General features: G+C 57.6%; 56 protein-coding genes (2 of these 56 only partly in view). 22 read left to right on the top strand and 34 right to left on the bottom strand.

Annotated elements, in window-relative coordinates; all coding sequences use genetic code 11:
- On the top strand, positions 1-178 hold the final stretch of the coding sequence (locus C0U40_RS03200) for a YifB family Mg chelatase-like AAA ATPase (protein WP_101654287.1). 1334 nt of this gene lie to the left of the window's left edge; 178 of the gene's 1512 nt are visible here — the last part of the coding sequence; the start codon falls outside the window, past its left edge; it ends in the stop codon at positions 176-178.
- Here C0U40_RS03200 and C0U40_RS03195 read toward each other — a convergent pair.
- The 4 genes from C0U40_RS03195 to rsmI form a co-directional block, all read right to left on the bottom strand.
- Positions 147-1061 (bottom strand): alpha/beta hydrolase, encoded by a 915-nt coding sequence (locus tag C0U40_RS03195; RefSeq protein ID WP_101654286.1) that lies wholly within the window; start codon positions 1059-1061, stop codon positions 147-149. The genes C0U40_RS03200 and C0U40_RS03195 overlap by 32 nt on opposite strands.
- Positions 1058-2002, bottom strand: coding sequence for a glutathione synthase (gshB, locus tag C0U40_RS03190; RefSeq protein ID WP_101654285.1), 945 nt, complete (start codon positions 2000-2002; stop codon positions 1058-1060). The genes C0U40_RS03195 and gshB overlap by 4 nt, the downstream gene beginning before the upstream one ends.
- Positions 2003-2153: 151 nt before the next feature.
- Positions 2154-2522 (bottom strand): YraN family protein, encoded by a 369-nt coding sequence (locus tag C0U40_RS03185; protein ID WP_101654284.1) that lies wholly within the window; start codon positions 2520-2522, stop codon positions 2154-2156.
- Between the two features lie 52 nt (positions 2523-2574).
- Positions 2575-3432 carry a 16S rRNA (cytidine(1402)-2'-O)-methyltransferase gene (rsmI, locus tag C0U40_RS03180; protein WP_101654283.1) on the bottom strand — a complete coding sequence of 286 codons (858 nt, stop codon included), beginning with the start codon at positions 3430-3432 and terminating at the stop codon, positions 2575-2577.
- A gap of 112 nt (positions 3433-3544) precedes the next feature.
- Between rsmI and C0U40_RS03175 the strand changes: the two genes are divergently transcribed.
- Genes C0U40_RS03175 through murJ form a run of 3 tightly spaced genes read left to right on the top strand, consistent with a single transcriptional unit; the run spans position 3545 to position 9067 of the window.
- Entirely contained in the window at positions 3545-4717 is a 1173-nt protein-coding gene (locus C0U40_RS03175) for a penicillin-binding protein activator (RefSeq protein ID WP_286134749.1), read from the top strand.
- Positions 4701-7514, top strand: coding sequence for a [protein-PII] uridylyltransferase (locus C0U40_RS03170; RefSeq protein ID WP_101654281.1), 2814 nt, complete (start codon positions 4701-4703; stop codon positions 7512-7514). Before C0U40_RS03175 ends, C0U40_RS03170 begins: the two co-directional genes overlap by 17 nt.
- Entirely contained in the window at positions 7511-9067 is a 1557-nt protein-coding gene (murJ, locus tag C0U40_RS03165; protein WP_286134748.1) for a murein biosynthesis integral membrane protein MurJ, read from the top strand. The genes C0U40_RS03170 and murJ overlap by 4 nt, the downstream gene beginning before the upstream one ends.
- Positions 9068-9095: 28 nt before the next feature.
- Here murJ and C0U40_RS03160 read toward each other — a convergent pair whose 3' ends face one another.
- A complete protein-coding gene (locus C0U40_RS03160) occupies positions 9096-9806 on the bottom strand; it encodes a rhomboid family intramembrane serine protease (RefSeq protein WP_101654280.1) in 711 nt (236 codons plus the stop codon).
- Between the two features lie 76 nt (positions 9807-9882).
- Here C0U40_RS03160 and trpS point away from each other — a divergent pair, with 76 nt between their 5' ends.
- The 3 genes from trpS to C0U40_RS03145 all read left to right on the top strand — a co-directional run bounded on the left by trpS (position 9883) and on the right by C0U40_RS03145 (position 12808).
- On the top strand, positions 9883-10905 hold the full coding sequence (trpS, locus tag C0U40_RS03155; protein WP_101654279.1) for a tryptophan--tRNA ligase: 1023 nt from the start codon (positions 9883-9885) through the stop codon (positions 10903-10905).
- A 71-nt stretch (positions 10906-10976) separates the two neighbouring features.
- Positions 10977-12260, top strand: coding sequence for a DUF2157 domain-containing protein (locus C0U40_RS03150; RefSeq protein WP_101654278.1), 1284 nt, complete (start codon positions 10977-10979; stop codon positions 12258-12260).
- Positions 12257-12808 (top strand): GDYXXLXY domain-containing protein, encoded by a 552-nt coding sequence (locus C0U40_RS03145; RefSeq protein WP_101654277.1) that lies wholly within the window; start codon positions 12257-12259, stop codon positions 12806-12808. The genes C0U40_RS03150 and C0U40_RS03145 overlap by 4 nt, the downstream gene beginning before the upstream one ends.
- 28 nt (positions 12809-12836) lie before the next feature.
- On the opposite strand, the gene C0U40_RS03140 is transcribed toward C0U40_RS03145, so the two are convergent.
- Positions 12837-13190, bottom strand: a complete 354-nt coding sequence (locus C0U40_RS03140; RefSeq protein WP_101654276.1) for a hypothetical protein — start codon at positions 13188-13190, stop codon at positions 12837-12839.
- Between the two features lie 209 nt (positions 13191-13399).
- Here C0U40_RS03140 and C0U40_RS03135 point away from each other — a divergent pair, with 209 nt between their 5' ends.
- Positions 13400-15259: a DEAD/DEAH box helicase gene (locus C0U40_RS03135; protein WP_101654275.1), complete on the top strand. Its 1860-nt coding sequence runs from the start codon at positions 13400-13402 to the stop codon at positions 15257-15259.
- A gap of 86 nt (positions 15260-15345) precedes the next feature.
- On the opposite strand, the gene cobM is transcribed toward C0U40_RS03135, so the two are convergent.
- The 8 genes from cobM to C0U40_RS03095 form a co-directional block, all read right to left on the bottom strand.
- Entirely contained in the window at positions 15346-16137 is a 792-nt protein-coding gene (cobM, locus tag C0U40_RS03130) for a precorrin-4 C(11)-methyltransferase (protein ID WP_101654274.1), read from the bottom strand.
- A 22-nt stretch (positions 16138-16159) separates the two neighbouring features.
- A complete protein-coding gene (cobJ, locus tag C0U40_RS03125) occupies positions 16160-17962 on the bottom strand; it encodes a precorrin-3B C(17)-methyltransferase (RefSeq protein WP_101654273.1) in 1803 nt (600 codons plus the stop codon).
- A 44-nt stretch (positions 17963-18006) separates the two neighbouring features.
- Entirely contained in the window at positions 18007-18708 is a 702-nt protein-coding gene (gene cobI / locus C0U40_RS03120) for a precorrin-2 C(20)-methyltransferase (protein WP_101654794.1), read from the bottom strand.
- Positions 18705-19916: a precorrin-6y C5,15-methyltransferase (decarboxylating) subunit CbiE gene (gene cbiE, locus C0U40_RS03115; RefSeq protein WP_101654272.1), complete on the bottom strand. Its 1212-nt coding sequence runs from the start codon at positions 19914-19916 to the stop codon at positions 18705-18707. Before cbiE ends, cobI begins: the two co-directional genes overlap by 4 nt.
- Positions 19913-20578 (bottom strand): precorrin-8X methylmutase, encoded by a 666-nt coding sequence (locus C0U40_RS03110; RefSeq protein WP_101654271.1) that lies wholly within the window; start codon positions 20576-20578, stop codon positions 19913-19915. Before C0U40_RS03110 ends, cbiE begins: the two co-directional genes overlap by 4 nt.
- The gene (locus tag C0U40_RS03105; protein ID WP_101654270.1) at positions 20575-21852 is read right to left on the bottom strand and encodes a sirohydrochlorin chelatase; all 1278 of its coding nucleotides are present in this window, start codon (positions 21850-21852) and stop codon (positions 20575-20577) included. Before C0U40_RS03105 ends, C0U40_RS03110 begins: the two co-directional genes overlap by 4 nt.
- Positions 21853-21856: 4 nt before the next feature.
- Positions 21857-22078, bottom strand: a complete 222-nt coding sequence (locus C0U40_RS03100) for a DUF6732 family protein (protein WP_101654269.1) — start codon at positions 22076-22078, stop codon at positions 21857-21859.
- Between the two features lie 285 nt (positions 22079-22363).
- Positions 22364-23134, bottom strand: a complete 771-nt coding sequence (locus C0U40_RS03095) for an MBL fold metallo-hydrolase (RefSeq protein ID WP_101654268.1) — start codon at positions 23132-23134, stop codon at positions 22364-22366.
- A gap of 167 nt (positions 23135-23301) precedes the next feature.
- Here C0U40_RS03095 and C0U40_RS03090 point away from each other — a divergent pair, with 167 nt between their 5' ends.
- Entirely contained in the window at positions 23302-24279 is a 978-nt protein-coding gene (locus C0U40_RS03090) for a glutathione S-transferase family protein (RefSeq protein WP_101654267.1), read from the top strand.
- Positions 24280-24329: 50 nt separating this feature from the next.
- Positions 24330-25166 (top strand): trypsin-like serine peptidase, encoded by an 837-nt coding sequence (locus C0U40_RS03085; protein ID WP_101654266.1) that lies wholly within the window; start codon positions 24330-24332, stop codon positions 25164-25166.
- A gap of 25 nt (positions 25167-25191) precedes the next feature.
- Here the strand turns inward: C0U40_RS03085 and C0U40_RS03080 are convergent, their stop codons facing one another.
- Positions 25192-25560: a response regulator gene (locus tag C0U40_RS03080; protein ID WP_101654265.1), complete on the bottom strand. Its 369-nt coding sequence runs from the start codon at positions 25558-25560 to the stop codon at positions 25192-25194.
- A 138-nt stretch (positions 25561-25698) separates the two neighbouring features.
- On the opposite strand from C0U40_RS03080, the gene C0U40_RS03075 reads away from it, so the two are divergent.
- From C0U40_RS03075 to gap, 4 genes are all read left to right on the top strand, one after another.
- Positions 25699-26073: a DUF1636 family protein gene (locus tag C0U40_RS03075; RefSeq protein ID WP_101654264.1), complete on the top strand. Its 375-nt coding sequence runs from the start codon at positions 25699-25701 to the stop codon at positions 26071-26073.
- Positions 26070-27029, top strand: a complete 960-nt coding sequence (locus C0U40_RS03070; RefSeq protein WP_101654263.1) for a threonine-phosphate decarboxylase — start codon at positions 26070-26072, stop codon at positions 27027-27029. Before C0U40_RS03075 ends, C0U40_RS03070 begins: the two co-directional genes overlap by 4 nt.
- 3 nt (positions 27030-27032) lie before the next feature.
- Entirely contained in the window at positions 27033-27980 is a 948-nt protein-coding gene (gene cbiB, locus C0U40_RS03065; protein ID WP_101654262.1) for an adenosylcobinamide-phosphate synthase CbiB, read from the top strand.
- A 108-nt stretch (positions 27981-28088) separates the two neighbouring features.
- Entirely contained in the window at positions 28089-29087 is a 999-nt protein-coding gene (gene gap / locus C0U40_RS03060) for a type I glyceraldehyde-3-phosphate dehydrogenase (RefSeq protein WP_101654261.1), read from the top strand.
- 123 nt (positions 29088-29210) lie between these two features.
- Here gap and C0U40_RS03055 read toward each other — a convergent pair whose 3' ends face one another.
- From C0U40_RS03055 to C0U40_RS03045, 3 genes are read right to left on the bottom strand one after another with little or no spacing between them, the layout of a single operon-like run.
- Positions 29211-29984, bottom strand: coding sequence for a lysophospholipid acyltransferase family protein (locus C0U40_RS03055; RefSeq protein WP_101654793.1), 774 nt, complete (start codon positions 29982-29984; stop codon positions 29211-29213).
- A complete protein-coding gene (locus tag C0U40_RS03050) occupies positions 29981-30883 on the bottom strand; it encodes a cell division protein FtsX (RefSeq protein ID WP_101654260.1) in 903 nt (300 codons plus the stop codon). Before C0U40_RS03050 ends, C0U40_RS03055 begins: the two co-directional genes overlap by 4 nt.
- Positions 30883-31560: a cell division ATP-binding protein FtsE gene (locus C0U40_RS03045; RefSeq protein ID WP_101654259.1), complete on the bottom strand. Its 678-nt coding sequence runs from the start codon at positions 31558-31560 to the stop codon at positions 30883-30885. The genes C0U40_RS03050 and C0U40_RS03045 overlap by 1 nt, the downstream gene beginning before the upstream one ends.
- A 177-nt stretch (positions 31561-31737) precedes the next feature.
- Between C0U40_RS03045 and C0U40_RS03040 the strand changes: the two genes are divergently transcribed.
- A complete protein-coding gene (locus tag C0U40_RS03040; RefSeq protein WP_101654258.1) occupies positions 31738-33567 on the top strand; it encodes a zinc-ribbon domain-containing protein in 1830 nt (609 codons plus the stop codon).
- Between the two features lie 59 nt (positions 33568-33626).
- Here C0U40_RS03040 and C0U40_RS03035 read toward each other — a convergent pair whose 3' ends face one another.
- The 4 genes from C0U40_RS03035 to argH form a co-directional block, all read right to left on the bottom strand.
- A complete protein-coding gene (locus C0U40_RS03035) occupies positions 33627-36266 on the bottom strand; it encodes a TIGR02302 family protein (RefSeq protein ID WP_101654257.1) in 2640 nt (879 codons plus the stop codon).
- 41 nt (positions 36267-36307) lie between these two features.
- Positions 36308-37579 carry a diaminopimelate decarboxylase gene (gene lysA / locus C0U40_RS03030; RefSeq protein WP_101654256.1) on the bottom strand — a complete coding sequence of 424 codons (1272 nt, stop codon included), beginning with the start codon at positions 37577-37579 and terminating at the stop codon, positions 36308-36310.
- An 84-nt stretch (positions 37580-37663) separates the two neighbouring features.
- Complete coding sequence (locus C0U40_RS03025) at positions 37664-37984, bottom strand: DUF2834 domain-containing protein (protein WP_101654255.1); 321 nt, start codon at positions 37982-37984, stop codon at positions 37664-37666.
- A 111-nt stretch (positions 37985-38095) separates the two neighbouring features.
- On the bottom strand, positions 38096-39505 hold the full coding sequence (gene argH, locus C0U40_RS03020) for an argininosuccinate lyase (protein WP_101654254.1): 1410 nt from the start codon (positions 39503-39505) through the stop codon (positions 38096-38098).
- Positions 39506-39547: 42 nt separating this feature from the next.
- Between argH and C0U40_RS03015 the strand changes: the two genes are divergently transcribed.
- On the top strand, positions 39548-40129 hold the full coding sequence (locus C0U40_RS03015; protein WP_101654253.1) for a TlpA disulfide reductase family protein: 582 nt from the start codon (positions 39548-39550) through the stop codon (positions 40127-40129).
- A gap of 26 nt (positions 40130-40155) precedes the next feature.
- Here C0U40_RS03015 and C0U40_RS03010 read toward each other — a convergent pair whose 3' ends face one another.
- From C0U40_RS03010 to C0U40_RS03000, 3 genes are all read right to left on the bottom strand, one after another.
- Positions 40156-40626, bottom strand: a complete 471-nt coding sequence (locus C0U40_RS03010) for a response regulator (RefSeq protein WP_286134746.1) — start codon at positions 40624-40626, stop codon at positions 40156-40158.
- 72 nt (positions 40627-40698) lie between these two features.
- On the bottom strand, positions 40699-41790 hold the full coding sequence (locus C0U40_RS03005) for a PAS domain-containing sensor histidine kinase (protein ID WP_180957600.1): 1092 nt from the start codon (positions 41788-41790) through the stop codon (positions 40699-40701).
- Between the two features lie 176 nt (positions 41791-41966).
- Positions 41967-42542 carry a DNA-3-methyladenine glycosylase I gene (locus C0U40_RS03000; RefSeq protein ID WP_101654251.1) on the bottom strand — a complete coding sequence of 192 codons (576 nt, stop codon included), beginning with the start codon at positions 42540-42542 and terminating at the stop codon, positions 41967-41969.
- Positions 42543-42681: 139 nt separating this feature from the next.
- Between C0U40_RS03000 and C0U40_RS02995 the strand changes: the two genes are divergently transcribed.
- The 3 genes from C0U40_RS02995 (at position 42682) to C0U40_RS02985 (ending at position 45715) form a co-directional block, all read left to right on the top strand.
- Positions 42682-43518 carry an EAL domain-containing protein gene (locus tag C0U40_RS02995; RefSeq protein WP_435673777.1) on the top strand — a complete coding sequence of 279 codons (837 nt, stop codon included), beginning with the start codon at positions 42682-42684 and terminating at the stop codon, positions 43516-43518.
- Between the two features lie 243 nt (positions 43519-43761).
- Positions 43762-44937 (top strand): acetyl-CoA C-acetyltransferase, encoded by a 1176-nt coding sequence (locus C0U40_RS02990; protein ID WP_069298765.1) that lies wholly within the window; start codon positions 43762-43764, stop codon positions 44935-44937.
- Between the two features lie 55 nt (positions 44938-44992).
- On the top strand, positions 44993-45715 hold the full coding sequence (locus tag C0U40_RS02985) for a beta-ketoacyl-ACP reductase (protein ID WP_101654250.1): 723 nt from the start codon (positions 44993-44995) through the stop codon (positions 45713-45715).
- Between the two features lie 70 nt (positions 45716-45785).
- Here the strand turns inward: C0U40_RS02985 and C0U40_RS02980 are convergent, their stop codons facing one another.
- From C0U40_RS02980 to C0U40_RS02970, 3 genes are all read right to left on the bottom strand, one after another.
- Positions 45786-45950, bottom strand: coding sequence for a YdcH family protein (locus C0U40_RS02980; protein WP_101654249.1), 165 nt, complete (start codon positions 45948-45950; stop codon positions 45786-45788).
- Positions 45951-46209: 259 nt separating this feature from the next.
- Complete coding sequence (locus C0U40_RS02975; RefSeq protein WP_101654248.1) at positions 46210-46971, bottom strand: tRNA1(Val) (adenine(37)-N6)-methyltransferase; 762 nt, start codon at positions 46969-46971, stop codon at positions 46210-46212.
- Positions 46968-47189 carry a DUF2007 domain-containing protein gene (locus C0U40_RS02970; RefSeq protein ID WP_101654247.1) on the bottom strand — a complete coding sequence of 74 codons (222 nt, stop codon included), beginning with the start codon at positions 47187-47189 and terminating at the stop codon, positions 46968-46970. Before C0U40_RS02970 ends, C0U40_RS02975 begins: the two co-directional genes overlap by 4 nt.
- A gap of 117 nt (positions 47190-47306) precedes the next feature.
- Between C0U40_RS02970 and C0U40_RS02965 the strand changes: the two genes are divergently transcribed.
- Entirely contained in the window at positions 47307-48245 is a 939-nt protein-coding gene (locus tag C0U40_RS02965) for a polyprenyl synthetase family protein (RefSeq protein WP_101654790.1), read from the top strand.
- Here the strand turns inward: C0U40_RS02965 and C0U40_RS02960 are convergent.
- The 3 genes from C0U40_RS02960 to C0U40_RS02950 all read right to left on the bottom strand — a co-directional run bounded on the left by C0U40_RS02960 (position 48221) and on the right by C0U40_RS02950 (position 52571).
- Complete coding sequence (locus C0U40_RS02960; RefSeq protein WP_101654246.1) at positions 48221-49048, bottom strand: 4-(cytidine 5'-diphospho)-2-C-methyl-D-erythritol kinase; 828 nt, start codon at positions 49046-49048, stop codon at positions 48221-48223. The two genes, C0U40_RS02965 and C0U40_RS02960, sit on opposite strands and share 25 nt — an antisense overlap.
- A complete protein-coding gene (locus C0U40_RS02955) occupies positions 49038-50732 on the bottom strand; it encodes a tetratricopeptide repeat protein (RefSeq protein WP_101654245.1) in 1695 nt (564 codons plus the stop codon). Before C0U40_RS02955 ends, C0U40_RS02960 begins: the two co-directional genes overlap by 11 nt.
- A 183-nt stretch (positions 50733-50915) precedes the next feature.
- Entirely contained in the window at positions 50916-52571 is a 1656-nt protein-coding gene (locus tag C0U40_RS02950) for an electron transfer flavoprotein-ubiquinone oxidoreductase (protein WP_101654244.1), read from the bottom strand.
- A gap of 241 nt (positions 52572-52812) precedes the next feature.
- Between C0U40_RS02950 and greA the strand changes: the two genes are divergently transcribed.
- Both greA and C0U40_RS02940 read left to right on the top strand, forming a co-directional pair.
- Entirely contained in the window at positions 52813-53283 is a 471-nt protein-coding gene (greA, locus tag C0U40_RS02945) for a transcription elongation factor GreA (protein ID WP_069298756.1), read from the top strand.
- A gap of 18 nt (positions 53284-53301) precedes the next feature.
- A complete protein-coding gene (locus tag C0U40_RS02940) occupies positions 53302-54318 on the top strand; it encodes a hypothetical protein (protein ID WP_101654243.1) in 1017 nt (338 codons plus the stop codon).
- Positions 54319-54332: 14 nt separating this feature from the next.
- Here the strand turns inward: C0U40_RS02940 and C0U40_RS02935 are convergent, their stop codons facing one another.
- The 3 genes in view from C0U40_RS02935 to mobA are tightly spaced (each overlapping or abutting the next) and all read right to left on the bottom strand, a layout consistent with a single transcriptional unit that may run on beyond the window.
- Positions 54333-55592, bottom strand: coding sequence for a molybdopterin-binding protein (locus tag C0U40_RS02935; protein ID WP_101654242.1), 1260 nt, complete (start codon positions 55590-55592; stop codon positions 54333-54335).
- A complete protein-coding gene (gene mobB, locus C0U40_RS02930) occupies positions 55592-56083 on the bottom strand; it encodes a molybdopterin-guanine dinucleotide biosynthesis protein B (protein ID WP_101654241.1) in 492 nt (163 codons plus the stop codon). Before mobB ends, C0U40_RS02935 begins: the two co-directional genes overlap by 1 nt.
- Positions 56080-56321: the final stretch of a molybdenum cofactor guanylyltransferase MobA gene (mobA, locus tag C0U40_RS02925; RefSeq protein ID WP_101654240.1), read on the bottom strand. It continues 370 nt past the right edge of the window; only the last 242 of its 612 coding nucleotides appear in the window; the start codon falls outside the window, past its right edge; its stop codon occupies positions 56080-56082. The genes mobB and mobA overlap by 4 nt, the downstream gene beginning before the upstream one ends.

Genomic DNA, 56321 nt, shown 5'->3' with positions numbered 1-56321 from the left:
TCGCGAGGGACACGCGATACTTGAAAAGGCAGCCGAGCGTTTCAATCTGTCAGCCCGCGGCTATCACCGCGTTCTGCGGGTCGCCCGAACCATTGCCGATCTGGATCAATCGGATACAGTCCGACAGCCACATGTGGCGGAGGCTATCAGCTATCGTTTGATGTCAGCCGTGCCTTGAGAAAAGCGCTCACATCATCAAGTGCAGCGCGGGCCTCTGGGAAATGCCCCCGCATGATATGGAAAACATGGAATGCGTTGGGCCAGCTGCGCACGAGAACCTCATGTCCTTTTGACACAAGTTTGCGTTGCATCTCCAACGTATCATCCCGCAGGATTTCACCGCTGCTGTGATGTAACAGAATTGGCGGACAGCTTTCGAAAGCTGCATGGACAGGAGAAGCGCAGTCCTGTCCACAGTCCTGATGCCCCAGGTACATCGCGCCAAGCTCGTCAAACCGCTCGGCACAGAGAAGAACCTCGCTTTTTGCGTTTTCCTTCAAGCTGTCATATCCGCCTTTTAAATTCACAACAGGGCTGATTGCAAAAGCACAAAGCGGCATTTCTCTCTTTTTGTCGGAGAGATGCGCGAGCAGGGACAAAACGAGATTGCCCCCGGCGCTGTCCCCCCCCAGCATGATCTGGTCAGGCCGCAGTCCCCGTGCCAGCAGGCCGTCGTATACCGCCACCACATCATCGAAGCCGGCAGGAAACGGGTTCTCCGGCGCCAACCGATAACGCGGGATAACCGCCTCGACACCGACAGCACCCGCTATATCCGCGACCATGTGTTTGTGGGTATCCGGACTGCCCACGATAAAGCCGCCGCCGTGGAGGTACAACAAAACCTCGGGCCGTCTGACAGGTCCGGCAGAGGCCCACAATACCGGAATTTTACCAATCTTACCGTTACGGTAATCCGCACCAGCAGGGTGGAGATGCATGCGGCGGGCATGTTTTTCAAATGCCTCGCGTGCCTCTACCGGGTTGGTAACACGCTGCACCCAAGGCTTTATCACCAGTCTTGTAAAGAAACTGTAAAGACGCAGGCGCAGAGAGGTCATTTTCGGGTTTTCTCCTCGATCGCTTCCCAGATCATTTCCGCAACATTGATATTATCAAAGCGTTCCAGCTCTTGGATTCCGGTGGGCGACGTCAGGTTGATTTCGGTCAGATTACCACCGATCACGTCAATGCCCACGAAAATCTGGCCTTTTTCCCGTAACAGGGGGCCGATGGCGGCGCAAATTTCCCTGTCGCGCGGGCTCAGACCGATTTTTTCGGGGCGCCCGCCCACATGCATGTTCGAACGGGTCTCTCCTTTGGCCGGAACGCGGTTGATCGCCCCTACAGGTTCACCGTTCACAAGGATGACGCGCTTGTCACCCGCAGCGACGTCGGGCAGGAACTTTTGGGCGATCAGTGGCTCCTGGTTAATGGTCGTGAACAGTTCATGGAGCGAATTCAGATTGCGATCGCCGGGCTCAAGGCGGAAAACTCCGGCCCCACCATTGCCGTAAAGCGGCTTGAGGATAATGTCACCGTGCCGTTCCTTGAATGCTTTCAAAGTATTCAGATCGCGGGCAATCGTTGTCGGCGGTGTAAGCTCGGGGAATTGCAGAACCAGCAGCTTTTCCGGATAATTGCGAACCCAGCGCGGATCATTCACCACCAGTGTTTCGGGATGCAGCATATCCAGAATATGAGTGGTGGTAATATACCCCATATCAAACGGCGGGTCCTGTCGCAGCCAGACCACATCCCAATCGGCAAGATCGACGGTTTCTTCGGGTTGCAGCGTCACGTGATTGCCCACTTCGCGGCGCAGCTCCATCCGGTGCCCCCGTGCTGTTACACGTCCTTCGTCAAAAGCCAGCTTGTCCGGAGTATAGAAAAACAGCTCGTGCCCGCGGGCTTGTGCCTCTTCGGCGATCCGGAAGCTGCTGTCTGCATTAATATCGACGTCCCCGATGGGGTCCATTTGGAAGGCGACCTTCAAACTCATAATTTTGTTCTTTCCAGAGAGCAGCACCGCTGCACAAATTGCGTTCATAAATACATGACGCAGTGCGGCACGGGTTTCAATAACCCGCGCCCATCTATTGAAAAGAAGAATTGAAAAGGCTGCGGTGCAAAAGATCCTGACGGATTAAATTTCAGGCAGCCAGAAGGGCACCAGGCAAAACTTTAATCCGGCCTGCGCTGTCCACCAATGCCGCATCAAAGCGGCAGTCCACATCAAGGTGTCCGGCTTTTTCCGCCAGATAGTGCAAGGCACAATTGCGAATGCGTTTTTGCTGGCGCGCGGTTATCCTGTGAACGGCTGTATCGAAAGTTTCACTTGCTTTCACTTCGATGAAATACAGCTTTTCTTTATGGCGTGCGACCAGATCGATTTCGCCTTCTTTTGATTTCCAGCGGCGGTCTACAATTTCAAAGCCGTTGCGTTCGTAGGCTTGCGCGACTTGACCTTCTGCCGCCTGCCCTTTCAAAAAGGATAATCTGCCGTTTGCTTCGCGATCCATGTGGCCCCCGTAACTGTTACAGGGCCTGTTTTATTCGTAAGACGTTAAAAGGTTATGAATCTTCCTTCAGTTCCAAAGCTCTTTGGTAAATTTCCTTTCGGGGCAAACCGAAAGTTTCAGCCACTTCGCTGGCAGCGTCCTTGACGCGCAAATGTGTCAACGCAGCTTTTATTGCGGTATCGACATCATCCTGAACCACTTCCTTTTCCAGTGGTGGGCCCAAGACGATAACGACCTCTCCCTTAACCGACTCGCGGCTTGAGACCTCTTCCGCCAGTTCCCCCAGCGTGCCACGGCAGGTTTCTTCAAATTTTTTGGTCAGTTCCCGGCAAAACGCCGCCGGACGGTCATTGCCGAAAACCGAACACATATCCCGCAGGCTTGCGGCAGCGCGTTTCGGCGATTCGTAAAACACCAGCGTGGCGCTGATTTGCGAAAACTCCGTAAAAAATTTCTTGCGTGCCGAAGTTTTATTGGGGGCGAAACCGGCAAAAAAGAACCGGTCCGTCGGTTGTCCTGCAACGCAAAGTGCCGCCAGAAGGGCCGAGGCACCGGGCGCGGCATAGACCGGCAGGTCCTGTGCGATCACCGCACGGGCAAGATCGAATCCGGGATCAGCCACCATCGGTGTTCCGGCATCCGACACATATGCGACAGACGCCCCGTCCTTCAGCGCTTTGAGCAACTGGGGGCGCATTTGCGCGCCGTTATGATCGTGATAGGCCAGCAGCCGCCGGTCCCCGAGCTTGACGCCATGGATATCCAGAAGCCGGCGGGTATTGCGCGTATCTTCCGCCGCCAGTACATCCGCATTTGCCAGAATATCGAGCGCCCGCAGCGTTATATCCCGCGCCGCGCCAATCGGTGTTGCTACCAGATGGAGCCCTGCCGCAATTTTCCCAGCATGCATCTGCCTAATTCCACTTCTTTGTTGAACAGGCGTTGCTTTCCCACCGCCCAGCACTTAGTTTTTCCCGTATATTACGCTGCTTAGACCAGCCATGTCACGAAGGGGGACTGTTGTGTTTCATAAGATCCGGAAAATCGGCCTTAAGACGGCCGGACTTGTAACAGCCGCCGCTGTTCTCTGGGGGTGTACCGAGGTTGGAGGCGGTTCGCAAGGACCCCGCGTAAACACCAATAAACCCGTTGTGGTCGGCATTCTGGTCCCCTCCGGTTCGGGGAACCAGCAGCAGGAAGCTCTCGCCGGAAGTCTGGTTGCTGCCGCGAAAATGGCTGTTGCCGAAATGGGTGATGTGCAGATCGATTTGCGGGTTTATCCGACTGCCGGTGATTCAAACAGGGCTGCAGCCGCTGCCCAGCGCGCGGCCAGTGAAGGCGCAAAGATCCTTGTTGGCCCCCTGTTTGCACAGGCCGCAAACGCAGCCGGCACAGCGGTGGCGTCACAAGGCATCAACGTTCTGAGCTTTTCCAACAACCCCGATATCGCAGGCGGAAATGTCTTCATTCTTGGCGACACATTTGCAAACACGGCTGACCGTGTTGTCGGCTATGCCGCACGCAAGGGCCAGCGCAGCGTAGCCGCACTGGTTCGGGCCGATGCAGCCGGTGACGTGGCCGCCGCGGCGGTTCAAACCGCTGCAAGAAACAACGGCGCGAGTTTCGTCGGTGTGGCAAAATACGAATTGACCAGCGAAAGTGCAATTGCAGCAGTTTCGGCCACCAAATCCCTGATCGAGCGGACGGGGGCAACAGCGCTCGTACTTGATGCCGATGCAGCAGGTGCCCTGCCCGTGTTCGCCCAAATGCTGCCGGAAAAAGGTGTCACCTCGGCATCGACGCAGTTTATCGGCCTGACCCGCTGGGACCAGACCGCACCGGCGGTGCGCAGCAGCGCAGGGCTGCAAGGATCGCTTTTCGCGCTGAACGATACCAGCGCCACAAGTTCGTTTAACCAGCGCTATGCAGCCGCAAATGGCTCCAACCCGCATCTTCTGGCGGGCAAGGCTTATGACGCCATGCGCGCTGTCGGCACCCTGCTGCAAACCGGATCGTCCGATGCACTGACCCGCAAAAAACTAACCCGCAATACCGGTTTCCAGGGCGCCAACGGCATTTTCCGCCTGCGTCCGGACGGAACCAACCAGCGTGCGCTGGCGGTTGCTACATTCCAGGAAGGTAACGTTGTCGTTCTTGATCCAGCACCAAGGAGCTTTGGTGGCTCAGGCTCCTGATATTAATACCAGTCAAACCAATACAAGTGGTCCCGGTGCGTTGATATGCGAACCGGGACTGCTTTTTGACGGTCCCGCCATACGTGCAGAAATCGCGGAGGCGCTGTCTGCCTGCGCCGACAATTACGCAAAACGCACTGCAATCAGCACGGTTCTCGACCGGGTGAACACCCAAGCCCGGGAACAGATCAAAACCGCCTATCTGAAGACCCCCTTCAAAACCAGCCGCACGATCCGGTCGTATACTTACGTGACGGACCAGTTGATCAGGACGGCCGTGGATATGGTGCAGATGTATTTGCACCCCCTGCCCAATCCCACACGCTCCGAACGCATTTCCATTGTCGCGGTAGGCGGTTACGGGCGGGGTGAAATGGCGCCGTTCTCAGATGTGGACCTGCTGTTCCTGACCCCCTACAAACTGACCCCTTGGGGCGAAAGTGTCGTGGAAAGCACGCTTTATATCCTCTGGGATCTCAAGTTGAAGATCGGCCATGCAACCCGCACGGTGGATGAGTGTATCCGGCTGGCCGCCAGTGACCTGACAATCCGCACCGCCCTGCTGGAATCCCGTTTCCTGTACGGCGATGAAACTCTGGCCGAAAAGCTGGACAACCTGCTTTGGAAAAACCTGTTTAAATCGACAGGCCCCGAATTTGTGGCTCTCAAACTGGAAGAACGGGAAGCCCGCCACAAAAAGCAGGGTGCGACGCGTTTCCTGCTGGAGCCTAATGTTAAAGAGGGCAAAGGCGGATTGCGGGATCTCCAGACACTGTACTGGATAACCAAATACCTCAGCGGGGCGAAACTGCCTTCCGAAATGATCTACGCGGGCTATTTCACCACCACAGAATACGCCAGTTTCGATCAAGCCGAGAACTTCCTGTGGACCGTGCGCTGCCATCTTCATCTGGTGGTCGGGCGCGCGGCCGAGCTGCTGACTTTTGACAGTCAGGTCGCAATAGCAGCGGCGCTAGGCTACAAGGACACCGAAGGACTACGCGGGGTGGAAGCCTTCATGCAGGAGTATTTCACCCATGCCACCCATGTGGGGGATCTGACCCGCATCTTCCTGACGGCGCTGGAAGCCCAACATGTGAAACAACAGCCCTCGTTCGGGGCGCGGTTGCTCAGGGCGATGCCTTGGCGCAGCGACTCCCTTGAAGCGCCCGAAGGCTACAAGATTGTCCACGGCAGATTGTCCATTGCAGACGAGGAATCCTTTCTGGCGGATCCGATCAACTTTTTGCGGATATTCGAACACGGTCTGGATACGGACATTCTGATTCATCCGGATGCCATGCGCCTGATCGTAGCCAATCTGGAACTGATCACCAACAAGCTGCGCACCAACCCCGAAGCACAAAAACTCTTCCTGTCGCTGTTGCTGGACTACGGCAATCCGGAGCGGGCTTTGCGGCGGATGAACGAACTTGGTGTGCTGGGCGCATTCATCCCAGAATTCCAGCGCATCGTCTGCCTGATGCAGTTCAACATGTATCACCATTACACGGTGGACGAACACACCATTCAGTGTATTTCCCATCTCGCGCAGATTGAAAAAGGCGAATTGAAAGAAAGCCTTCCGGTCGCCTCTAGCATTCTGGAAGACGGGGTCGATCGCAAGGTCCTTTATGTGGCCCTGTTGTTGCACGACATTGGCAAGGGCCTGCCCGAAGACCATTCGATCGCGGGTGCGCGTCTGGCGCGTACTATCTGCCCGCAGCTTGGTTTGTCAGAGGGGGAAACCGATACAGTGGTATGGTTGGTTCGCCACCACCTGCTGCTATCGGATGTGGCCCAGAAACGGGATCTTTCGGACCCTAAAACTGTGCGCGATTTTGCCAAGGAAGTGAAAACCACCGCACGGTTGAACCTTTTGACGGTTCTGACGGTCTGTGACATCCGTGGCGTTGGACCGGGCACATGGAACAACTGGAAGGCGCAGTTGATCCGTGACCTGCACCGCTACACCAAGCTTGCGCTGCAAGAGGGCTTCAACAAGGTTCTGGAACTACAATCCTCGACCGAGGCCAAGGACGCTCTGCGCGCCGCGCTTCCCAAGATGGGGCGTAAGGCGCTCGAGGCCGAATTGGCACGTCACTATCCCGCTTACTGGCAGGGACTGGATACAGAGACCCACAAAATTTTCGCCAAACTTATGCAAAAGGCGAGCACCACCGAAGTCATGACCGACATCAAGGCGGATAAGGATCATGACGCGACCCGCGCCTGCTTTGTCCTGCAGGACCATCCGGGCATCTTCTCGCGGCTTGCAGGGGCGCTGGCACTGGTCGGGGCGAATGTGGTCGACGCGCGGACCTATACGTCCTCTGACGGCTATGCCACTGCAGTATTCTGGATTCAGGATTCCAGAGGAAAACCTTATGAAAAATCCCGCCTGACGCGCCTGCGCTCCATGATCAACAAAACGCTCAAAGGTGAAGTGATTGCTAAGGATGCGTTGAAGTCCCATGACAAGATTAAAAAGCGGGAACGGGATTTTGTTGTACCGACGGTAATCTCGTTCGATAACAAAGGGTCGGAACTCTACACCATCATCGAGGTAGACACCCGCGACAGACCCGGATTGTTGTACGATCTGACCCGCACCCTGTCTGACAACAACATCTACATTGCCAGCGCCGTGATCGCCACTTATGGGGAACAGGCAGTGGATGTATTTTACGTGAAAGACATGTTCGGATTGAAATTACACAGCGCGGCCAAGCGCAAAAAGATCGAAGATGCGCTCTGCGCTGCCATCAAAACCGGCGCCGTGGGGGCGCTCGCGTGACACTGGCAGCAAAGCCGCGGAGCATCCGCCTGCTGGCCGGTTTCTTTACCGTCAGCAGCTGGACACTTGCCAGCCGCATTATGGGATTCATCCGTGACATCCTGATCGCCGCTTTTTTCGGTGCCGGCCCCGTAGCCGAAGCCTTTCAGGTGGCATTTGCCCTGCCCAATATGTTCCGCCGGTTCTTTGCGGAGGGCGCCTTTAACATGGCCTTTGTGCCGATGTTCTCCAAGAAGCTGGAATCCGGTGAAGACGCGCGCCAGTTTGCCCAGAACGCAATGGCGGGCCTTGCAACTGTCCTGATCGGCCTTACCCTGATCGCCCAACTGTTCATGCCGTGGTTCGTTCTGGCCATGGCCAGCGGCTTTGCTGGCGATGAACGTTTCGATCTGGCCACGGATTTTGCCCGCATCTGCTTTCCCTACATCCTGTTCATCTCTCTTGCGGCCCTGCTGTCCGGCGTTCTAAATTCCATGGGGCGCTTTGCGGCGGCGGCGGCGGCACCTGTGGTGCTGAATATCATCCTGATCAGCGCGATGGCCGCCACTTGGGCGCTGGGTGGCAATGTCGCCCTTGCGCTCGCATGGGGGGTGCCTGTGGCCGGGGTGGCACAACTGGCTCTGGTGTGGATTGCCGCTTCCCGTGCGGGTATCCGCCTGATGCCGCAACTGCCCCGCTTTACCCCTGAAATCCGCCGGCTCGCCATGATCGCAGCGCCCGCCGCGCTTGCCGGAGGCGTCGTGCAGGTCAACCTGCTGGTGGGCCGTCAGGTCGCCAGCTATTTTGACGGCGCGATTCAATGGTTGGCCGTGGCCGACCGCCTCTACCAACTTCCGCTCGGCGTGGTTGGCATTGCAATCGGCGTTGTGCTGCTGCCGGATCTGTCGCGCAAGTTGCAATCCGCAGACGAAGCGGGCGGCCGCCATGCCTTCAACCGCGCGACCGAATTCGCACTGGCACTGACCCTGCCTGCCGCCGTTGGCTTGCTGGTGGTGCCCGAAGCTGTTGTTTCCGTCCTGTTCGAACGGGGCGCTTTCACAGGCGAAGATGCACGAAACACGGCTCTGGCCCTGTCGATCTATGCCTTCGGCCTGCCCGCTTTTGTGCTGCAAAAAGTCTTCCAACCGCTCTATTTCGCCCGTGAAAACACCAAAACCCCGTTCTATTTCGCACTGGTCTCAATGGTGCTGAACGCAGCGCTGGCGATCGGGCTCTCGGCCCAGTTCGGCTATCTGGCCGCTGCGATCGGCACGACCCTCTCTTCTGTAGCGCTGGCGGTGATGCTCTATTTCGGCACCCGCCGCATGGGGCTCGCGGCTGCCTTCGATGACCGCCTGTTGCGCGCCCTGCCCCGTATGCTGGCGGCTTGCATCATTATGGGTCTGTTTACTTACGGTCTGGAATGGCTTTTGGCAGACTGGCTGGTCACGGACGGGTTGCGCTACCTTGCTCTTGCCCTGCTGGTTTTCGGTGGCACGGGAGTCTATTTCGCCGCCTGCCTGATGCTCGGCGCCTTTACCAAACAAGGGCTACGCAACGTGGTCCGGCGGTAAACCGGAACCGGCAGCGGCTCTTTTTGGGTCAAATATCCATATCCCGACCGCGCCGCATCCGGTCCCGCCAATAGGTCAGCCCTGCCCCCGCAACCGGACGCAGTGCGGCACAGATTCCAAAGCCGATAAAGAAGCCCGCGACCCGCTCGAACCAGTCGTGACCGCCAAACAGGATTGAAAATACCGCAAGCAATACGCCAAGCGCGGCGATCAGGCGGAAAGCCCGCAGACCGTTTTGCCCCGCTGCCCGCTGTTCGGTGAACAGGATCCAGCTGAGCGCGCCGATCAACCCGTAAGACGCCGCCCCGGCCCCGAGCATGGCCATTGTTCGCCCCATAACGATTGCCTGCGCCAGTGCTGCCAGTATCCCGCTACCAAAAAAGATCGCCAAAAACGCCAGCCAGTGCACACGCTCCGCGACGAATTTCCCGAGGGCGAGGATGAACACGACGCTGAACAGCGTGGCGACAAAATTGGCGTGAACAAACATGTAGCTGACAAATCGCACCATCAGTTCCGGCGGATACTGTCCCGTGTCCCACATCAGATAGACCGCCGCATTGGAGAACCCGAACTGGTCCGCAATCATGATGCGCCACGCCGCTCCGGTGGCGCCGCCGATGATGCCTGCTTCCCCCAGTTGGAAGATTGCTTCAACCGCAGCGATGAGAACAACCAGCAGGGTTACAACGGGCGGCAGGGGGTTGATCGGGGCGTTGTGCCCTTCGGCGTCATACATCTAAAGGCTCCATCGCTTGACGATACCCGCCCATATAGCGATAACCCCTCCATCAACACCAGACGGAGTTTTCGCAATGGGCGAGACAATACACACACCGCGCGTCTTTTCCGGCATCCAGCCATCGGGAAACCTGACGCTTGGAAACTATCTCGGCGCGCTGAAACGCTTTGTCGAGATGCAGGAATCCGGCATCGAAACCGTTTACTGCATGGTCGACATGCATGCCATTACCGTCTGGCAAGACCCGGCCGACCTGCGCCACAACACCCGCGAGGTGGCGGCGGCCTATATCGCCTGCGGTCTGGATCCGGCGAAATCCATTCTGTTCAACCAGTCCCAAGTCCCCGCCCACGCGCAATTGGCGTGGATCTTCAACTGCGTCGCGCGCATCGGCTGGATGAACCGCATGACCCAGTTCAAGGACAAAGCGGGCAAGAACGCTGAAAAATCTTCGCTGGGGTTGCTGGCCTACCCCGCACTGATGGCAGCGGATATCCTGATCTATCAGGCGACCCATGTGCCTGTGGGCGAGGACCAGAAACAGCATCTCGAACTGGCCCGCGACATCGCTGCCAAGTTCAACCACGATTACGACACGGATTTCTTCCCTGCGCCCGAACCCCTGATCGAGGGCGAGGCCACCCGCGTCATGTCCCTGCGCGATGGCACCAAGAAAATGTCGAAATCCGACCCATCGGATCAAAGCCGCATCACCTTACGCGATGATGCCGACACAATCGCCAAGAAAATCCGCAAGGCCAAAACCGACCCGGAGCCGCTGCCAGACTCCCTAAAGGAACTGGAAGGCCGCCCGGAGGCCCGCAATCTGGTTAACATCTATGCCGCCCTGTCAGGCCGGACGGCCGAAAGCGTGATCACCGAATTTGCCGGACAACAGTTCGGCCAGTTCAAACCCGCGCTGGCCGATCTTGCTGTGGATCATCTGGCACCGATCACGCAGGAAATGAACCGTCTTATGTCCGATCCCGCTGAAATCGACCGGATTCTTGGCAACGGCGCAGACCGCGCTGCTGCTATCGCGGAACCGATCCTGGATAAAACATATGATATTGTAGGCATGGTGCGGTCCCGCTAGGCCACCCTGCTTTCGGTTGACGCGCAGAGCCTGCGCCATAAGATGCCCCTGAAAGCGGGGGCATCTTTTTTATGGCCATCTGGAACCGGAAATCCGTGCTGACAGAAGCAATCGCCGACTGGCAGGCGCGCGGCTTGCTGGACAAGGCGACAGCCCAACAGCTTGACGCTGACGTGCAGCAGCGCGCGGGCGGGACGTCCTTCCGGCAGGTTCTGGTGCTTCTGGCCGTGGTCTGCCTCGGCTTTGCCGCGATGAGCTTTGTCGCCGCCAACTGGGACGGCTTAGGCCGTCTGACGCGGGTGCTCCTGATCCTTGGCGCGATGTGGGCCTTCTGGGGCGGGTCACTTTATTTGTCGATGCGGGGCTATCACAAGACCGCGCAGTCCTGCACGCTTGGCGCCTGTGCCATGTTCGGCGCAGGGATCATGCTGATCAGCCAGATCTACCACATTCAGGGCAGCCCGAAAGATGCCACGTGGCTCTGGGCCATGGGAACACTGCTGGCTGCGGCACTGACCCTTTCCGTTCCGGCTCTGGTGCTGTCGCTCGCGCTGTTGTTGATTTGGGTATCTGTGCCCCCGAATATTTTTTCCAGCAACCCGCCGCTTCATTTCGACTTTCCGCTTTATCTGTTCGCTGCTGCCGCGCTGGCCTATGCCGTGCGCAGCCGGTTTGCAGCGCATCTGATCGTGCTATCTGCATGCCTGTGGTACATGCTAAGCGCCCTGACCCTCGTAGATCAGGGATCACTGGTGATGCTCAACATCGGGCTTTGCCTTGCTTTTGCGCTCCTCTCGACAGCACTCTGGTCTGATCGCAATCGCAGATTGCTGCGCGGGTTCGAGCCGGCGATAACCCTTTACGTAATCGCATTTCTCTCGGTGACCCTTTTTTCATGGCATATGATCGCCCGTCATGACAGCGCGCTGATTGCGCACGGGCTTATTACGCCCGCCTACCTCTTGCCAGCTTTGGGAAGTCTCGGGCTTTGCTGGGCCACAGGCATTATCGCAGTGCGGGCGGCCCATCCGAATGCCTATGATCTCATCGTCACTCCGATGTTTGCCACGCTGACATTCGCCCTGCTGTTAATCTCGCCCGACCATGCGCTCATGGCGCAACTGTTGATGGTGGGGGGCGCGGTCTGGGTGATCCGCATGGGCTGGCGCATCGAATACCGCCAGCTTGCAATACTCGGTTTCTTCCTGTTCGCCGCCGCACTGCTGACCACCTATTTCGAAACAATTGGCACGTTGATCGCGACAAGTGTCTTCTACCTTGGGGTCGGCGTGCTGCTGCTTCTGGGTGTGTTCATCATCCCGCGCCTGTCCCGCAGCAAAGGAGACCACTCATGAGCCGTTTCCTGATCGCAGGCACCATTCTCGCAGCCCTTCTGCAAACTGGCGTACTGGCAAAAATCATCACCGACCGTGCGGCTGCCCTGCAATCAGGGCAGGAGGTGTTGCTGGAGACCGGATTTATCGACCCGCGAGACCTGTTTCGAGGCCACTACGCTGTGTTGAACTTGCAGATCAGCCGGATAGACCGAAGTGACGTGACGCTCCACGGAAGTTTCACGTGGAACGATCCGGTTTACGTAGCGCTTGATACCGCCGGACCATTTGCTGTCCCCGTCAGCCTGCATGATGCTTATCCAACGGATTTTGGCGGACCGGTGATCAAGGGCAACGCCCTGTTCACCTCTGACAGCGATAATCAAACCTTGCGAATCGATTTTCCCTTTGACCGGTTTTTCGCGCCGCACGATCGGGCGCTCGAACTCGAAAACCTTCGGCGAGAGCAAAAACTGGGCGTAATTCTTGCCTTGATGAAAGATGGTACCGGCATGATCAAAGGACTGACCATTGAGGGTGAGAAACTTTACGAGGCGCCACTTTATTAAACTGCGCTGTCAGCAGGCTGGCAAAGCCTCAGCCCTCTGGCGCGCCGAGATAGGCAACCGGCGCATTATCCGCCTGTTCAAAATCCAGAACACGGCCCTCTGTCACACGGGACAAACGTTTGTATTCATAGACCATCTCTGCCCCTTCCTGCGCGGAACAGACGATGAGGCACTCGTGTAACAAGCGGGCACCATTGCAGAATTCTACAGTTCCCCGCAGATGTGGCGCATCAACGGACAAGGCAAAGCCACCGTCCCAACTGCGCAGCACGGGATAAACGTCATCACCAACGACAACACGCAGCCGCGCAGTACGTTCCAGTTCCTGATTGCGGGCGCGGCGCAACCCTTCTAGAACTTCGGGTGACATATGAACGTCCATAAAGAATCCCTCCTGATTACCTACAGTGTGGTGGTTTATTATGCATTTTCAATGAATTTAATGAGGCGGAATTGCGAAACTGTCCTGTTTTGCAACGCAGCCTTGCGGAAATCGACCTTTACAGACAAGCCCCAACCGCGTAGCTGCGGCACGAACCTCCCTGCCGCGCGTGACCGCTCTTCGGGGCCTATCCCGAAAAGAACTGACCTATGAAACAAGCTCTCTCCGACGCGCTATCCGAGCGCGGTTATGAAACACTCACTCCCGTCCAGACCGCTGTGACCGATCCCGATCTGGGTAATTCCGACCTTCTGGTCTCGGCTCAGACGGGCTCTGGCAAGACAGTCGGCTTTGGCCTCGCGCTTGGCCCGACCCTGCTGGAAGACGACGAAACCTTCGGTCCTGCGGGCAAGCCGCTGGCGCTGGTGATTGCCCCGACACGCGAACTCGCCATGCAGGTGATGCGCGAACTGACATGGCTGTATGGCAAGGCCAATGCAATCGTGACCTCTTGTGTGGGGGGCATGGACATGCGCGACGAACGCCGTGCGCTTGGTCGTGGTGCCCATGTGGTTGTAGCCACTCCGGGGCGTCTGCGCGATCACATCATGCGCGGCTCCATCGACCTGTCCGGCCTGCGGGCTGTTGTACTGGATGAAGCAGACGAAATGCTTGATCTGGGGTTCCGCGAGGATTTGGAATTCATTCTCGAAGCCTCCCCCAAATCCCGCCGCACGCTTCTGTTCTCGGCCACGGTTTCCGGCAGCATCGCCAAACTGGCGAAAACCTACCAGAATGATGCGGTGCGCGTGTCTACTATCGGTGAACGCCAGCAGCATTCGGACATCGAATACCACCTGATGAGCGTGGCCAACCGCGACGATGAAAAAGCCATCATCAACGTGCTGCGCTATTACGAAGCCCCCGGTGCGCTGGTCTTCTGCAACACCCGCGCCACCGTGAACCGTCTGACCACCCGTCTGTCGAACCGCGGCTTTTCCGTGGTCTCCCTGTCGGGCGAGCTGTCCCAGAACGAGCGCACCCACGCCCTGCAAGCCATGCGCGACGGACGTGCCCGCGTTTGTGTGGCGACGGATGTGGCTGCGCGGGGCATCGACCTGCCAAACCTTGATTTGGTGATCCATGCGGACCTGCCCTCCAACAGCGAAACCCTGCTGCACCGTTCTGGTCGCACAGGGCGTGCAGGGCGTAAGGGCGTTTCGATCCTGATCGCCAACCCCAAGGCCCTGCGCAAGGCGGCACGTCTGCTCAGCACAGCCAAGCTAACTGCGGAACAAGGCCCCGCCCCCTCAGCCGAAGCCGTGATGGCGCAGGATGAAGCCCGTATGCTGGCGGACGAGGCATGGCACACGCCCGTTGGAGAAAAAGAATCCGAAGCGGTTGCAAACCTGCTGGAGCTGCACAGCCCCGAACAGGTTGCTGCGGCCTATCTGCGGCTTTACCGGTCGCGCCAGACGGCCCCCGAGGAACTGGGCGAACCCCAACCGTTTGACCCGCGCGATGCCAAAGCCGCCTTCGGACCGTCGGTATGGTTCTCCGTCGTCGGAGGCCAGAATGCCGGTGTCGAAGTGCGCCGCTTCCTGCCGAAATTGTGCAAAGTCGGCGGCATTACCAAGGACGACATCGGTGCGATCCGCGTCCAGCACAATGAAACGCTGGTGGAAATCCGCAAGGGCAGCGTCGAGGGTTTCTTGAAATCAGTCGGCCCGAAAATGGAATTCGATCGGGACTCTCCGATCACCCAAATCGACGCGCCAAGCGCCGCGCAGCGTGGCCCAAAGCCGAAATTCAAGCCAAAGACGTCTTCTGCGCCAATTGACTGGAACGACGATCCGGCGCCGCGCCGCAAAAAGCCCAAAGCACCGTCTAGTAAGGATAAAGGCAAGCCGAAGTTCAAGAAACGCGCCCGCCCCGAAGACAGCCGCCCCGAAGGTGTGGTGACGCCGCTGAAAAAGAAAGGCGGCAAGAATCTTGCCCCCGCAGTGGGAAAGGCCAACAGCAAGAAGAACAAGGCCCGACGCGCGGCCTCGAAGAACCCTTCGAACTGACGTTAGGTTCAAATCTTCCAGAAGACAAAAAACAGCCGGTGTCCCCAAAGACACCGGCTGTTAACGTTTTCGCCCTATGACTGGGGTCAGGTGTTGTTCGGCTCCACCAGATCAACGCCTGTCACCGGACGCAAAACATGGGGTTTTGATGGATCATACAGCGCGGAATCAACAAAATCATGGCTCTCTGCCAGTGCAGGACCCACCATGATCAGCGCAGTGCGGGTAATCTTGGCCTTGCGCACTTTCATGCGGATGTCTGACAAGGTGCCGCGAATGATTTCCTGATCGGGCCAGCCCACACGATAGCCGACCACCACGGGGCAATCTTCGCCGTAATGGGGCACCAGCTGCCGTTCGATTTCACGCATATTGCGCACGGCCAAATGGATCGCCAGCGTAGCCCCCGTGCGACCGAAGTTCTCCAGCGTCTCGCCCGCTGGCATGGATGTGGATTGCATGGACATGCGGGTCAGCACGATGGATTGCGCGATTTCCGGAATGGTCAGTTCCTGCCCGATAGTCGCCGCCATTGCCGCGTATGCTGGCACACCGGGAATGATTTCAAAGGGGATGTTATCCGCCCGCAACCGTCGGATCTGTTCGGCAATGGCCCCGTAAAGGGACGGATCACCGGAATGGACCCGCGCCACATCCTCGCCCCGCTCATGGGCGGCTTTGATCTCGGCGTGGGTATCGTCCAGCGTCATCACGGCCGTGTCCATCACCTTTGCCCCGACGGGCGCACAGGCCACCACAGCCTCTGGCACCAGCGAACCGGCATAAAGGCAAACCGGACAGGACTCTATCTGCGCTTTGGCTTTGACCGTGATCAGATCGGGATCACCCGGTCCGGCCCCAATAAAATAAACTGTCATCGTGTTATCCTCTCTGCGCCGTTCAGGACGCCAGATCTCCGTCAATCTTGCGGGCATAACCGCGCGGTGTATACATGCGCGGCCCCTCGCCCAGTTGCGCCAGTCTGGAATGGCTCGACCCGACCAGAACCACCGTCAGCATGTCCACCTCGTCCACTTCCAACTCGGACAGTTTGCGATAGCGGACGTGTTCTTCGGGACGGCCAAGGCTGGAAGCCAGCATCACAGGCGTATCCGCTGGGCGGTGTTGCAACAGAATATCCCGCGCCTCGGCCAGAAGGGTCCGGCGGCGCATGGAAACGGGATTGTAAAAGGCGATCACGAAATCCCCTTCCGCCGCCGCTTTCAACCGCTTCACGATATCTTCGCGCGGGGTCAGCAGATCCGACAGGGAAATCGCGCAGAAATCATGGCCCAAAGGCGCACCGGCGCGGGCCGCAGCCCCTTGCAAGGCGCTGACACCGGGTGTGGATACGACCTCCACACGATGGGCCGCGTCGGACACGCCCATTTCGTCGGGGCCACGGTCCAGCAGTTCAAACACCAGCGCACCCATCGCGTAAATCCCCGCATCACCGGAACAGATCAGCGCGACATTCTTACCCTTACCGGCCTGTTCCAACGCATAGCGGCAGCGGTCTTCCTCCCCGCCAAGCGGGAAGTCGGAGCGTTCCTTGCCATGTGCCAAAGCGCCGAGCAGGTCGATATACAGCCCGTAGCCCACCAGTTCTTCGGCTTCTGCCACCAGTGCACTTGCCTCCGGCGTGCGCCAGCTGTGTTGCCCCGGACCGATCCCGATAATCGACAGCTTGCCGCGGGACCGGCCTGTAAATTCTGTAATCGGCGCTTCGGAGCGTACCAGTGCACAGGTGGCATTCGCGGTCTTCTGTTTTTCAACCGCCAGCACAGCTGCATCCCCGCCGAGCGCCAGCGCCGCGCCTTCGGAGACGCCGTGACAGCCGACCTCGTCAAACACCACTGCAGACGGATTGGCCAGACGGGGCGTCTGCGCCTCCAGTTCGGCGGCCGTGAACACGCGGAAGGGCACGCCCAGACGGGCGGCTGTTTCGATCATCGCAGGTTCATCCCCCTTCAGATCGAGCGAACCAACACAGGCAACCGCCCCTGCCGCGATGTTATTCTCCGCCAGCGTTTTTTGCACCAGCGCCCAGATTTCCTCTACGTCACAGCCCCGTGCACAGCCAAGCCCCAGCGCAAACCGTTGCGGGTGATAAACCAGCCGCGTGCCGTCCCCTTCCATCGGGGCCTCTGTGGTGGTCAGTGTAACTGCGCCGGTTTCCACCGTTTCGACACCCCAGATATTTTCCCCCTCGACCCGCACGCCACCGCCTGACAGCATCAACGCCATCGCGGCCTTAGCATCCTGTGGATTGTCCAGACGCCAGCCCAGCGGCGGCTCGTCCAGCGCGACCCCCATCGCCACATCGCCCGCCGTTGTTACAGCGGCATGGGCGGAGAGACCCTCGGCGATCTGACGGGCCAGACGGTTCGCGCCGCGATGTCCGCCCAGCAGCGGGATCACCGTGGATCCGTCATCCGGCACAGCCAGCAAGGGCGGTTCGGTTTTCTTGTCACTGACCAGCGGCGCAACGGCACGCACCAGAATACCGGCAGCGCAGACCCCCACCACAGGCGTTCCACTGGCGAAAAGCACGCGCACATGCTCCAGCGCATTGGCGAAATAGGCATCCGCCTGATCCACGCGCCCTTCGCGCCCGTGTACCGCAGCACCCAGAATTTCCGCTACACGGCGGGCCGTGGCCTCGCCCGAGCGGGACAAACAAACAACTACCGGATTAACCATCCATCAAACCTTATCACTGGGCAGACCGCGGCCCGCCATCATCGTCACAACCAAGGATCCTCGCCCTTGGTCACCAATATCATCGAGAAGTAAGGCGCCGTTTCCGGAGCCCTTTCCAAGGGCATCGCCTTTTGTTCCGGCAGGGTCGCCCGTTCTACGTAGCCCGCATGTTCCATCAGCCCGAGCCGGTCCAGCACGCGGCGGATCTTCGGCAGATGCCGCCCGACCTTCATCACCGCAACCGCTTGGGCCGCCGCAATCCGCTGCTCCATCGCGGTTTCTTCCATCGGGCCGGGAATAATCGTCAGCACCTCGTTTCGCGCCGTCAGGGGCGCGCGCAGGGCAGCGGCGCAGGCCGTCACGCTTGTGACACCGGGCACGACTTCGACCTCGAATTCATCCGACAGACGGGAAAACAGATACATGAACGACCCGTAAAAGAACGGGTCCCCTTCGCACAGAACCACAACGGTTTTGCCCGCCCGAAGAGAGGCCGCCAGTTCTGCCGCACCGGCATCATAGGCCACTTGCGCCGGTTCCCGCTTCACCGACATGGGGATGGAAATCGAGATTTCCTCTACCCCGTCGGGGATCACACCGGCGGCAATGGCACGGGCAAAGCTCGCCCCGCCTTCAAGGCTCGGGTAAGCCACAACATCCGCCGCGCCGATCAGCCGCGCAGCCTTCAGGGTCATCAGTTCGGGATCGCCCGGACCAAGCCCCACACCGTAGAGTTTGCCGTTCATCGCTTGATCAGGCTCCACTGTGTCACCGGCATCAAGGGACGCCATCCGGTCAGGCCGGTGTCCGGCCCGCCGATGGGTTCGGCGCGGTTCACGTTCAGTTTCACAAGCTGCCCGCCGTATTCCTTGTGCAAGGACAGCAACAGGGACTCGCTCTCCAGCGTGACCGCATTGCAGACCAGCCGCCCGAGCGGGCGCAGCGCCTGCCAGCAGGTCTCGAACGTTTCACGGGACAGGCCACCGCCGATAAATATCGCATCGGGGGCTTTCAACCCGTCCAGTGCTGCGGGAACCGTGCCTTCGACCAGTTCCAGACGAGGTGCGCCCAGCGCGGCAGCGTTTTGCGCCGCAAACAGGCGGCGGTCCGCACGGGGTTCGATACCGATGGCATGGCTGAACCGTGCCGCCCGCATCCATTCCACCGCGACAGACCCGCAACCGCAGCCTACATCCCACAACAAGGCCCCGCGCATCGGCATCAACTTGGCCAGTGTCACGGCGCGGATTTCCTGTTTGGTCATGGTGCCATCATGCTGGAACAACTCATCGGACAGACCGGGCACGCGGGGGATCAGCGCGGCGTCTTCCGCAGCCACACAGTCCACGGCCAGCGTGTTGAAGGCGGGCACAACATGGTTCCAGCTTTCGGCCAGCCCTTCGAAACGTTCTTCGTCCTTGCCCCCCATGGCAGCCAGCACAGTCATCTGCGATTTTCCATAGCCCCGCTCGGTCAGGAATTTTGCGATCTGTGCCGGAGTTTCTGCACCCGTGGTCAGGATCAGCAACCGCTGGTCCGGCTGGATGAAGGCAATCATTTGTTCTACCGGGCGGCCGTGGACCGTCAGGGTTTCCACATCCGGCATGGACCAGCCCATGCGTGCGGCGGCCAGTTGAAAGGCACTAAGCTGCGGGTGATAGGTGATTTCGCGCGGCGGTATGGACCGTCCGATCCGCGCACCAACCGAATACCAAAGCGGGTCGCCCGTGGCGAGAACCACAACCCGTTTACCCTTATAGCCCTGCAACGTGTCGATCAGGGCATCAAAGGGCGAAGGCCATGCCACCCGCTCTGCACGAATGTTGTCGGAAAGCGAATGATGACGATCGCCCCCAATGATGACTTCAGCCGCTTCCACCATAGCGCGGGCGGTGGGGACAAGCCCGTCCAGACCGTCTTCACCAATGCCGACAATATGTAACCAAGGGGTCATTGTTTTTCCTCTACCAGTCCGGCGGCCAGCGCGTTCACTGCCGAAGACGCCATCGCAGAGCCGCCCTTGCGGCCGCGCAGGGCGACGAAATCACAGCCCCGCGCACGTGCCGCCAGTTCGGCCTTGCTCTCGGCGGCGCCAACAAATCCGACAGGAAAGCCAAGGATACAGGCCGGTTTCGGCCAACCCTGATCCAGCAGTTCCAGCAGATGAAACAAGGCCGTCGGCGCATTGCCGATGGCCACGACCGCGCCTTCGATATGGTCGCGCCACAGCTCCACCGCAGCCGCGGAGCGTGTGTTACCGATGCGCTGTGCCAGATCAGGCACAGTCGGATCGTTGAGTGTGACAATCACGTCATTATCCGCCGGAAGGTAGCGCCGGATGATGCCAGCGCCGACCATTTCGCAATCGCACAGTACCGGCGCACCGGCCCGCAGCGCATCGCGTCCTGCCGCAAAAGCCTGCGGAGAATAGGCCAGACGGTCCGCAATTTCCACCATCCCGCAAGAGTGGATAAGACGGATCACCATCGGGCGCATTTCCTCGGGAAAACGATCCAGATTGGCCTCGGCCCGCACGGTGGCAAAGGACTGGGCGTAAATCTCGGCCGGCACCCTCTCATACGGGAGAGGGCGCGGCGGCTTTGCTCCGTTTCTCATTTCCGGCGTGCACTTTCAGGGCCAAGCGGGTGTTTGGCATGGGGGTAGACGGGATGAACGTGATCATGATGATGGTCGTGGCTATGTCCGTGATCATGACCGTGGTGGTGATGCCCGTGATCGTGATGATGGTCATGGTCGTGATCATGAGAATGACTGTGATCGTGATGATGTTGGTGATGGTCCAGATCCAGACGACACTCCCCCGTGCACCAGTCGCCACACAATCCGCAATCAGACACATTGGACCCCGGCGCCTGCGCGCCCTGCCCTTCAACGTGGTGATGATGGCTTTCCTGAATCGCACCGACCTCGGCTTCGAACCCGATAATCTGCGCGCGGTATTTGCACAGAACACAGGTGGGCGGTGGCACTTCTGACAGGGCGGGATGATCCGCGCCCATCGCGGCGCGGCGGGCTTCGACGGGGATGACCCGCGTATCGCCGCCATCCATCGCCAGCACCTGCGTGCGGTACTGGCAGATGCCACAATTCGGCACCGGCGTGCTGCCAAGCTGTTCTTTCACACGGTCCGCGAAGGTTTCCAGAACCAGCGGGTGATCGTTCAGATACCCCGCTTTAACGAACTGGATTTCGGGATATTTCGCGGCGCATTTGTCCGTGAACCCGTAAATCCGGTCAATCAGGATGCCCGTGAACAGGAAATAGGGGAACACAATGACCCGCTTGTAGCCAAGGCGGCTGACATGATCGAGACAGGGCTCCACCAGCGGGAAGGTCACGCCGGAATAGCCCACTTCGCACCAGCCAAAGCCCATGCCTTCCCAAAGCATCCGCGCGATTTTGGACACGTTGGAATTGGCATCAGGATCAGAGGCCCCGCGCCCGATCACCACAAGAGCGGTTTCTTCCAGAGGCAGTTCGCCGTGTTCCGCGTTAGCCGCATCCACGGCCTCTTGTATCCGCGCACCGGCGGCTGCAATCATCTTGGGATCAACCCCGAGTTCGCGCCCGTAAGATACGTCTATCCCGTTCTTGACGGCATAGGTGTTCAGAACCGTAGGAATGTCGTTTTTGGAGTGCATCGCGGCAAACAACATGCCAGGCACCGCCAGAATGCGGTCACAGCCAGCATCCCGCAGTTTGTCCAGCCCGACGCGGATCACCGGGTTTGCAAACTCCAGATAGCCGTATTCCACCTGCCAGTCCGGCAGAAGCGCGGGCAGTTTTTCTGCCAGCACCGAGAATTCGTCCACTGCCGATTGGCTGCGCGACCCGTGTCCGCAAATCATGACGCCGATTTTCTTTGTCATGGGTTCAGGCCTCTTGCGGGGCTTCGTCTGCCTCGGCTTTTTCTGCTTCGGAAGTCTTGTCTTTCTTGCGCCCCTTCAGGATGTTCCAACCCGCGATAGCGACTGCCGCTCCGATCGCACCGGCTGCAACCCAATGGTCGTGGGACGCCAGTTCGCCCACATGCCCTACATGGGCATTCGCCCCTGTTGCGGCCAGAATTGCTGTCAAAAATACCGAATAACGCATCGCGGTCCCTTCCTTTTATCCAACGGAAAGGCCGCCACGGGATGTAGCGTTCTAACGATCTCGTCTTTGGCCCCCTATTTGGGTCAGCCCCCGACGATACACCTTTCCGGCCCCTGTGGGGCATCGTTGGGCAAGGTATAAGCAGCCCGCCCCCCCCGCGCAACGGGATTCGCGGCAGAACAGGTGCAGGAAACGCCACGGAGCAGCGACAATGTATGAGGTTGGCAAAGAAAAACCCCGCTGCACAGTCAGGCGCAACGGGGATTGTTCATGTCTTGATCCGGATCAGCTGTACCAGTTGCCCATCTTCACCTGAACCGCATCGTTCAGCAGTTTTGCAAAGGCTTCGGGGTCCTGTGTCCCGCCGTCCCGCCCGTGGTAATGGTACGGGTAAACGTATTTCGGCTGGAACTCCGACACAGCTGAAGCTGCTGCTTCCACATCCATAGTAAAGGGCAGGTTCATACAGACAAATGCAACGTCGATGTCTTTCAATGCGCGCATTTCGGGGATGTCTTCGGTATCGCCCGAAATATAAACACGCAGCCCGTCAATCACCAGAACATAGCCGTTGTCGCGTCCCTGCGGGTGGAAATTCAACCGTTCTTCAGTGGTGTTATAGGCAGGAATGGCATCAATCGACATGCCGTTGAATTCACCCGAATCGCCATTAGCCATCTGGCTCGCCTTGGCTTTCAACTCTTCCGGCAGCTGGTTGTAAACTTCCGGATTGGTGATCAGTTTGGTACCGTCCGCCACCAGACCATTCAGCGTATCTACATTAAAATGGTCGCCGTGATGATGGGTCAGCAAGATCAGATCCGGCTTTGGGAAATCAGCATATTGCGCCACGTCGCCAACCGGATCGACATGGATCGTGCCAACAGGTGTCAGCAACACCATAGAAGCGTGGGCAATCGCATTCACGGAAACAGTACCGGAATCCGTTGCAAATTCATTGCCGGCATGGGCTGCAGCCCCGACAACATAAGGTAAAAAGACGACGCCTGTTGCGGCAGCGCCTGTCTTCAAGAAACTTCTGCGGGAATAGGTCATTGGGTTTACTCAACCTCCTTGTTGGTAATGCCGCAGATATATCGTGATCGGTCGGGCGCGTAAAAAATTTCTGTTCCACCTCACGCAACAGTGAAAACCGTGGTCTTTAACAGACATCACTGCAAGAGCAGGCTAATCTGCACTGAAAGCGAGAGGAGCATGACGTCATGGGTCAATTGATTGACGGGAACTGGAAAACCGAAAAGCTGGTAGATGGCGGCAAAGACGGCAAATTTGTGCGCAAGGATTCCGGCTTTCGCAACTGGATCACGGCTGATGGCAGTGCCGGTCCCAGTGGTGAAGGCGGCTTTCCCGCCGAAAGCGGGCGATACCACCTCTATGTCTCGCTTGCCTGCCCTTGGGCCCACCGTGCACTAATATTTCGCAAACTTAAAGGCTTAGAGGATCACATCTCCGTCGATGTCGTCCATCCCGATATGCTTGAAAACGGCTGGACCTTTCAAACGGACGGCGGTCCGGCGCAGGGCGACAGCCTTTTCGGGAACAGTTATCTTTATCAGATTTACCAAAAATCCGACCCGAACGCGACCACCCGCGTAACCGTGCCTGTCTTGTGGGACAAAAAGCAAAACTGCATCGTTTCAAACGAAAGCTCCGAAATCATCCGCATGTTCAACTCTGCTTTTGACGGCATCACCGGCAACACGGAAGATTACTGGCCGGCGGACCTGCGAGACGCCATTGAAGAGGTAAATTCACGGATTTACACAACGCTGAACAACGGTGTTTACAAAGCGGGCTTTGCCAGCAGCCAGAACGCTTATGACAGCGCAATTCATCCGCTATTCGATACGCTCGACTGGCTTGAAAACCACCTTGCGACCCACCGCTACCTGATGGGCGATCGCCTGACAGAAGCCGACTGGCGTTTGTTCACCACGCTCGTGCGGTTTGATGCGGTCTATCACACCCACTTTAAATGCAACCGCAACCGGATCACGGATATGCCTAACCTCTGGGCCTATGCGCGGGAGTTGTTTCAACGGCCCGGCGTCGAACAAACGGTGCATTTCGGACACATCGTTCGGCACTATCACTACAGTCAGAACAATGTGAATCCGTTCCGGATCATACCGATCAACCCCTCACCGGACTGGCACAAAGCGCACAAACGAGGAACATAATTTCGCCCCAGAGTGATGCCAGCCTGTATCTGCACAACCGGAGACAGGTTATGACGTATCTAGGGCGGTTCGCCGCGACATGTTTAATAACCCTCACCCCCGTGAGCCTTGGGGCAAGCGGGCTGACACCATTGACAGACCGGACCGATATCCTCGGCTGGGAGGCAGTGGGGCGCATAGACATCGGCGGACAAGGCTATTGCACGGGTGTGCTTGTCGCGAGCGATCTGGTCCTGACCGCAGCCCATTGCGTATTTGATCAGAGCACAAACCGGTTGCATGAAGCGAGCGCATTCACTTTCGCGGCAGGCTATCAAGACGGCACCTCTATCGAGACCCGCGCCGTGCAACAGGTTGTGGCCCATGCCAATTACAGAGCAGCCCTCGGGCCGATCACCTCTAACATCCGCCATGACGTGGCCCTGCTGAAACTGGCTGCTCCGATTTCCACTTTCACAGCGGCCCCTTTCGCCATCCATTCCGGAATTGCCCCTGGCAATTCGGTTAGCGTGGTTTCATACGGCAAGGGGCGGGATGACGTGATGTCATGGCAGAAACAATGCGATGTACTGGCGCGCGGTGCTGGACTTATTGCCTTCAACTGCGATGTGACCTTCGGATCATCCGGCGCACCTGTTTTTGTAAAAGAAGGCAACCGCGCAAGGATCGTGTCTCTCGTATCGTCGGGACGCAATGCGGACGGAGATATCGTGGCTTTCGGAATGGACCTGCCAGCGAACATTGCCCATCTCAAACGTGCCTTGCGTGTGCTGCCCCGCTACGCAACCACAGGCACGAGCGCTCCGCAGCCGACACAGATCAAGCGGATTACCGTAGGATCCGGCCGAACAACCACGGGTGCAAAATTTGTGAGAAGCGGAAACTGACATTCCCCCGCAAACAGCGGTCGCGCTACTCGCCGCCGATCCGCCCGTAATGATCCACCAGCGCCGCGAGATCGTCGGGCTGGACAGGTGTATGCAGATACCCCCGCGCGTTCGGGATCAGATCAAAAATCATACCGTCCGAAAAGAAACTTTTAGCGGTCACAACAATGATCGCCACACTGGGATTCCGGTAAGTCGCCAGATCACTAATCGCCAGAACGCTCGTGTTTTCCATTCCCACGTCAAGAACCAGCACATCGAAAGGTTCAAATCGCAGCGCATCAATCGCAGATTTTTCGTCGAGACACAGGCGCGTGATTCCGCCCTGCCGCTCCAGATGGCGGCACCACAGGCGGCCAAGTTCCGCCACGGCTTCTACAACGAGAATGTTCATCACGCACCCGAATTTACCCAATTTTAAGGGTCTGCTCTATTTGTTAATAATGTTTTAATTTTCCCCACCTTAACCGTTATCAATTGTGTTTTCGCTCTTTAGATGGTGAAACGAGCGGAAACACGCTGAAAGACTGCTATGACGACCACAATTACCATTTGCGAAACCTGCAAACGTGAAGGCTGGAACGCCGAAACCCACTCTCAAACGGACGGAGAACTTCTGGCCGAGGCGGTGGAAGCCGCCGCAAAAGGAGCCAGCGACGTAAAGACACGCCGCCACGCCTGCCTGATGGGCTGCAACCACGGCTGCAACATCGCCATTCAGGCGGAAGGCAAGCTGACTTACGTTATGGGGCGGTTTGAGCCGGGTACAGAAGCTGCCGAAGGCATAGTCGAATACGCCCAAAAACATGCCGCCAGCGAAAAGGGGCAAGTGCCGTTTCGCGAGTGGCCCAAGGCGGTCAAAGGCCACTTTGTGTCGCGCATCCCTACCCTGCCAGAGTCTGAATGACGCCGCCGGATCAAAAACGGGACCACGGCGGCGGGCTTGATGATGCCATCGCCCGTTTTGGCGGCGTGCGGACGGATTGGGTGGACCTGTCCACCGGTATCAACCCCGTTCCATACCCCCTGCCACAGATTCCGGCCCGTTTCTGGCAGGCCCTGCCCGACAGTCAGGACCAGAGCGACCTGCTGGGCGCCGCAAGACAGTTCTGGAACGTGCCTCAGGGGGCGGCCATTGCTGCAGCATCCGGCGTTTCTGCCCTGATCGCCGCCCTGCCGCGGCTCGCCCCTGCCAGCGGCGTCGGCATCGCGCGCCCGACTTACAACGAACATGCCGCCAGTTTTGCGGCATTCGGCTGGGCAGTAGGCGACTCCCCCGCAGAGGCCAATGTTTATGTTCACCCGAACAATCCCGACGGACGGCTCTGGGATCGGGGCACTTTGCTCGACCAGCACCGGTCCCTCACAATCATCGACGAAAGCTTTTGCGATATCAGCCCTGCCGTCAGTCATATGGACCTTGCGGATCGCGAGGGATTCGTCGTCCTGAAAGGTCTGGGCAAGTTCTGGGGGCTGGCGGGGGTACGGCTCGGCTTTGCGATGGCGCGTCCCGAAACCATTGCCAAACTGGAACAGATGCTTGGTCCTTGGGCGATTTCCGGTCCGGCCCAGCACATCGGCTTGCATGCCCTGTCAAACGGCGAGTGGGCCGATACAACCCGCATCCGGTTGCAGCAGGACGCCGCACGGCTGGATACCATCGCAACCGGTGCCGGATATGAGAACCCCCGTGGCACCAGCCTGTTCAGACTTTACGATGTCGAAGATGCTGAGGCAGCTTTCGACCAACTGGCCAAGGGGCGCATCCTTTCACGGATTTTCCCGTATTCCAAAACGCTGATCCGTCTCGGCTTGCCCGGAACGCAGGCCGCTTGGACCCAACTGCAAAAGGTCCTGGAGTAAACGATGAGTATCTTCCTGATGGTTCTGCTGGCATTGGTGCTGGATTTCTTTTTGGGGGAGCCGGAAAAAATCTGGGACCGCTACCCCCACCCCGCCACACTGATGGGGCGGCTTGTGAACAGTCTGGATGAATATTTAAACCGTGGTTCTGCACGGCGGATTAAAGGCTTTGTTGCTGTCGCCGTACTGGTTCTGATTGCCGGAGCAATCGGGCTGGTTTTTGAACTGTTAAACAACTTCGACTATCTCGGCGTGGCGGTGAACCTGCTTGAAGTTGTTATTGCGGCAGTTCTCATCGCCCACAAGAGCCTGATTGACCACGTGCGCGATGTGGCAGCCGCCCTGCAAAAGGGATTGCCACAGGGACGGAACGCCGTATCGATGATCGTAGGACGGGATACCGGCGCCATGCGGGAAAGCGAAGTCTCCCGCGCTGCCATTGAAAGCGCCGCCGAAAACTTTTCCGACGGTGTTGTCGCGCCGGTGTTCTGGTTCCTGATCCTCGGTCTGCCCGGCATCCTGATCTACAAAATCGTCAACACCGCCGATAGTATGATCGGCTACAAGAACGAAGAATATGCCGAATTCGGCTTTGCTGCCGCCAAACTGGATGACATCCTGAACTGGCTGCCCGCACGGATCACTGCCGTGCTGATCTGTTTCGCCCATTTTGACCGCGCCGCCCTTGATGTGGTGTTCGAGGACGCAGATATGCACCGCTCCCCGAACGCCGGATGGCCCGAAGCGGCCATGGCCGGTGTGCTGGATGTATCGCTTGCCGGACCGCGCAGTTATGACGGCGAGATGACCAATGACCTGTTCGTGAACGAGCGGGGCAAACGGGACCTCAGCAGCACGGATATTCTTGATGCCGTGCGCGCCCTGAACCGCAGCTGGTTCGCCATGACAGGCTTTTTCGCCCTTCTCGCCCTGATTTTCTGGTTGCTGTAATCACCCTGCGACTCAAATGAGGTTGAACCTTTCGTCCGCTTACGTTATCGCTAACGAAACTGCGAAAACGCCCCGTTCGGGCGAAACTTTTGGGATCGGAGAAGCACTATGACTGTTAAAGTAGGAATTAACGGCTTTGGCCGGATCGGCCGCAACATCCTGCGCGCCATCGTAGAGAGCGGCCGCAAGGACATCGAGGTCGTCGCTATCAACGACCTCACACCGGTTGATAACTCTGCCTATCTCTTCAAATACGACAGTGTGCACAAGATTTTCGAAGGCGAGGTCAAACACACGGAGAACTCTCTTGATGTAGGCTATGGCCCGATCCCTGTAAGCGCCCTGCGCGATCCTGCAGAGCTGGACTGGGGCCATGTGGATATTGCACTGGAATGCACAGGTCTGTTCAAGGACAAGGAGAAGGCCGAGAAATACCTGCAAGCCGGTGCCAAGCGTGTTCTGGTATCCGCACCGGGCAAGAACGCCGACAAGACGATCGTTTATGGTGTGAACGACGACACGCTGACAGGCGAAGACATCATCGTGTCCAACGGGTCCTGCACAACCAACTGTCTTGCCCCGCTGGCGAAGGTTCTGCACGACACCTTCGGGATTGAAGACGGATTGGTGACAACCGTTCACGCCTATACCGGAAGCCAACCGACACTGGATCGCGGCTCCAGCAACTGGGAACGGGGCCGTGCGGCGGCGCTTTCGATGGTGCCAACATCTACCGGCGCGGCCAAAGCGCTGGGTCTGGTTCTGCCAGAACTGGACGGTAAGCTGGACGGCGTAGCCATCCGTGTACCGACCCCGAATGTGTCCTGCGTCGATTTCAAATTCAACACTACCAAGGAAATGACCATCGAAGCGATCAATGCAGCGCTGCAAGACGCGGCTGATGGCCCGATGAAAGGCGTTTTGGGTATGGAAACCCTGCCGCTCGTGTCAATTGACCTGAACCACGACCCGCGTTCTTCGGTGGTGGCAACATCAGAGACACAAGTTCAGGGCCGCATGGGCCGTGTACTGAGCTGGTATGACAACGAATGGGGTTTCTCCAACCGCATGGCCGATACCGCTGTTGCGATGGGCAAATTCCTGTAAGGACGTTCCGGCGATCAAAAAAGGCTTCAAGACACTGCTGCCTTGAAGCTTCATTTAAGAAGCGTGATATATGAAGCGTCTTGCAAGACGCTTCATATTTGCAGGGTGATAAGTAACTCTCTGTTAATCTTTAGCCTCGGTTGGCTGCCCCTGTTCCCCGATCAGAAAACCGGCTTCTGCCATCAAACGGTTTGAAGCAGGTTCAATCGCCTGTTCCAGCACTTTCGTGATCTCACCAGCGTCCATTCCGTCCAGATCTTCGGCCCGCAACTGCGGCAGGAACTCCACAACAGCCAACCCCGGCTTGCGGTAAATCCCGTGGCGCGGCCAGAACACGCCCACATTGGTCGCAGCGGGCACAACAGGTTGCCCTGTCTGCTGGTGCAGCACCGCAGCACCCACCTTGTAGGGCAAATGCGCCCCTGCCGCTACGCGGGTGCCTTGGGGGAAGATAATCAACTGGCCGGGAAGTTGCGCTCCGGATTTCACATCCGCCACCATCTGCTTGATCGCCGCGCCGCGCTTGCCCCGCTCCACCGGCACGCAGCCGATTTTCAGCGCGAACCAGCCCAAAATCGGCGCCCATTTCAGCACAGCCTTCATAATGAACTTGGGCCGCGGGACCGCAGAAACAATCAGGATGATGTCAAAGAAGCTTTGATGTTTCGAGGCGACCAGCACCTCGTCGCTCGGCACTTCTCCGCGCACTTCGGATTTCAGCCCGACCATCCAGCTGGCCGTCCATCGCACCCAGCGACAGTAACTGCGCACCGCCCAGTAGGAATTTTCCCGTTTGATCATTGTCATCGGAATGAAGAACAGAGCCATGACGAACATGGCCAGATACATTTGTCCGATAAACAGCAAGGAGCGGAGCCATTGGATTGCATACATCAGCTTAACCTCGACAGAGCGCGAAAGGCGGCCAAACGAGTCGCCCAGAAAGCAACAACTGCGGCGATGACCGGCACGATTAGTGGCAGGAACCAATGCCAGCCGACAAATCCGAGACCGGTCAGGAAGGCACCTTCTTCCGCCGGAGCTGGCATAAATGCAACACCGATCATGGCCAGCGCCGTCCCAATCGCAGCCCCGATCAGCGCGCGCAGGGTGAAGCGGCGCACAAAGGCGCGGGCGATATAAACGTCCCGCGCGCCGATCAACCGCAGCACCCCGATCACCTGCCCGTTTGCAGCCAGCGCGGATTGGGCCGCCAGTGTAATCATCGCCGCCATAGAGCCTGCGATCAGCATGATCGACACCAGCCCCAGCAACCGCAGCCGCGTAGCGGCATCGACCAGCGGCTTGCGCCAGCGGGTGTGATCATCCAGAACCGCGCCCGGTGCTTCTGCGCTCAGCCGCAGTTTCAGTCCGGCCATATCCGGCCCTTTGCCCTCTTCCAGAACCTCGATCAATCGGGGCACCGGCAATGTGTCGAGCGGCAGGTCCGGACCGAACCAGGGCTCCAGCAGTTTGCGTTGTTCCGCATCCGACATCACCCGCGCGCTGGCAATTCCCGGTGTGGTGCGCAGAACCTCCAGCACCGCTTCGGATTGTGCGGCCAACTGGCCTTCCGGGGCGGCGATGCGGATGGTCGAGGTCCGCGCCAGTTCCGCATCCCACCGATCCGCCAGCCGTCCTGTCGCCAGTGACAGGGCCAGTGCAAACACCGTCAGAAAAGCCATCGCACCCGCGGTGAAGGATGTCAGCCGCGAAGTAAAGCCGCTTGGCGGAACCACGCGGTCTGCATTGGTGTCACCGCTGAAAACCTCAAATATACTGCGCAAACGATCCATTACAAATCAGCTCCGGCCAGTTGCAGTTTGGTGTTGTTGATCCGCAAAACCCGCGCCGAGACTTCGGATTTCGTGTTGCGGATCAGATTGAGATCGTGGGTCGCGATCAGGATCGTCTTACCCATCCGGTTCAACTCTACCAGCAGTGCTATCAATCTCTGCGCCATTTCCCAATCTACATTTCCGGTCGGTTCGTCCGCAAGGATCAGGTCCGGCGACATGATAATTGCGCGGGCCAGCGCAGCCCGCTGCCGCTCGCCGCCGGACAGTTCCGGCGGCAGGGCATCGCCCCTCTCGCTCAGCCCGACCCAGCTCAGAAGATCGTCGACATTCCCCTGATCCACTTCGGACTCCCGTCCTGAAACAGCCAGTGGCAACGTCAGGTTGTCCCTCACACTGATATGATCGAGAAACTGGCAATTCTGGTGGACGACACCAATGCGCCGCCGCACACGTGCCACATCATCCCGTGTCATTGCCCGCACGTCCTGCTCGAAAATGCGGACCATTCCGGTTGTGGGCATAAGGGCCTGATAGCATAGATTCAGCAGGGTCGTTTTTCCCGATCCTGAAGGCCCGGTCAGGAAGTGAAACGATCCGGGGGACAATCGCAGGGTCATATCGCTGAGAATATCACGCCCACCATAGTTAAAACCCGCGTTTTTCAGCTCTATCACTCTGTGCCTCGTTTACTGTTCGACAGTCTGTTTTGTCGGTTTTCGCTCATACCGCCCATACATGCAATGTTTACAAATTTGAACAGATACTTGGAATGAAAGGGTTCCACGGCTAAAACTAGTAAAAACGCTGATTCGCGGGCTGGCGGTTGGCAGAAAAAAATAAGCGAGGGTGCCATGCGTATAGTATGCCCAAGATGCGTCGCGCAGTACGAGGTAGATGAAGCAGCGATCCCGGAGTCCGGGCGCGAGGTTCAGTGCGCCAATTGTGATAATATCTGGTTTCAAGACTATATAGAAATGTTGCCCGATCGTGCCTCCGACAGCGTCGAGGAATACGAGGACAAGGGCGTCTTTGACAATCTGGACGATCTCCCCGAACTCAACTTCAGGTCAAAACGCGCGCAATCCGCAGGGACCACTGCGCAAGACACAGTTACAGCGGAAAGCGCCGACGCCCCTGAAACGGCATCAGCTGCCCCGGCTGAAGATAGCGCCGCCACTTCAGCACCGCGCTATTCCGCAAGCGAAGACGATTACGACGACGATGACTATGATGATGATGCACCTTCACCAAACCTGCGTGCCGCCCCTGTCACCGAAGATGTTCTCAATGTTCTGAGATCGGAAGCGGCTTTTTCCTCTGCCTCGGCAGCGCGGGATAAACTGGATGCGGCCACGGCGGATGCCATTGACGGAGACGGTGAGGAACGGAAAATCGCTGTCGACCGCGCACTGACCGAAAACGATGAGCAGGCAGCTGAACCAGACGACAGCGTGCTTGAGACAGAAGAACTGGGCGCGGCGGATTTTGCGGAAGAAGTACCCCGGAGAGACGACGACGCGGATGAACCTGTGCAAGAGTCCGCAGACGCCGGTTCTGAGCTAACTGCGGCAGAGGAAGACACCCCTGACGAGGACGACGATCTTGGCTTTGCGGGCCTGACAGAGTTTCTCGACGCTCATGCTGGTGACAGCAACGACGACGCCAGCGACAAGGACACATTGCAGCCCGATCCGTCGGGACCCGAACCGGCAGAAGCCACCGATGCAGAGGCAGAGGATGAGGGCGTCGATTCCGATTTTGATCCACTCGCCGACCTGGAAGCCATTCGCAGCCAGCTTGAAACCATCGGCGCCAGCCGCGCTGCCGAGGCGGATCAGGAACCGGATACAGAAACGGAGGGAGAGGAGGAACAGTACACCCCGATCCTGCCATCTGACGACCCTCTGCCCGACGATACAGCCGAAGAGTTACGAAACCCTTACGCCCAAGACGATTCTCTGGACACAGAGGATGACGTCACCGAAGATTTGTCTCTGGCGGATTTGGACGAAGAGGATTCCCCTTCGGACATGCTTGCGGCCCTTAGAATCGACGAAGACGATGAAGAGGACGACGATCTCGACTTCGACGACATGGAAGAGGATCGTGCGCGTCATGCCTATCGCGCCGATGCAGCCGCGTCGGCCGCAAAGGATGAAGCTGATGAAGAAGACGCCTTGGACGACGACACCCCGAAAGGAGGGGTTGCCGCCGCTGCTATTATGGGGCTGTCACGGCCAAAAGCGAAAACCGGTCGCGCCCGTGCGCGGGTAAAACAGGGCTTCGGGCTGGATGAGGACGCAGATGCATCCGACATGTCCCCGCTGGAAGAGAACGCACCGGACCTGACCGACGAAACGGACTCCAACCAATCGGGCCGCAAGTCCCTGCTTCCGGATGTGGACGAACTGGACGCATCCCTGCGCAGTGATGGCGGGGAGCCCCGCCGCCGCGACCGCGAAATGCGCGAAGCCCATGAGGACCAACTGGCGCGTAGTAAATCAGGCGGCTTCAGACGTGCATTCGTCTGGACAGTCTTCGTCTTTGCAATCCTCATTGCGCTCTACCTGCTCCACCCGCTGATAGTCGCGGGTATGCCGGCAGCAGCAGTCGTGCTTGACCCCTACGCATCGGCCATAGACAGCCTGCGTCTGTTGATAGAACGGCGGATCGGCGGCTAACCCGCCGACCACTGCTACCCTACAGTGCGTTTGTGAAAATACGGTTAAGAAAAATCGGCCTAGAAGCGGTCTAGCAGCCGCTTCAGATAGTCCAGCTCTAGTGCAGGGCGATTACGTTCACCGGAGCGTTTACGGATTTCGTCCATAACCTCACGCGAGCGGCGATACTGCTCCTCGCTTGGCACCAGCTTTTCGTTGCTGCCGACCCGACCGGTTTCCGACAAAGGACGACCCAAAGGATCGCGAGCGTTCTGGTCTCCCTGCCCGGGCTGGGAACCCTGCTGGCCAGATTGACCGGATTGTGCCTGCCGCTGGGATTCCCCAAGCTGGCGCATTCCTTCACGCAGCGCTTCAAGCGCGTTGGCTTGATTGTCGAGCGCACCGGCAGAGTTACCGTCTTCGAGATTTCCCTCGGCCTCGCCCATCTGGCGTTCGGCTTCTTCAAGGCTGCGCTCGAATTCCTCGCCGCCGTTGACACCGTTGCGGTTCAATTCGCGGCGTTGCTGGTCCAGCATATCCCGCAACGCTCTTTGCCGTTCCGCAAGCTGCCCCGGTCCTGCACCCTGCCCTTGGTCGCGTCCGCGTTGACCCTGACCCTGCTGCTGTCCGTTTTGCTGCCCCTGACCGTTTTGCTGACCCTCTTGCTGCCCTTGCTGCTGGCCCTGCCGGTCACCATCCTGCAAAGGCGGATCCTGTGATTCCTGCAATTCGCGCCGGTTCCGGTCATATTCTTCCTGCAATTCGCGATAGGTGTCGTCCGCCAGATCCTGCTGTTCACGCAGCGTATCTCCTAGCCCCTCCATCGCCTGCTGGTTCTGACCGCCTTGCCCCCCGCTCTGGCCTTCGGTAACGCGCATGTTTTCCATCATCTGCTGAAGCTGTTCCATCAGCTCTTGCGCCTCGGCCATGCGACCCTGCTCCATCAACTCCTGAATGCGGTCCAAGAGTTGCTGCAACTGATCCTGGGACATTTCGCGGGTCTGGCCGTTTTCCGCCTGCTGGTTTTGCTGGCCGTCCTTACGCTGCTCTTCGGCCAACTGCCGCATGTAATCATTGGTGGCCTGACGCAACTCATCCATCAACTGCTGGATTTCATCCTGTGTCGCCCCGTTTTTCATGGCTTCGGACAGGCGTTCCTGTGCGCGTTTCAAACGTTCCCGCGCGTCGGCAAGATCACCGTCTTCAATCAGCAGGGCAGCCTTCCACAGCATGGCGGCAACCTCGTCCCGCACTGTATCACTAAGTCGATCGTCACCTGCGTATTCCATCCGGCGCATGGCCGTGCGGATCATCAGATAGGCCTTTTCCCCCCGCCGCTCGAACGCGACTTCGGGGCGATGGGTGATCGCCTTCAGAACCTGAACAATCCGCTTTTTATTGTCCCTGTTCCACAGCAGATCACGGCGCTGTTCGGCAACGGCAGCGGCCATCGTGTCAAAGAAACGCTTCCCCGGCATCGGCCCAATGTCAGGAATCACGGATCCGGTCTGGCCCAGAGCATCTTCCACAGTCATGACGATCTTTACGGGAAGACCTGCCCAAGGGTGCTCTGCCAAATCCTCGACAAGTGTCTCTTCGAAGGAGGCCGTTTTGCGTGTGAAAGGTAAAGGAAGTTCCAGCGTCAGCATCTCGCGCGGCTCGGGATCAAGCACCAGACCGTAGCGCCGGTCAACGGCATCAAGCGCCAGTTCGATGGTCACAGTCCCCCCTTCAACACCGTAATCATCCCGCGCTTCGAACGGCAGCTTCAGTGCACCCTGCACCGTGCGACTGATCTCATCCGTCAGGGCAACTTGCGGGTCTTCATCCGCGATCATGGCAATATCCCAGCCCGCATCCGGCCCCTGCGGCGGCACAATCGAAAGCCTGCCGGATTTGCGCACATCAAGGGTGGTTTCCGCAAAGCCTGTCTCGCCAGCGCTCAACACTGTATCGCCGCCGGCACTGACCGTTTCGCTAAGTGCTGCGCCTTCAGTGTCTCCATACACCCGCAAGGTAATCCGCGTGCCCTCTGGCAGCGAAAGTGTCTCTCCGCTTGCGACGTCATTCAAATATACAGCAGGTTTTCCGGTATAGGCCGGTGGCTCTGCCCAACCTTCCCAGCTTGGGCCGGTGGCGATCAATGCCCCTTCGTCAGTCAGGCTTTGCACCAGAGATTGCACCGGATCCGTTCGCCCGAACAGAGCAGCCGCCGCAAAAACGAACACCGCAATCAGACGTAACGCCCAAGGATCGCGGCGGGACAGGCGGACATGGGGTTGAGCGGCTTTCGCCCCGCGCGCCTGATCCGCCATTCGCTGCAAATGCCGCGCCCAGAGATAACGTGCCGCCGGATCGCTGGCCCCTACAGCCATAGAATCATCCAGAGATTGTAGCGGACGGCCCGGCATTCTTGCATCGATCCGCGCCTTGGCATCCGCCAAAGTCGGCCAGTTAAACCCACGCGCCCCGCGCACAAGGAACCAAAGCCAAAACACTGCCGCTATGGCCATACCACCCAGCAATACCGGTCTGTCCAGTGTCAGCAACAGCCCAAGACGCCCCAAAGCCACGACGAAAAGTGTCAGCGTTATCAGGGGCCAAAAGCAAATCATCCCCCGTTCCAGCAAAAGCGCCGCACGGGTTAAACGCAACCGCCACGTCAAGGCGCGCATGGCCTTGCGTGTCAGTTTGTCAACGTCGATCTCGTAATCTGCCATCCAGACCCTTCAGCCGCCTTCCGCGGTAGAGGTGGGCAGGCTCAGTCCTGCATCCACTCTGGTAGCTTATCCCGATTTAACATTTCGTCAAACGTCGGACGGGGCCGGATGACAGCATATTGATCGCCATTCACCAGAACTTCGGGAATCATCGGGCGGGAATTGTATTCCGACGACATTACCGCGCCATATGCGCCGGCGGATCGGAATGCGATCATATCGCCATCTTCCAGATGGGGCATAGGACGCTGTTTGGTGAATGTATCCCCCGATTCGCAAATCGGCCCGACAATATCCACCGGTGTTTGTTCCGCCCCTGCAGCAGGTTCCAGAACCGGAACAATGTCGTGATGGGCTTCATACATGGCCGGACGGATCAGATCGTTCATTGCAGCATCGACAATCAGGAAATCGCGCCCCTCGCCGTTCTTTCGGAAAATAACAGAGGACACCATTAGCCCTGCATTCCCCGCAATCAGCCGACCCGGTTCGATCTCGATCTCGCATCCCAGATGCCCGACTGTTTCACGCACAACGTTTCCGTAATCCATCGGCAACGGCGGCGCGGCGTTGGAGCGTTCATAAGGAATACCAAGCCCGCCCCCCAGATCGAGGCGGGAAATCTCGTGCCCGTCAGCACGCAACAGCTCTGTCAGTTCCGCAACCTTCTGAAAGGCATCGCGGTAAGGCGACAGGTCCACAAGCTGGCTGCCGATGTGCACATCAATCCCGATGACCTTCACGCCGGGCAACCCTGCGGCCAGTTTGTAAACCTCGCGGGCCCGTGCAATCGGGATGCCGAACTTGTTGTCTGACATGCCTGTTGCGATCTTCGGATGGGTTTTCGCATCCACATCGGGATTTACCCGCACGGTAATCGGAGCGACCACACCCATTTCCGATGCCACTTTGGACAGAAGGCACAATTCCGGCTCGCTTTCGACGTTGAACTGGCGGATACCTCCGGCCAGCACCGTTTCCATCTCGGCCCGCGTCTTGCCGACACCGGAAAAGACAATCCGGTCTCCGGGAACTCCGGCTGCTTTGGCGCGCAGATACTCCCCGACAGACACCACATCCATGCCAGCGCCCATATCGCCCAGCAGTTTCAGCACCGCCAGATTGGAGTTCGCCTTCATCGCATAGCACACCAGATGGGGCATACCGGCGAGCGCCTCGTCAAAAACTGTAAAGTGCCGCGCAAGTGTCGCGCTGGAATAGACATAGAACGGCGTTCCGACAGAAGCCGCGATCTCCGTCAGCGGCACGTCTTCCGCGTGCAAAACCCCGTTGCGATACAAAAAATGGTCCATGGTGCAGTCCTTACTTCAAGCCCGCCCCGCATAAACCGAAACGGAGGGCCAAACCACCCTTGTTTTACAGGCTGGTCCTACGGATCAAGTGACGGAGCGGGCCCGCAAAAACAGATAAAGCGGCAGGCCACAGCTGACTCCGATGCCAAAGGTGGCGGGCAGACAAAGCGCGAGCACCCAATAATCCTTGCGCTGGTAAACCTCGGCACACATCCAGACCACCAGCGCCGCCGCCGATACAGTCAGATCCCAGACCAGCCCTGAAGATGCCGCGTTTGCGTGCCACGCATCCACCATCCCCATAATGTCAAAGCCGTTTTCCCCGAACCATTGCAGGAAATACCGCATCGGCAGAATGGTGCCCGCAACGGTCAGAGCCAGATAAATCATACGCAAGCCCGACATAACCGGCCCCTTCCGTTTAGGATTCGGCAACGCTGACAGGCACGGGATCATCCTTGATCCCGCAAGCAGAGACGCCGAAAGCGACTGTCAGACAGAGCAGTAAAATCCGCATTATTTGATCCTTTCACGCCAGGCTGCGATCTGTTTTCGTACCTGTGCAGGGGCTGTGCCGCCGAAACTGACGCGGCTTGCCACAGAATTCTGCACTCCGAGCACGCCGAACACTTCCTGTGTAATCTTGTCGTGCACCGATCGCATGTCTTCCAGCGACAGATCCGGCAGGTCGCACCCGCGATCTTCGGCCATTTTAACCAAGGCGCCTGTCACGTGATGGGCATCACGGAACGGCATACCGAGCGCACGCACCAGCCAGTCCGCCAGATCGGTCGCGGTGGAAAACCCGCTGGCCGCGGCGACCTCGAGACTGTCTGCATTGGGGCGCATATCCGCCACCATCCCCGTCATCGCCGCCAGCGCCAGCATCAGGCTGTCTGCCGCGTCAAAAACCTGTTCCTTGTCTTCCTGCATGTCCTTGGAATAGGCCAGTGGCAGCCCCTTCATCACAGTCAGCAGACCGATCAGGCTGCCATTGATCCGGCCGACCTTGGCGCGGATCAGTTCTGCCGCGTCGGGGTTCTTCTTTTGCGGCATGATGCTTGATCCGGTGGAAAACCTGTCCGACAGCACCACGAAACGGAACTGGGCCGACGACCAGATCACCAGTTCTTCAGCAAAGCGGCTGAGGTGTGTGGCGCAGATCGAAGCGGATGACAGGAATTCCAGCGCGAAATCCCGGTCGCTGACCGCATCCAGACTATTCGCGCTTGGACGGTCAAAGCCCAGCGCCTCTGCCGTTGCATGGCGATCAATCGGAAAGGACGTGCCGGCCAGCGCCGCAGCACCCAAAGGCGATTCATTCATCCGTGCCCGCGCGTCGATCATACGGCTTTTGTCCCGCGCAAACATCTCTACATAGGCCATCATGTGATGAGCCCAAGTGACAGGCTGTGCCACCTGCAAATGGGTGAAACCGGGCATCACCATATCCGCGCCCGCCTCTGCCTGATCCAGCAACGCTGCGATCAGCGCGTCCAGACCGGAAATCGCCGCATCAAACTGGTCCCGAACCCAGAGTTTGAAGTCCGTTGCTACCTGATCGTTCCGGCTGCGCCCCGTGTGCAGGCGTCCGGCCGGTTCACCGATGATCTCCTTCAGGCGGGATTCCACATTCATGTGGATATCCTCAAGGGCAGCGGAATATTCAAACGTTCCGCCTTCAATTTCTGACAAGACCGTGAGCAGGCCTTCCCTGATCGCCTTTGCATCACTATCAGTAATGATGCCCTGTTGGGCGAGCATTGCCGCATGGGCGCGGGACCCTTCGATATCCTGCCGCGCCATTCGTTTGTCAAAACCGATGGAAGCGTTTATCGCTTCCATAATGGCATCGGGACCACTGGCAAAACGCCCGCCCCACATGGCATTGGAAGTTTTCGTGGAGGATGATTTTTTGTCTGACATGATGAATGCGCCCGAAGTTAACACGATAGGAAGAGGCCTGACATGACCCTGAAAAAAGCTTTCGCTGCCGCAGTGCTATACGCCGCCGGGGCAACAATCGCAAATCCTGTCTTGGCCGAAGCCCCCAATATAGCCACCCTGACTGAAATGCGCGGTGGCGATATGAAAAAACTTGCGTTTTCGGCTGAACCGGTTGCGCGCATCGACACTCCTTTTCAGGATGAAGATGGCACAACAGTTACGTTTGAAGATTTCGAAGGCAAATATCTTCTGGTAAATTTCTGGGCCACATGGTGTGCCCCCTGCCGCCATGAAATGCCAACCCTCGACGCATTGCAGGACGCCTATGGCGGTGATGATTTTCAGGTGGTGACAATCGCGACCGGTCACAATCCGCTACCTGCCATTCACAGTTTCTTTGAAGAAGCCGGCGTCACCAACATTGAAATTTACCGCGATCCAAAGCAGAAGCTGGCGCGCGAGATGACAGTATTCGGCCTGCCAATGACAATGATCCTTAACCCGCAAGGGCAGGAAATAGCCCGCCTGCGTGGTGATGCGGATTGGTTCAGCCCGGAAGCCCAAGAGATTGTTAAGGCCTTGATCACTTCAAACACAAAGTAGTCCGGCGCGCGGCACATTTTTATTTGCTATCGCTCCATTGGAACCTCTCCTGTCGCTGTGGTCGTCCGGTTGAGGTATTCTGCAATCTGCTCCAGATGCTTCTGAACCAGAGGTTTGTTAAGGTACTGCTTCACCACCGAGAATTGGGAGGCCCGTGCCGCATCTCTGGGGTCCAGAGATGTTGTGAGCATAACGACCAGCATCCGCGTGAAGCTGTCGCCCAACTCCTCTGTCGCAGCGGCGAGAAACTCGAACCCGTCCATACGGGGCATGTTGATATCCAGCAAAATGGCATCAACCAATGCCCGATCTTTCTGCCGCAGATGCACCAGAGCTTCCTCGGCAGACAGAAACTGTAGCACCTGCCCCACCAAACCCGACCTTTTAATAATCCTGCGGTAGATCATCTGGTCTACTTTATTGTCATCCACCACCATAAGGTTTCGTATGGCCGGATTGTGATCCTTCGAAATAAAACGGTGTTTCTCATACGTCATAACCCTCTCCTTAAATCTTTGTTTGCTATAGCAATTCCTTCTATTCCGCTGCCGAATCCAATCTTTCCACGCCTAGGTCTGGGACTGCGGCAGTTCGACAGTAAAGCAGGAACCGGCCCCCAGATCCGACTCCACAGTGATACGCCCGCCGTGGTTCATCACAATCCGCCGGCACAGGGCGAGCCCCAGACCGTTGCCTGCAATCTGTTCAGACCGGTGCAAACGGGTGAAAATTGTAAAAATCTTTTCGAAATCTTCGCGGCCTATCCCGACCCCTTGATCAGCGACCTTCAGGATCACACGATTGTCTTCGGTCGTTTCTCCGCTAAGGGTAATCCGGTTCCCAGATCCCGAGCGGGAGAATTTGGCTGCGTTGGTTAACAAATTGGAAAGAAGCAGCCGCATCTGCTCTTTGTGGGCAATCAATTGCGGCAAAGGTTGCAAATCCACCACCACATTGGCGGCACGAAGCTGTTCATCCAGCTCTTCTAGTATTCCTTCTGCAAGGGATTGCAGCGAAACCGGCACAAATTCGACCACTTCACCGATAATGCTCGTATAGCGGAGCAATTCTTCGATGAAGATTTGCATTCTTTTGATTGACTCTCCTGCCAGTGCCACAAGGTGCTGGCCGTCCTGTGAGAGGTTTTCGCCTTCCGCTTCCTGCAATTCGCCGAGCAGCATCCCGACGGTGTTAACCGGCGATTTCAAATCGTGGCTAACAGCATAAGCAAAGTCGCGCAGTTCGCTGTTTGCCGCGTCCAGTTCCCGTCCGGTTTCGTGGCGCCGCCGCACCGCTGTGATTTCGTTGTGCACCCCGAACATGCGAATGGCCTTGCCTTCATCATTCCGTATGGCGCGACCCCGACAACGCACCCAGATCGTCGACCCGTCGCTATGCCTGTAGCGCACCAGTTGATCATACGGATGCGTAGGATCCGCGCAGTGAAGTTCGAAATTAACCAATGCGATTTTCAGGTCATCCTGATTGACTATATCCTGCCATTCGGCGGGATTATGGGATTTGGTTGCCGGATCAATTCCGAAAAGCCGCCAGAATTCGGGGCTCATCCACTCCTGGTCCGGTCGCTCCAGATCCCAGTACCAGACGCCATCCAGAGACGCCTGTTGCACGAAGCTCCACATTTCTGGATTCGTGCTCATCTGGTGATCAAGTTCGGTTTTTAAATAGTGTTCCGCCATTCTTTCCTGCAATTTACCCGCCCAAACACATTGTTGGGTCGCTTGCATTCAGAATGCCGGTAGACTTCTTAAAAAAGCGTTTCCAAACTTGCGGAACGCCTTTGGTCTGTAAAAGTTTAAGAACTTTCCAGGGTCGTTTAGCGCGCCAGTTTCTTTACGGCTTCGTGCCTGTGGCAGGTTATGAGATGATCATTGATCAGCCCTGTTGCCTCCATCCAGGCATACACAATCGTTGGTCCACAAAATTTGAAGCCAAGTTTTTTCAAATCTTTCGAAATCTTCAGGGAAAGATAGGATGAAGGCGGCACTTCTGCCATCGTCTCAAACCGGTTAACCAGCGGGCGCCCGTCCACATAATCCCACATCATGGGAGCGAACCCCTTCCCTTCTTCAAGCTCCAACCAGGCTTGCGCGCCGGTAATGGCGGCCTCGATCTTGCCCCGGTGCCGGATAATCCCGGCGTCGCCAAGCAGCCGCTGGACATCCGCCTCTCCGAAACTGGCAACCTTTTCGGGATCGAAACCGGCAAAAGCTGCACGAAATGCTTCCCGTTTTTTGAGAATCGTCAACCAGCTCAGCCCCGCCTGAAAACCGTCTAGCACCAGTTTTTCCCACAAGGCGCGGCTGTCATATTCGGGAACACCCCATTCTTCATCATGATAATTTACGTAAATTGGTAAAGAACCACACCAGTCACATCGGGTTTCAGACATAATTGCGCATAACTTTCAGATGCTTGTGAAATTATAAAGAAGTTAACACAATTTAGAACAAAATGTGAACCTTAACTTCATATTAGAATTTTGCCCGCAAGTTCGGTTCCAGGCTTTACTGAAATCGGAGGTTTGCCGCGTGACACATTTATACGGGCCAGATTTGAACGAGCCCCACCGGAAGGGCGCGGCACGTGATGCCCGCTCCGCGCTCGGCGCGACGATCGAAATGGTGCGGGCTGCTATTAAAGGCAGGAATGTGATGCTGGCATACCAGCCCATCGTGCACAGCAAAAATCCGACGCGCCCTGCCTACTACGAAGGTCTTATTCGCGTGTTGGACGCCAAGCGCAGGATCATCCCCGCCAGCGACTTTATCGGCGCGATTGAAACCATGGAAACCGGCCGCATTTTGGACTGCCTGTCGCTGGAGCTTGGCCTTCAGGCTCTGGCAGAAGAGCCGAGCCTGCGGCTGGCGATTAACATGTCTGCCCGCTCCATCGGGTATCCGCGCTGGATGGAAACCCTGAACCGCGGGCTCGCGCTGGATAAAACTGTTGCCGAGCGGCTCATTCTCGAAGTGACAGAAAGTTCGGCCATGCTCATGCCCGACATTGTAAACGTGTTTATGGGTGATCTGCACAGGCGCGGCATTTCCTTTGCCCTCGACGATTTTGGCGCAGGCTTCACAGCGTTCCGTTTTTTCCGCGATTTCCAGTTTGATATCGTCAAAATCGACGGCCAGTTCATCCGCGACATTCATAAAGATGCTGACAATCAGGTACTGACAGCAGCCCTGATCGCCATCGCCCACCAATTTGACATGTTCACTGTCGCAGAATGTGTGGAGAAGAAAGAGGAACTTGCCTACTTGCAGGAAGCTGGCATTGATTGCCTGCAAGGCTATTTGCTGGGGCGGCCCGAAACCGTTCCGGTTTGGAAAGAAGACGAAACCTCTATCGAGGGCTATCTTTAATCCGGTCAGTGCCCCGAAAGAACACTGGCCAGGGCACAATTCAAGGTCAGACGACAATTCTGTATTTCTGTTTTTTGCTCACTTATGCCGCGACGCCAGAGTCGTAATGCGACATGATTCCCCTTGCGTGAACGATTTCCGGTTTCTACCAATTGGTTAACACATCTGGGATGAAACCCTGTATAATTAGGAATGAAACCGGCTGCGCACTTTGTTGCCGAGCGTTTTACAAGAGGAAAAACAATGACCAACGTAGTAATTGCATCTGCCGCTCGTACGGCTGTCGGCTCTTTTCTGGGGAGCTTTGCGAATACCCCCGCACACGATCTTGGCGCGACTGTCATCAAAGCGGTACTGGACCGGGCTGGCGTCGATGCCGCTGATGTATCCGAAACCATACTCGGGCAGGTTCTGACAGCAGGTCAGGGTCAGAATCCCGCCCGTCAGGCCCATATTAACGCCGGTCTGCCGCAGGAATCGGCTGCGTGGGGTATCAATCAGGTGTGCGGTTCCGGATTGCGCGCCGTGGCTCTCGCAGCACAACATATCCAGCTTGGCGATGCAGGGATCGTGGTTGCCGGCGGTCAGGAAAGCATGTCCCTGTCGCCCCATGTTGCGAACCTGCGGGCCGGCCAGAAAATGGGCGATATGAAATTTATCGACTCCATGATCAAGGATGGTTTGTGGGACGCGTTCAACGGGTATCACATGGGGAACACTGCCGAGAATGTTGCGAATCAATGGCAGATCAGCCGTGACATGCAGGACGAATTTGCCGTTGCTTCGCAAAACAAGGCGGAAGCCGCGCAAAAAGCTGGCAAGTTCGAAGATGAGATTACCCCGTTTGTGGTCAAAACGCGTAAAGGGGAAACCACCGTTGACTCTGATGAATACATCCGCCACGGCGCCACTATGGACGCCATGCAAAAGCTGCGCCCCGCCTTTGATCGGGACGGGACCGTTACAGCAGCCAACGCATCCGGCCTGAATGACGGCGCGGCAGCAACCCTGTTAATGTCTGCTGATGAAGCCGAACGGCGCGGTATCGAGCCACTGGCGCGCATCGTATCTTACGCAACTGCAGGGCTTGATCCGGCGATCATGGGCGTGGGGCCGGTCTATGCCTCCCGCAAGGCGCTCGACAAGGCAGGGTGGAGCGTATCCGATCTGGATCTGGTGGAAGCCAACGAAGCTTTCGCAGCACAAGCCTGCGCTGTGAACAAGGATATGGGGTGGGATCCAGCAATCGTTAATGTGAATGGCGGCGCAATTGCAATCGGGCACCCAATTGGCGCTTCGGGGTGCCGCGTGTTGAATACACTGCTGTTCGAAATGAAACGACGCGATGCAAAGCGGGGTCTCGCCACCCTGTGTATCGGCGGCGGTATGGGCGTTGCCATGTGCGTAGAGCGTTCATAAACCAACGGCCCTGCCCAACGGCGGGGCCTTAATACATGTCAGGGAGAGAAAAATAATGGCAAGAGTTGCATTGGTCACAGGGGGGTCGCGCGGCATTGGCGCGGCCATTGCAAAACACCTTAAAGCGGAAGGATACTCCGTCGCGGCAAGTTACGCCGGCAATGAAGAGGCAGCCGCCGCCTTCACAGAAGAAACCGGTATTCCTACCTACAAGTGGTCTGTTGCAGATTACGATGAGTGCGTCGAGGGTATTGCAAAAGTCGAAGCGGATTTGGGACCCGTCGACATTCTGGTGAATAATGCCGGCATCACGCGGGATGCCCCGTTCCACAAGATGACCCGTGAACAATGGAGCGAGGTCATGGACACAAACCTGTCCGGCGTTTTCAATATGACCCATCCGCTGTGGAACGGAATGCGCGAACGCAAATTCGGCCGTATCATTAACATCTCTTCCATCAACGGGCAAAAGGGCCAGTTTGCCCAAGCAAACTACTCTGCAGCCAAAGCAGGGGATATCGGCTTTACCAAAGCTCTCGCACAAGAAGGTGCGCGTGCCGGTATAACTGTAAATGTTATTTGTCCGGGTTATGTCGCCACCGATATGGTTATGGCTGTGCCGGAAAAGGTTCGTGACAGCATTATCGCCACGATTCCGGTAGGACGATTGGGCGAACCGGAGGACATCGCCCGTTGCGTGGCCTTCCTTGCCTCTGACGATGCAGGATTTGTGACAGGTTCCACCCTTACGGCCAACGGCGGCCAGTACATGACCTGATCTTCTTCCCTTTGACGGGACATTAAAAAAGGGCCGCTCTTGGAAGCGGCCCTTTTCATTTAACGCCTTATCAGGTCGACAGGCGGGTGATTTCTTCTTTTAGACGGAGTTTTTCTTTTTTGAGGCTCGCGATCTCCAGATCATCCGTTCCGGGTCGCCGTTGAAACGTTTCGACTCTTTGTGAGAGTTCTTCGTGTTTTCTTTTGAGTTCGGAAATATGGGAACTCATGCTCATGGTACACCTCCGTTTTGGTTTAGCCCCCCCATAGCAGCACAAGTTCTGCTGCCTGTCACCAAAATGTTTCAAGGGATTTGAATATAGCAAATGCTTGCTAATTGCCCGAACCCAATAAACCACCAAAGGTTGAGTCAAAATTACCAATGTTTCGGCTAGGATAGCTCACGCCATTCGCAGGCGGCTATACGGATGGACAGGAAAAAAGGGTGGCATTTTTTTTCTGCTATGCGCTGCAAAAACACCCGAATAACGCGAATCAACCCCGCTCGAAGCCCTTGCCGAGACGCAAAATGCCTTCTGCTTCGGGGCTATAATCGGGCTGGCCTTGCACGTGTTCATCACCTGAATGCACCACAAAAGGCGAAAGCAACCGCAACGGTCCGCGTGCGGCTTTGGTTGCACGCACCAATACACGTTTCGCCGGCTTATTTTTACGGGCAGTAACGGGCAGAATCGTAATATCACCTGCCCGCCCTGATAACCCCGCAAGGATTTCGCCAAGCTGTTCACTCAGGTGGACCATAGAAAAGACACCACCCGCCCTCAGCCGCCGGAGCCCCGCATCAATCCAGATGCCTGTGCTGTTGTCATTCACAAACGCCAGAGACTTACCGCCATCCTGCGGCTTGCTTACGCTGCCCTCGGGAAAGAACGGCGGGTTGGCCAGAACGTGATCAAAGCTCTGTTCCTTCAGATTAGCGGGCATTCTGGTCAGATCCCCCTCCACAACCTGAAGGGGAATCCCGTTGATCTCTACATTCTGCCGGGCCAGTGCGGCATAATCTGCCTGAAGCTCCAATCCCGTCTGCGACAGCCCTTCGATACGGGCACCGAGACACAGGCTCGCGACCCCAACGCCACAGCCGAGTTCAAGGACGCTTTCCCCGCTTTTCGCAGGAACCCAAGCAGCAAGAAAAACCGGATCTGTTGCTGCGCGGTACCCGTTCTGCGGCTGGCGAATCTGCAACCGCCCTCCCAAGAAACCGTCGACCGTCACATGAGGTTCAGGATCGGTCATATCCGGTCCGGCAATTCGATTTCATTATCCTGTAAGATAGCCCGCGCCCGAAAATAGTGTTCGTCCGCGACCATAACACGCCTTGGCATAACACCGATGGAGCCTTCTAATATGCTCATATGGACGTCGAGATCAAAGCACTCTATATCCTCGGCACGCAACAATGCGTGGGTAAAGGCCACAATGGTCGGGTCGTTCGTGCGCAACAATTCTTTCATGGCAATGGCATACGGCCTTTCGCTATGGGATGTCGAGCCAAAGGGAATGAATAAACGGTGAACAACGTAAGCCCCCTTAAACCACATGAACAACTCGCGGCTGTACTGGCCGATGATATGGCATTGGTGAATGATCAAATCCGCACCCGAATGGCTTCAAAACATGCGCCGCGCATTCCCGAGGTGACGGCCCATCTAGTCGAAGCCGGCGGCAAACGCTTGCGCCCGATGCTAACGCTCGCAGCCGCGCGTCTGTGTGGCTATGAGGGACCGTATCACATTCATCTGGCGGCTACGGTGGAGTTCATCCATACCGCAACCCTGCTGCATGATGATGTAGTGGACGAAAGCGCCAAACGGCGTGGCCGCCCCACAGCAAACCTGCTTTGGGACAACAAGTCTTCGGTTCTGGTCGGGGATTACCTGTTTTCCCGTTCGTTCCAATTGATGGTGGAAACCGGCAACCTGCGGGTTCTGGACATCCTTGCGAATGCTTCGGCGACCATCGCCGAAGGAGAGGTCTTACAACTGACCGCTGCAAGCAACCTCGCCACAGATGAGGCGGTTTACCTGCAAGTGGTGCGGGGCAAAACCGCCGCGCTGTTCTCTGCTGCGACGCAAGTGGGCGGCGTGATTGCCCAAGCCGATGAAACTGTAACGCAGGCGCTTTATGATTATGGCGACGCGCTTGGGATCAGCTTCCAGATCGTGGATGACCTGCTGGATTACGGCGGGGCAGCGGCCAGTCTGGGCAAAAACACGGGCGATGATTTCCGTGAACGCAAATTGACCCTTCCCGTGATCAAGGCAATTGCCAAAGCAGACGCGCAGGAGCGGGACTTCTGGAAGCGTACCATTGAAAAGGGCAATCAACGGGAGGGTGATCTGGAACACGCAATGGCACTTCTGGAAAAGCACAATGCGATGCATGACACCCGTCAGGACGCGCTAAGCTGGGCAGGCAAGGCCCGCTCAGCACTGGAAGCATTGCCCGATAGTGATCTGCGGAATCTGCTGATGGACCTGTCCGACTACGTCGTCAGCCGCGTCGTTTGAACCCACCAATCCGGATGCCGTGCTGACAGACGCTCAGCCGCGTCCTGTGCGGCATTGACGCTGTCATAAAGACCAAAGCAGGTCGCCCCCGATCCGGACATCCGGCACAGCGCTGGCGACGTTTGCTCAAGCGCGGCCAAAACGTCTGCAATCACAGGTGACTGGGCAATTGCCGGCGCTTCCAAATCGTTGCGCTGTTGTGCCAGCCAATTGATCCACCCCTTATCGGGTCCATCCGTAACCGGCGGGTTGTTTTTATCTTTCAGGGCTTTGAACACTACCGGAGTGGATACAGACACATCGGGGTTCACCAGTACAATTGCGTGTTCGCGATCCAGTTGCAGTGGTTCTATGACCTCTCCGATACCACGCATGCGCAATGGTTGTCCGGCCACGCAGATCGGAACATCTGCGCCCAGAGACAACTGTATTTCGGGATCAGGCAGCGGCAGGCCCCAAAGCTCGGAAAAACCCGCCAATGCGGCCGCTGCATCAGCCGACCCTCCGCCGATCCCCGAGGCAACCGGGAGTTTTTTTTCCAGATTGACCGCAGCCCCCTGCCCTGTCTTGCTCTTGAAACAACGGGCGGCTTGCAGGATCAGATTGTCCTCTGCCCCGCTCAACCCTCCCCCGAAGGGCCCTGAAATTGACAGGGAAACAGACTCGGCCGGAGCGAAGGTCAGGACATCACCGTAGTCGGCAAAAGCCACCACACTATCAAGCAGATGGTAACCGTCTTCCCGCTGTCCGGTCACATGCAGGCAAAGATTGATCTTCGCCCGCGCAACCCGTTCAATTACCATTGCCGGAAGCTGTCTTTGCGACTGTGCCTTCTTCTTCCAGAACCGCATCCAGCCCGATTTCCAGCTTGCGCCGGATGCGCACTGCGTCTTTTTCTTCGGGTTCAAGTGACAGGGCACGGCTCCACTGGAATTCCGCCTCGCGCTTGCGATTCACCTTCCAGTAAACATCGCCAAGATGGTCATTGATGATCGGGTCGTTAGAAACCAGTTCCACCGCCCGCTCCATCGGTCCGACGGCTTCTTCGTATTTGCCGACGCGATACAACACCCAGCCCAGACTGTCCGTGATGTAACCGTCATCCGGACGGGCCTTGACCGCCCGTTCAATCATGTCCTGCGCTTCGTCCAGCTTCAGGTTTGCCTCTACCAGCGAATAACCGAGATAGTTCAACACCAGCGGCTGATCGGGGCTGAGTTCCAAGGCACGGCGGAAGTCGGTCTCGGCCTGTTCCCACTGGCCTTCCCGTTCATAGCAGATGCCCCGCGCGTAAAACAGGAACCAGTGGTTCGGTGCCGGATCGGGGATCATTCCGACCGCGGTATCATAGGCTTGCGCCGCTGCAGCGTAATCTTCTTGCCCGCGCAGAACATCCCCGAGAGAGATATGCACCCGCGGCACATCGCCAAAGGTGCGGGTCATATTACGCAGCACCTCGATTGCGGCATCAGCCTTGCCCGCATCCACCAGTGCATCCGCACGGCCAAGCTCTGCATTCAGAAACATCGGATCGTCCTGCGCTACGCTGGCATAGGTTTTGGAAGCCAGTTCGAACTGGTCCTGATCCTGAAGAATCTCCGCAGTAAGCAGGATCGCTTCGGTGTAGCCCGGACGCAGGTATTCTGCCAGTCGGGCATAAACGAGCGCATAGCGTTCGTCCTGTTCCCGCTCCAGCACGCTGGCCAGTGTCAGAAACACCTCTGCCGCCCCCTGAGAAGCCTCGGTGATGAAATCGTAATTCACAATACCCTGTTCGGCGATCCGGTCGCGCAAATCAGAAACGCCCTGATCGGATGTGCCGCGCAGCGCCCCGTCCAGCAGGGCCAGTGCTTCGTCCTTTCGGTCAAGCTGCGTCATAATCTGGGCATGGGCAATCAGGCTGCCACGGTTCAGACGCAGGTTGCCGTCTTCATCTCCGGTCAGGATTTTATCAGCGGTTGCAAAATCCCCCACGGCCGCCAGCGCCAGCGCTTTATGGTACTGGCCGAACAACCGCATCGCGGGCGGGTTGCGCATACCGTCGAACCGCTTCACCGCAACTTTCATTTGCCCGTCGCCAAGTGCGACCCATCCCGAAAGCAGCCCCGTCAGAAGCGGGCTGAAAATTTCCGCGCTGTCATCCAGAATGGCTTCGGCCTCGGAGAAATCCCCTTCGCGGATGGATTGCGCCATAACCACCAGATCGGCAAGTTGACTCGCGAACTGGCCGGACTGGATCTTGCGTGCAATAGCGATAGAGCGCTGCACGTCCCCTTTCGCCACGTAGGATAGCAAGGCATTTTGCAACAGGTAGGGATTGCCCGGATCACGGGCGAGAGCCTCGGAATAAAACCGCGCGGCCTGTTCGTAGTTGTTGTCCCGATTCGCCTGATTACCGGCCAGATAGGCGCCGGCCAGTCCTTGGGCTTTCGGGGCTTGGGGCAAGGAAAGAGACACCCCGAGCGCTGCTACAAACCCGAATGCCATTGCAAGTTTTCTGCTTTTGCCTGCCACGTCTAATCCAACCTCTGCCTGATTTTCTCAAAACCTAGCCCCAGAGCCGCGGCTTGACAATGAAACTCCGGCGAAATCTCATCACATCTTCGCTTATTCCGGCGCAAATCGGGGCGGAAACGAAAAACCCCGGCACAGTGGCCGGGGTTTGACGTATCACATATTCGGGTAGTTCGGACCTTCGCCGCCTTGGGGCGTGACCCATTTGATATTCTGGCTCGGGTCTTTGATGTCGCAGGTCTTACAATGCACACAGTTCTGGGCATTGATCTGGAAGCGCGGGTTTGTCCCGTCATCGTCCCGCAGCACCTCGTACACACCGGCAGGGCAGTAGCGTTGCGCCGGTTCCGCATAAAGCGGCAGGTTCACGTCGATCGGAATGCTCGGGTCCAGCAGTTTCAGGTGACAGGGTTGCTCTTCAGCGTGGTTGGTGGCCGAAAAGCTGACATTGGTCAGGCGATCAAAGCTGATCTTGCCATCCGGCTTCGGATAGTCGATCGGCTTGTGCTTGTCGGCTTTCTCGGTTGCCTCGGCATCGGATTTACCGTGCTTCCATGTGCCGAACGGGTTGATGTTCATCAGGCTTGCGGCCCACATGTCGATCCCGCCCAGTGCCAGTGAAGCGACCAAACCATATTTAGACCACATCGGCTTGACGTTGCGCACTTTCTTCAGGTCACGGGCAATCGGACCTGTGCGCACATCGTTTTCATATTCGCTCAGTTCGTCGCTTTCGCGGCCTGCCTTGATCGCAGCGACCGCAGCTTCGGCAGCGGCCTTACCCGACAGCATCGCGTTGTGGTTGCCCTTGATGCGCGGCACGTTCACCATACCAGCGGAACAGCCGAGCAGCGCGCCACCCGGGAAGACCAGCTTGGGCAGGGACTGCCAGCCGCCTTCGGTGATCGCCCGTGCGCCATAGGCCACACGTTTGCCACCTTCCAACAACTGCTTGATTTCAGGGTGCTGCTTAAAGCGCTGGAATTCCATGTAGGGGAACAGATGCGGGTTCTTGTAGTTCAGGTGAACCACGAAACCGATAAAGATCTGGTTGTTCTCTGCGTGATACAGGAAAGAACCACCGCCCGCATTGCCACCGAGCGGCCAACCCATCGTGTGGGTTACAGTGCCTTCTTGGTGTTTCGCAGGATCAATCTCCCAGATTTCCTTCATGCCAAGACCGTATTTCTGGGGCTCGGAATCTTTGGCAAGGTCGAATTTCGCGATCAGTTCTTTGGACAAGGAACCGCGCACCCCTTCGGAGAACAGCACATATTTGCCGTGCAACTCCATACCCGGTTCATAGCTCGGGCCTTGTGTGCCATCAGGGTTCAGGCCGAATTCACCCGCAACCACACCTTTGACCTCGCCGTTTTCACCGTAAACGACCTGAGAACACGCCATACCGGGGAAAATTTCGACGCCCAGTTCTTCGGCCTGTTCCGCCATCCAGCGGCAGACGTTGCCCATGGATACGATGTAATTGCCATGGTTGTTCAGCAGCGGTGGCATCGGGAAGTTCGGGATACGCAGGCTTCCGGCTTCGCCAAGAACAAGAAAGTTGTCGGTTTTCACCGGCACGTTCAGCGGTGCACCCTTTTTCTTCCAGTCAGGGATCAGCGCATCCAGTCCGCAAGGATCCAGAACCGCGCCCGACAGGATATGTGCGCCCACTTCAGAGCCTTTTTCCAGAACAACCACGTCCAGATCAGGATCCAGTTGTTTGATACGGATCGCTGCGGACAGGCCAGCAGGCCCGGCCCCGACGATCACGACATCATATGGCATCGACTCGCGTTCAATCTCGGACATAGTTTGGTCTCCCGTTTTCGCGCCCTTAAGCAAAAAATATCTGCGCCCTTCTAAAGACATTGCAGCGCATGAGCAATATTGAAAGCTTTACCACACGTTCAAAGCAATAAAACGTCGCAGCGGATCGGCTGCGATCGGCTTTTGCCTGAAAAACTGGCGTCTTATGAGGGTAATGGCCCCTTGCAGTGCAAGGCTTCCAATTCTAAGGTCTGTTTTCGGAAAAGTTGAGTGGACAGGCCAAATGGAAAAAATCCCGATGACACCCCGCGGTTACAATGCCGCACAAGTGGAACTGAAACAGCTCAAGTCTGTGGAACGGCCCGCCGTCATCAAGGCAATTGCCGAAGCACGCGAGCATGGCGATCTGTCGGAGAACGCGGAATACCACGCGGCCCGCGAACAGCAGAGCCATATCGAGGGCCGGATCAAGGAACTAGAGGGCCTGATCGGCCTTGCGGATGTCATTGACGTCTCCAAACTTTCGGGCACCATCAAGTTTGGCGCGACTGTAGAACTGTTCGACGAAGACACCGAACAGGAAAAAACCTACCAGATCGTCGGCGAAAGCGAAGCGGACATCGACAATAACCTGCTCAACATAAAGTCCCCGATTGCGCGGGCCTTGATCGGTAAAGAGGAAGGTGACAGTGTTGAGGTGCGCACCCCGGGTGGTACCAAGAACTACGAAGTGGTGAGCGTGAAGTTCATTTAGGTCACAAAGGCCAGCGCCATGTCCAGAAACAATACCCCGACCGCCCCTGCTTCGCCTGAAAACAGCGGCGCGGAAACACGGATCGCGCTTGCCCTGACCATGTTCTGGTTGCTGGCCAGTGCGCTTTATGTGTTCGGCGTGCCCGGCGCGCTGACACAAATCACCACCAATATCCTGACGCTGATGATCGCTTTCATCGCAATGTTCTTTCCGGTGATCGTGATCTGGACCGTGGCCTATGTGTCCAACGCCCTGCGCGGAATGCGGGCGGAAACCAACGTGCTGCGTTCTTCTATGGACCAGATCAGAACTGTTCTGGCCGACCGTCCCGCCGAGGACGAGAGCCGCAACGTCAAGATGCAGGAGCAATTGAACGAGATTGCCGCCCTTACACAGCAAACCGACAAACGGCTGAACGAACTGGCGACGAGCGCCCTGATCTCTCCACCTGAACCGGTCGGTCCCCGCACCGACGCGGCAGCATTGGCGGAAAAGCAGCATGAAGATGACGATTTCAGTCAAACTTCGCTGCCGCTGCAAACACCTTCCGGCCCCGAGCGGATGCCAATCACCGTGTCGGAATTCATCAAGGCCCTGAACTTTCCGGATAATGCCGAAGACAAGGAAGGCTTCCGCGTGTTGCGCCGCGCCTTTGAGGAACGGGAACTCGGGAAACTGCTTCAGGCGTCACAGGACGTGTTGACGCTGCTGTCTCAGGACGGCATCTATATGGATGACCTGACACCTGACAAACCGCTACCTGCGGTCTGGCGCCGCTTTGCCAGCGGCCAGCGCGGGCTGACCGTTTCCGCCCTTGGGGGTATTCGGGACCGTTCTGCCCTGACCCTTGCAAAAACGCGGCTGAAGAACGATCCAGTGTTCCGCGATGCAGCGCATCACTTCCTGCGCAAGTTCGACCAGATCCTGATCGAATTCGAACAGACCGCCGAAGATCACGAACTGCTGGAAATGTCCCAGACCCGCACCGCCCGCGCGTTCATGCTGCTGGGTCGTGTTGCAGGGTCTTTCGACTAGACCAGCATCTGTTGTCAGAGCCCGAACGCCCCGTAGGGATAGAAGGTCACCGGATCGCCTTGCGCAATATCCTGCGGCCCATCACCTAGCTCCACCAGCCCTTCGGCCCAGCTTAACCCTGAGATACGGCCCGACCCTTCGGAGTGATACACCTCGGCCCGCCCGTCGCGAATCCGTGCCCGCAGATACTCGCGCCGTCCGGCTTTCTTCGACTTGGCGAATGCAGCCGGAATAGGAAACCCCTGTGGTGAAAGCCATCCGGCCCCCGCCAGCACCCCGAGCGCAGGGCGCGCAAACACCAGCGTACAGACCAGCGCGGCAACGGGATTTCCGGGCAGGCCAAAAACCGGCACCCCATCCCAAAGCGCCAGCGCCAGCGGACGGCCCGGCTTCATCGCGATACGCCAGTTCTGCAACCTCCCCTGCGCCTTTAGAACCGCCGAAACATGGTCTTCATCCCCTGCCGATGCGCCGCCACTGGTGATAATCGCATCCGCCTGCGCAGCGCCCAGATCGAAAGCCGCGCGGACCGTTTCAGGGTCATCCCGCACATGGCCAAGGTCTACCGGATCATACCCCCAACACTGTAACAGATGCAGCAGCATCGGACGGTTAGCGTCATAAATCTGCGCGTCCCTTGCAGGGCCGGCGACAATGTCCAGAACCTCATCCCCTGTGGACAGAACCGCGACCCGAAGGCGGCGGCGCACCGGAATCTCTGCCACGCCGACCGATGCCAGAAGCGCCAGGTCTTGCGGTAAAAGACAGCGTCCGGCCTTTAGAACAGCCGCACCTTCGGCCACGTCCTCTCCGGCCTTGCGGGTGTTTGCGCCGCGCCGCAGACCGCTGCGAAAAGCAATGCGGTCCGATTCAATGCTGCAATCCTCCTCCAGAACTACCGTATCCACACCTTCCGGCAACCGCGCGCCTGTCAGGATGCGCACGACTTGCCCGGCAGGCAGGACGCCGTCAAACGGCGCCCCCGCCGCAGCGCGTCCCTGTGAGAGCGGCATCGTACAAATCTCGCCTTCGGGAAGTCCGGCATGGGCCAGTCCGTAGCCGTCTACAGCTGAATTGGCATAGGGCGGACTGGAACGGTTCGCGTTAACATCCTCTGCCAGCATACGCCCGCCTGCTTGGGCTAATGGGACGGTTTCTACCTTTGTCACAGCGTGGAGCCGGTCCCGCAACTGCGCCAGCGCTGTGTCAACCGGCGTCCAGTCCACACCGGGAGGCATGGCGAAACAATCGTCTTTCAATGGCGGAGGCTGCATCACAAACCCACCTTTCCAAGGATAAAATCGGCAATCCCGTCTGTGTCATCCAGATCAAGCAGCGGACAGGCCACATCCGGTTTCGCATCACTTGCCACAGCCACGATTGTCGGGTCATTCGGCGCCAGTAGCGACTTTCCGGTCTCGTTCCGGTGACATTCCAGTTTGGCATGGTCTACGGTCTTGAAACCTTCCACCAGAACCAAATCAACGGGAGAGAGTTTTGTCAGTAATTCTCGCAATGGCGGTTCAGGAGCGTCCCGCAGCTCGTGCATCAGGGCCCAGCGGGTTCCCGAACATAGCAACACTTCCTGCGCTCCGGATTCGCGGTGGCGAAAACTGTCACGCCCCTCTTGATCGACATCGAAATTGTGATGCGCATGTTTCACCGTCGAAATCACCAGCCCCCGCGCGGTGAAATTGGCGACGAGCCGTTCAACCAGACTGGTCTTGCCGGTATTTTTCCAGCCGGTGATGCCGAACACTTTCACAGATCGAACTCCGCTATCATTGCTTCGGCCTTTTTCAAATCTTCTGGTGTGTTCACATTGAAGAAGGGGTCATAGGGTGTCGCGGCGAACTCCACCGGTGCACAGCCGCGCGGTTCGGTCCATTGCACCACCTTGCGCACACCGCCTTGCAAGGCGCTACGCAGGTCTTCCCGCGCGTCTACCCACCAAAGCCCGAATGTCGGATGCCGCGCCATGCCCCGTTCAGGATCAGGTGTAA

Source organism: Neptunicoccus cionae, assembly GCF_002860325.1.
Lineage (GTDB): Bacteria > Pseudomonadota > Alphaproteobacteria > Rhodobacterales > Rhodobacteraceae > Amylibacter > Amylibacter lutimaris.
This window is presented reverse-complemented; position numbering and strand designations above follow the sequence as displayed.

Excerpts from the sequence above, each read along its gene's own strand:
- C0U40_RS02940 (WP_101654243.1), top strand. The coding sequence starts at position 53,302 with ATGTCCAGAAACAATACCCCGACCGCCCCTGCTTCGCCTGAAAACAGC.
- C0U40_RS02950 (WP_101654244.1), bottom strand. The coding sequence starts at position 52,571 with ATGTCCGAGATTGAACGCGAGTCGATGCCATATGATGTCGTGATCGTC.
- C0U40_RS03110 (WP_101654271.1), bottom strand. The coding sequence starts at position 20,578 with ATGAGAAACGGAGCAAAGCCGCCGCGCCCTCTCCCGTATGAGAGGGTG.
- C0U40_RS02975 (WP_101654248.1), bottom strand. The coding sequence starts at position 46,971 with ATGACCGATCCTGAACCTCATGTGACGGTCGACGGTTTCTTGGGAGGG.
- C0U40_RS02960 (WP_101654246.1), bottom strand. The coding sequence starts at position 49,048 with ATGGTAATTGAACGGGTTGCGCGGGCGAAGATCAATCTTTGCCTGCAT.
- trpS (WP_101654279.1), top strand. The coding sequence starts at position 9,883 with ATGGGCGAGACAATACACACACCGCGCGTCTTTTCCGGCATCCAGCCA.
- C0U40_RS02980 (WP_101654249.1), bottom strand. The coding sequence starts at position 45,950 with ATGAGCATGAGTTCCCATATTTCCGAACTCAAAAGAAAACACGAAGAA.
- C0U40_RS03005 (WP_180957600.1), bottom strand. The coding sequence starts at position 41,790 with ATGAGCACGAATCCAGAAATGTGGAGCTTCGTGCAACAGGCGTCTCTG.
- cbiE (WP_101654272.1), bottom strand. The coding sequence starts at position 19,916 with ATGACCCCTTGGTTACATATTGTCGGCATTGGTGAAGACGGTCTGGAC.
- cobI (WP_101654794.1), bottom strand. The coding sequence starts at position 18,708 with ATGAACGGCAAACTCTACGGTGTGGGGCTTGGTCCGGGCGATCCCGAA.
- gshB (WP_101654285.1), bottom strand. The coding sequence starts at position 2,002 with ATGAGTTTGAAGGTCGCCTTCCAAATGGACCCCATCGGGGACGTCGAT.
- C0U40_RS03090 (WP_101654267.1), top strand. The coding sequence starts at position 23,302 with ATGGGTCAATTGATTGACGGGAACTGGAAAACCGAAAAGCTGGTAGAT.
- C0U40_RS03070 (WP_101654263.1), top strand. The coding sequence starts at position 26,070 with ATGACGCCGCCGGATCAAAAACGGGACCACGGCGGCGGGCTTGATGAT.
- cobJ (WP_101654273.1), bottom strand. The coding sequence starts at position 17,962 with ATGGTTAATCCGGTAGTTGTTTGTTTGTCCCGCTCGGGCGAGGCCACG.
- C0U40_RS03040 (WP_101654258.1), top strand. The coding sequence starts at position 31,738 with ATGCGTATAGTATGCCCAAGATGCGTCGCGCAGTACGAGGTAGATGAA.
- C0U40_RS03150 (WP_101654278.1), top strand. The coding sequence starts at position 10,977 with ATGGCCATCTGGAACCGGAAATCCGTGCTGACAGAAGCAATCGCCGAC.
- C0U40_RS03085 (WP_101654266.1), top strand. The coding sequence starts at position 24,330 with ATGACGTATCTAGGGCGGTTCGCCGCGACATGTTTAATAACCCTCACC.
- rsmI (WP_101654283.1), bottom strand. The coding sequence starts at position 3,432 with ATGCATGCTGGGAAAATTGCGGCAGGGCTCCATCTGGTAGCAACACCG.
- C0U40_RS03015 (WP_101654253.1), top strand. The coding sequence starts at position 39,548 with ATGACCCTGAAAAAAGCTTTCGCTGCCGCAGTGCTATACGCCGCCGGG.
- C0U40_RS03140 (WP_101654276.1), bottom strand. The coding sequence starts at position 13,190 with ATGGACGTTCATATGTCACCCGAAGTTCTAGAAGGGTTGCGCCGCGCC.
- C0U40_RS02965 (WP_101654790.1), top strand. The coding sequence starts at position 47,307 with ATGGCATTGGTGAATGATCAAATCCGCACCCGAATGGCTTCAAAACAT.
- C0U40_RS03185 (WP_101654284.1), bottom strand. The coding sequence starts at position 2,522 with ATGGATCGCGAAGCAAACGGCAGATTATCCTTTTTGAAAGGGCAGGCG.
- C0U40_RS03160 (WP_101654280.1), bottom strand. The coding sequence starts at position 9,806 with ATGTATGACGCCGAAGGGCACAACGCCCCGATCAACCCCCTGCCGCCC.
- C0U40_RS03000 (WP_101654251.1), bottom strand. The coding sequence starts at position 42,542 with ATGTCTGAAACCCGATGTGACTGGTGTGGTTCTTTACCAATTTACGTA.
- lysA (WP_101654256.1), bottom strand. The coding sequence starts at position 37,579 with ATGGACCATTTTTTGTATCGCAACGGGGTTTTGCACGCGGAAGACGTG.
- C0U40_RS02935 (WP_101654242.1), bottom strand. The coding sequence starts at position 55,592 with ATGCAGCCTCCGCCATTGAAAGACGATTGTTTCGCCATGCCTCCCGGT.
- C0U40_RS02955 (WP_101654245.1), bottom strand. The coding sequence starts at position 50,732 with ATGGCATTCGGGTTTGTAGCAGCGCTCGGGGTGTCTCTTTCCTTGCCC.
- C0U40_RS03050 (WP_101654260.1), bottom strand. The coding sequence starts at position 30,883 with ATGGATCGTTTGCGCAGTATATTTGAGGTTTTCAGCGGTGACACCAAT.
- C0U40_RS02970 (WP_101654247.1), bottom strand. The coding sequence starts at position 47,189 with ATGAAAGAATTGTTGCGCACGAACGACCCGACCATTGTGGCCTTTACC.
- cbiB (WP_101654262.1), top strand. The coding sequence starts at position 27,033 with ATGAGTATCTTCCTGATGGTTCTGCTGGCATTGGTGCTGGATTTCTTT.
- gap (WP_101654261.1), top strand. The coding sequence starts at position 28,089 with ATGACTGTTAAAGTAGGAATTAACGGCTTTGGCCGGATCGGCCGCAAC.
- C0U40_RS03080 (WP_101654265.1), bottom strand. The coding sequence starts at position 25,560 with ATGAACATTCTCGTTGTAGAAGCCGTGGCGGAACTTGGCCGCCTGTGG.
- C0U40_RS03010 (WP_286134746.1), bottom strand. The coding sequence starts at position 40,626 with ATGACGTATGAGAAACACCGTTTTATTTCGAAGGATCACAATCCGGCC.
- C0U40_RS03035 (WP_101654257.1), bottom strand. The coding sequence starts at position 36,266 with ATGGCAGATTACGAGATCGACGTTGACAAACTGACACGCAAGGCCATG.
- C0U40_RS03195 (WP_101654286.1), bottom strand. The coding sequence starts at position 1,061 with ATGACCTCTCTGCGCCTGCGTCTTTACAGTTTCTTTACAAGACTGGTG.
- C0U40_RS03100 (WP_101654269.1), bottom strand. The coding sequence starts at position 22,078 with ATGCGTTATTCGGTATTTTTGACAGCAATTCTGGCCGCAACAGGGGCG.
- C0U40_RS03095 (WP_101654268.1), bottom strand. The coding sequence starts at position 23,134 with ATGACCTATTCCCGCAGAAGTTTCTTGAAGACAGGCGCTGCCGCAACA.
- argH (WP_101654254.1), bottom strand. The coding sequence starts at position 39,505 with ATGTCAGACAAAAAATCATCCTCCACGAAAACTTCCAATGCCATGTGG.
- greA (WP_069298756.1), top strand. The coding sequence starts at position 52,813 with ATGGAAAAAATCCCGATGACACCCCGCGGTTACAATGCCGCACAAGTG.
- C0U40_RS03145 (WP_101654277.1), top strand. The coding sequence starts at position 12,257 with ATGAGCCGTTTCCTGATCGCAGGCACCATTCTCGCAGCCCTTCTGCAA.
- cobM (WP_101654274.1), bottom strand. The coding sequence starts at position 16,137 with ATGACAGTTTATTTTATTGGGGCCGGACCGGGTGATCCCGATCTGATC.
- C0U40_RS03075 (WP_101654264.1), top strand. The coding sequence starts at position 25,699 with ATGACGACCACAATTACCATTTGCGAAACCTGCAAACGTGAAGGCTGG.
- C0U40_RS03135 (WP_101654275.1), top strand. The coding sequence starts at position 13,400 with ATGAAACAAGCTCTCTCCGACGCGCTATCCGAGCGCGGTTATGAAACA.
- C0U40_RS02985 (WP_101654250.1), top strand. The coding sequence starts at position 44,993 with ATGGCAAGAGTTGCATTGGTCACAGGGGGGTCGCGCGGCATTGGCGCG.
- C0U40_RS03105 (WP_101654270.1), bottom strand. The coding sequence starts at position 21,852 with ATGACAAAGAAAATCGGCGTCATGATTTGCGGACACGGGTCGCGCAGC.
- C0U40_RS03025 (WP_101654255.1), bottom strand. The coding sequence starts at position 37,984 with ATGTCGGGCTTGCGTATGATTTATCTGGCTCTGACCGTTGCGGGCACC.
- C0U40_RS02990 (WP_069298765.1), top strand. The coding sequence starts at position 43,762 with ATGACCAACGTAGTAATTGCATCTGCCGCTCGTACGGCTGTCGGCTCT.